Source organism: Synechococcus sp. RS9909, from assembly GCF_014279595.1.
GTDB lineage: Bacteria > Cyanobacteriota > Cyanobacteriia > PCC-6307 > Cyanobiaceae > Synechococcus_C.
On record NZ_CP047943.1, the window covers coordinates 2,015,230 to 2,068,174 of the forward strand.

The window sequence follows — 52,945 nt, forward strand, 5'->3', positions numbered from 1 at the left end:
GCTTCCTGTTCATCAAAGCCCTGGGTCAGGTTGGCTTCTACACCGACGGAGCGATCAACTGGGACATCGCCATCCTCGTCGGGGCCTTTGGCCTGAGCCTGTTCGCCTCTCAGCTGCTCTCCGGCATGGGCATGCCCGCCAATCCCCAGCAGGCAACCGCCAACAAGATCACTCCCGTGATGATCACCGGCATGTTCCTGTTCTTCCCGCTGCCGGCCGGCGTTCTCCTCTACATGGTGATCGCCAACATCTTCCAGGCGCTTCAGACCTTCCTCCTGACCAGAGAAGCCCTGCCTGAGAACCTCCAGGCGATTCTCGATGATCAATTGCGTCAACAAACCGTGACTGCGACGGCCAGTTCCGGCGGTGGCGGCAATCCGGCCGGGCGTTTGCCCTTCGAACCGCGAAGCAAATGATTCCTGGGCTCGAGCCCGTTTCCCTCCGTGATCTCCAGGCTCTTGGGGCCAGCAAACGCTGGCCGATCGAGGGCAGTCTCGACGACCTTCCCAGCCTGACGCCAGTGCGGGGTGAACTGCAGGCGGAACATCTCGGCAATCTCCTGGCACTGCAAGGTCGATTCGAGACGATCGTCACCCTCTGCTGCGATCGCTGCCTCGGTCAGTACAACCATCGCCTCCAAGCGGATGTGGAAGAACTCATCTGGCTCGGCGATGCGGAGAACGAGACGGCCATGGCCGAAGCGGGCCTGGGTGTCGATGGAGCCCAGGGCCTGGTCGAGTGCCTCGACCCCCGCGGCAGTTTCGATCCGGAACGCTGGGTGTTCGAACAACTGAATCTGCAGCTGCCGGTGGTCAACCGCTGCGGTCTGGATTGCCCCGGCATGCCGCTCGAGCGGCCACGGTCCCCAGCGGCTGAACACCAGAACGACAGCCTCAAGGCTGAACCCAGCGATCCCCGTTGGGCCGCCCTGCGCAAGCTCCGAGGGGAGGGTTGCTGATGCAGGCGGAGTGGAGCGACCAGCTCGAGCTGTTGATCCGGGCCGCAACCCCCCTGATCTGGATCCGCAGCCAGGAGGAGGAACGGGTGGAAGCGCTGCTCGCGCAGGTCGTCAGTGAACGGCTTTCCGGACGCCAACTCGCCCGCTGGGACTTCATCACTGGCCTGCAGGGGCCGCTCAACGGCGCCGGAACAGGAGCGCGCCAGCCGATGGCGGTGCTCCAGTGGCTACAGGAGCTGGACGACAGTCGCCCCACCCTGCTGCTGCTCAAGGATTTTCACCGCTTCTGCGACGATCCGGGCATCGCCCGCATGATGCGCAACCTCACGGCACGCCTACGCGAATCGCCCCACACCCTGGTGCTGTGTCATGGCGCCTGGACACCGCCGCCGGAACTGGACGACTGCCTCACCCTTCTGGACCTGCCCCTGCCTCGTGAGCCTGAGCTGAAAGCTCTGCTCACGTCGATCGCCCGCGCCTGTGACCAGGAGCTGGACGACGAGGTGCTCGAAGAACTCACCCATGCCTGCAGCGGCCTGACAGAGGCACGCGTGCGTCATGTTGCGGCGCGAGCCCTGGCCCAGCGCGGCCAGCTCAGCCGCCTCGATCTGGAGGATGTGCTCGAGGAGAAACGGCGCTGTCTCGCTCGCAGCGAAGTGCTCGAGTTCTGCCAGACGGATGCCGATCCGGGCGACATCGGTGGCCTGGATGCGCTCAAACACTGGCTCGACCAACGCCATCAGGCCTTCAGCGACGAAGCCCGCCGTTTCGGTCTGCCAATGCCCCGTGGCGTGCTCCTGGTGGGACCGCAGGGCACGGGCAAGTCCCTGACGGCCCGAGCCATTGCCCACAGCTGGTCGATGCCCTTGCTGCGCCTCGATGTGGGGCGCTTGTTCGCGGGTCTGGTGGGAGCCAGTGAAGCGCGCACCCGCGACACGATCGAACGGGCCGAGGCCATGGCGCCCTGCGTGCTCTGGATCGACGAGGTCGACAAGGGCTTTGGGGGGGATGGCCGCAGCGATGGGGGCACCAGCCAGCGGGTTCTGGCCACCGTTCTCACCTGGATGGCTGAGAAACGGTCCGCCGTGTTCGTGGTCGCCACGGCCAATGCCGTGGAACGGCTGCCGCCCGAGCTGCTGCGCAAAGGCCGATTTGATGAGATTTTCCTGCTCGATCTCCCCTCAGCCCAGGAGCGGCGCAGCATCCTTGCGCTGCATGTGGCCCGGCGGCGTCCCAACCTGACGCTGCCGCTGGAGACCGTGGTGGATCGCACCGAGGGATATTCCGGCGCAGAACTCGAACAGGCGGTGATCGAAGCGATGCATCTGGCCTTCGCTGAGCGACGCGAACTGGAGGAAAGCGATCTGATCGTGGCCGCCAACCAGCTGGTGCCGCTCTCACGCACGGCCCGGGAGCAACTGGAGGCCCTGCAGCGCTGGGCGAGCAGCGGCCGCGCCCGGCCGGCGTCCACCCTCACGCCAGCCCGTCATGTTGCGGGCAATGAAGAAGCCTGACGCGCCGTAACGAAGGTCAGGGCGAGGGCAGACAGCCCCTCCGACCCTCCGTAGGTTCGCTGCAATACCGACAGATCCGGCGTGAACCGATCCAGTGAACTCACCAGCCAACTCGCCGTGGCCTGCCTTGGCGCCGGCGTGATCACCACCGTGGCCGTAGCCCAGGGCCAGAACCCACTCACCGCTCTCGGCATCACCCTCTTCTCCGCCGTGGCGGCCGTCATGGTCGGTCAGGTGCTCTGAGGGCCGGCACCTAGGCTGCCCGCGCTGCCGTTCCGTTCATCGTGCTTGATCAGCGCCTCGTGCGTGAGAATCCCGACCTGATCGCCCGGGAACTGGGGCGTCGGGGCCTGGAGGTGGACCTCACCGGTCTGCAACTGATGGCCCAGCAGCAGAGAAACCTCGAAGAACAACGCAGCAGCCTGCAGGCCGAAGGCAATCGCATCGGCAAGGAGGTCGGCGTTCAGATCAAGGCCGGGGCCGATCCCAAAGGTGAGGAGGTGGCAGCCCTTCGCCAGCAAGGCAATGCGATCAAGCACAAGGTCGCCGTCCTGGAAGACGAAGAGAAACAGCTCCAGGGGCGCCTGCGGGAGCAATTGCTGACCCTTCCCAATCTGCCGTCACCCGACTGTCCCGAGGGCAGCGATGAAACCGACAACCAGGAGGTACGCCGTTGGGGCACGCCGCGCCGTGGCGACGGATTGCAGGAGCACTGGGCGATCGCCGATCAACTCGGCCTGTTCGACACGGAGCGGTCGGTGCGGATCGCTCAGAGCCGTTTCGTGACCCTGTTCGGCCAGGGGGCGCGACTGGAGCGGGCCCTGATCAATTTCATGCTCGACCTGCACACGAGCAAGGGATACCGCGAAGTGCTACCGCCGGTTCTCGTCAACAGTGCCAGCCTCACCGGATCGGGGCAATTGCCCAAATTCGCGGAAGAAAGCTTCCGCTGCGCCGATGACGACCTCTGGCTCACACCCACAGCGGAGGTGCCCGTCACCTCGCTGCACCGCGACGAAATCATTGCCGCTGACCAGCTGCCGCTGCGCTACGTGGCCTACAGCCCTTGTTTTCGACGGGAAGCGGGGAGCTACGGCCGAGACACCCGCGGCCTGATCCGTCTGCATCAGTTCAACAAGGTGGAGCTCTACTGGTTTGCCCATCCCGACCAATCGGAGGAGGCCCATGCCCAGATCACAGCCGATGCCGAATCCGTTCTGCAGGCCCTGGAGCTGCCCTATCGGGTGCTGGACCTCTGCACAGGAGACCTGGGCTTCTCCGCCCGACGCACCTATGACCTCGAGGTGTGGTTAGCCGGAGCGGGGGCCTACCGCGAGATTTCCAGTTGCAGTGTCTGTGGCGATTTTCAGGCGCGGCGCTCCTCCATCCGCACCAAGGAGGGCAAAACCACCCGGCTGCTGCACACCCTCAACGGCAGCGGTCTGGCGATCGGACGCACCATGGCGGCCCTGCTCGAAAACGGCCAGCAGGAGGATGGCAGCGTGCTGCTGCCCGAAGCGCTGAGGCCTTACTTCGGCAGCGACCGTCTGCAGCCAGAATGAGCCGATTGCCCAAGGCGGTGTGAACGTTCTCTCAGCCCTGATCGCCCTGGCCCTTCTGGTGGTGATTCATGAAGCGGGCCACTTCCTCGCAGCGGTGGGGCAGGGCATCCGCGTCAATGGCTTCTCTGTCGGCTTTGGGCCGGCCCTGATCAAAACGGAGTGGCGAGGCGTCACCTATGCCCTGCGCCTGCTGCCGCTTGGTGGCTTCGTGTCGTTTCCCGATGACGACGACGACAGCCCAATCCCAACCGACGATCCCGATCTGCTGCGCAATCGGCCGATCCCGCAGCGCATCCTGGTGATCAGTGCCGGGGTTCTGGCCAATCTGATTCTGGCCTGGGTGCTGCTGGTCGGTCAGTCCACCCTGGTGGGTCTGCCCGCCGAAGCCGAACCGGGCGTGCTGGTGGTGGCCGTGCAACCCGGGGAAGCTGCAGCCCGTGCTGGTCTCCAGGCCGGTGATCGGATTCTGCGGCTCGACGGTGAGCTCCTGGGCACAGGTCAGGACGCGGTGCGATCGCTGGTGGATCAGGTGCAGAGCGAACCAGGGCAGTCGCTGGCGTTGCTGACCCAGCGCCCAACAGGCACGGAGCAACCGAGCACGGAACAGATCCTGACGCTCACCCCTGAGGATCGGGATGGACTCGGACGTATCGGCGCCCAGCTCCAGATCAACCGCGGCAGCGCCCTGCGTCCCGCCCAGACCCCGCTGGAGGCGATCGGTTTCGGCACTGCCGAATTCGGCGGGCTGCTGCGCAACACGGTGGAGGGCTACGGCGGGCTGATCACCCATTTCGGAGAAACCGCCCGGCAGGTGAGCGGACCGGTGAAAATCGTGGAGATGGGGGCCCAGCTCAGCAGCCAGGGCCAGGGTGGACTGGTGCTCTTCACCGCGCTGATTTCGGTCAACCTGGCCGTGCTCAACGCCCTGCCCCTACCGCTGCTCGACGGCGGCCAATTGGTTCTCATCCTGCTGGAAGCGGTGCGGGGCCGCCCCCTGCCGGAGCGTCTCCAGCTGGCTGTGATGCAGTCCGGGCTGCTGCTGCTGCTCGGTCTGAGCGTGGTATTGATCGTGCGCGACACCAGCCAATTGCCATTGGTGCAGCAGCTCACCGGCCACTGAGGCCTCACAGCCCAGCCAACAGGTATGGTTGTGGATTATCCGCAATGCTCTCCCCGCCCGCATGGCCAAGAAGTCGATGATCGCCCGCGACGTGAAGCGGAAGAAAATGGTCGAGCGGTATGCGGCGAAGCGCACGGCGCTGATGGCCGCCTTCAACGCAGCGAACGATCCAATGGAGCGATTGGAGATCCACCGGAAGATCCAAGCCCTGCCCCGCAACAGTGCTCCCACCCGCATTCGCAATCGCTGCTGGGCCACGGGCAAACCCCGTGGTGTGTATCGCGACTTCGGCCTTTGCCGTAACCAACTGCGCGAACGCGCCCACAAAGGTGAGCTCCCCGGAGTGGTGAAGTCGAGCTGGTGATCGTCCGATCGGCCCTGCTTTCGCACGGAGGAGGCAACGCTGTTGCCTCTTTTTTATGGAAGGACGCAGGTGTGGCCAGTTGTTCCTTTCAAATGCGAGACTGGTGAATGACAGAAAGACATAAACGCAAGTGCAAGGACAAACCCAGTCAATCTCCTTTGATGGACGGGAGATTCGACTGACCACAGGGCGGTATGCCCCCCAGGCCGGCGGCTCAGTGATGATCGAGTGCGGCGACACGTCGGTGCTGGTCACCGCCACCCGATCGAGCGGGCGCGAGGGAATCGATTTCCTCCCCCTCATCTGCGACTACGAAGAGCGGTTGTATGCCGCCGGTCGCATCCCTGGAAGCTTCATGCGCCGGGAGGGCCGTCCACCGGAACGGGCCACCCTCATTTCCCGACTGATCGATCGGCCCATGCGGCCCCTGTTCCCGAACTGGCTCCGGGACGACCTGCAGATCGTGGCCACCTGCATGTCGTTGGATGAGCGGGTTCCCGCTGATGTGCTGGCGGTGACGGGCGCCTCCATGGCCACCCTGCTGGCGGGCATTCCCTTCCACGGGCCGATGGCCGCCGTGCGTGTGGGCTTGCTCGGCGATGACTTCGTGCTCAACCCCAGCTACAGGGAGATCGAACGGGGTGACCTGGATCTTGTGGTGGCTGGCACCCCGGAGGGTGTGGTGATGGTGGAAGCCGGCGCGAACCAGCTCCCCGAACAGGATGTGATCGAAGCGATCGACTTCGGCTACGAAGCGGTCTGCGAACTGATCAAGGCGCAGCAGGAGATTTTGAAACAGGCCGGCATTGAGCAGGTCATCCCCCCAGCCCCCGAACCGGACGCCACGCTTCCCAGTTACCTGGAGAAGCAATGCAGCAAGTCGATCGGCGAGGTGCTCAAGCATTTCGAGCAGAGCAAGGCCGAGCGGGACGCCAAGCTCGATGCGATCAGGGCATCCACGGCCGAAACGATCCAGGGCCTCAAGGAGGATGACCCGGTGCGCCAGGCCGTGAGCGCCAACAGCAAGGCCCTGCCGGCGACGTTCAAGGCGCTCACGAAAAAGCTGATGCGCCAGCAGATCCTCAAGGATGGCAAGCGCGTCGACGGCCGCGGTCTTGATGAGGTGCGGCCGATCAGTGCCGCTGCCGGCGTGCTGCCCAAGCGCGTTCATGGCTCCGGTCTGTTCCAGCGGGGTCTCACCCAGGTGCTCTCCACCGCCACTCTGGGCACCCCGAGTGACGCCCAGGAGATGGACGATCTCAATCCGAGCACGGAAAAAACCTATCTCCACCACTACAACTTCCCCCCCTACTCGGTCGGCGAGACCAAGCCGATGCGCTCCCCCGGCAGGCGGGAAATCGGCCACGGCGCCCTGGCTGAGCGGGCGATCCTGCCGGTGCTGCCCGCGAAGGACACCTTCCCTTACGTGGTGCGTGTGGTGAGTGAAGTGCTCAGCTCCAACGGCTCCACCTCCATGGGCTCCGTCTGCGGCAGCACTCTCGCCCTAATGGATGCTGGTGTTCCCCTCAAATCACCCGTGAGTGGCGCCGCCATGGGGTTGATCAAGGAGGGCGATGAGGTGCGCATCCTCACCGATATCCAGGGAATCGAGGATTTCCTCGGCGATATGGACTTCAAAGTGGCGGGCACCGACAAGGGCATCACCGCGCTTCAGATGGACATGAAGATCACCGGACTGGCGGTGAGCACGGTCGCCGAGGCCGTGAACCAGGCCAGACCGGCACGGCTGCACATCCTCGAGAAGATGATGCAGGCGATCGATACCCCCCGGGAGGGCCTCTCCCCCCATGCACCGCGACTGCTCAGTTTCCGCATCGACCCCGAGCTGATCGGCACGGTGATCGGCCCCGGCGGCCGGACGATCAAGGGAATCACCGAACGCACCAACACCAAGATCGACATCGAAGACAGCGGCATCGTCACGATCGCCTCCCATGACGGCGCCGCGGCGGATGAAGCACAGAAGATCATCGAAGGCCTGACCCGCAAGGTGAACGAAGGCGAGGTCTTCAGTGGCGCGATCACCCGGATCATTCCGATTGGGGCCTTTGTGGAAATCCTGCCCGGCAAGGAAGGGATGATTCACATCTCCCAGCTCTCGGAAGCACGGGTCGAAAAGGTGGAAGATGTGGTGAAGGTGGGCGATGAGGTGACGGTGCGTGTCCGTGAAATCGACAATCGCGGCCGCATCAACCTCACCCTGCGGGGCGTCCCTCAGAACGGCGAAGACGCGGAACCCGAACCCGCTCCCACCCCCGTGGCGCCCCTCACCTGAGGGGCCAGGAGCTCACCTCCCCCTGCACAGCTCAAACCTGAAACCCAGGGTCAATCGAGGCCATCGCCCGTGCCGCCTGCTCACAAAGCGCGGCATGGGCTTTTCCATGACTGGCGATCAGGCAACCGGCCTGACGCACATCGCCGGTGTTGTAGGTGAGGGGGTGGCCATCGGCGTGGGTGAAAGCGCCGCCCGCCGCCAGCAACACCGCTTCGGGCGCTGCCATGTCCCAATCCTTGGGAGCACTCAGACCGGAGAGGGACATGTAGAGATCGGTTTCACCGCGCAGAATCGTTGCCACCTTGCAGCCCACGCTGCCCACGGCATGGGAGCCCCCGAGCGCCAGGGCACCAATCAGCTGCTCGAGCCGGTCGTCGCGATGGCTGCGGCTGGCCACCAGGATCAGCTCAGAGAGAGCGGAACGCTCGCTGAAACGCACAGGACTGCGCTCGCCACGGCGGTCTTCACACCAGCTGCCATCGCCCACCACACCAAACCAGAGCTCCTCCGCTTCAGGAAGCAGCACCACGCCGAGCAGCGGACGCTGGCCCCGCACGAGCGCCAGGTGCACGGCGTACTCACCGGTGCCTTGCAGAAAATCCTTGGTGCCATCGAGCGGATCGAGGATCCAGAGCCATTCCGCCTCCAGGGGCTCGCCCTCACGAAGCTGCTCTTTGGCGGTCTCTTCGCTCAACAGGGTCCAGTCGGCGGAGGGGAACGCCGCGGCCAGGCCATCCAACAACCATTGATTCACGGCCAGATCGGCTGCCGAGACCGGGCCCTCGCCACCATCATCCACCCTCAGAGCCCGCGGGAAGCCATGGGGCGGCTGCTCGCCCCGGGCATAGGCGCGCAAGATGTCGGCCGCGCCCCAACACAGGGGACGGAGCGCCGCCAGCAAGGCCTCCTGATCGATCCCGGCAGGCAGGATCTGTGGGGTCGGCATCATGGAAGTCTCTGGGCGGAGCCATTGTGATGCAGCGCGCCGAACCAGCGGGCGGAGTCCTCTACGTGGTGGGGACCCCGATCGGCCACCGCGGCGATCTTTCTCCCCGCGCCTGCGATCTGTTGCGAGCGGTCGACACGATCGCCTGCGAAGACACCCGCCACAGCGGCCTGCTGCTCAGCAGCCTCGGCTCAACGGCCCGCCGCTGCAGCTTCCACCAACACAACACGCGAAGCCGGATCCCCCAGCTGCTGGCAGAACTGGCTCAGGGCCTCAGCGTGGCGGTGATCAGTGACGCGGGCTTGCCAGGCATCAGTGATCCAGGCGAAGCGCTGGTGGCGGCAGCCCGCAACGCCGGCCATGCCGTGATCTGCATTCCCGGTCCCTGCGCCGCCACCACAGCCCTGGTGAGCAGTGGCCTGCCCAGCGACCGCTTCTGTTTCGAGGGCTTCTTGCCCACCAAAACCAAGGACCGGCGCGAACGCCTGGCAGCCCTTGCAACGGAGACGCGCACCATCGTGCTCTACGAGGCTCCGCACCGACTCCTGCAGCTGCTGGAGGAACTGGAAGGTCCATGCGGCGGCGAGCGCCGCCTACAGGTGGCGCGAGAGCTGACCAAGCGCCATGAAGAACAGGTGGGGCCCACGATCAGCGCAGCGCTCCACCACTTCCGCCGCCACCCTCCCCAAGGGGAATGCACCCTGGTGCTGGGCGGAGCAGCACCGCAGGAGCAACCGGAGCGGGATGCAACGGCCTGGCGCCAGGAGCTGGAAGCCCTGATCAAAGCAGGAATGAGCGCCAATGCCGCTGCCAAACATCTGGCGAGCCGCAGTGGTCGGTCCAAACGGGAGCTCTATGCCTTGCTGCACCACACGGCTGAGGCAGCAGACTGGCCTGAGCCCGACGGGACGTGAATGCTGCAACGCCTGCGCCTGATGCTGATCAGCCTGAGCGGGGCAGGACTCCTGTTCCTGGTGCTGTGCCTGGGAGCCCAGAACCTGAGCGATCGTGAACGCCTCAACCTCGGCATCGGACGCACAGCACCACTGCCCTCGGGGTTTCTGGTGGGCGTGAGTGTGGTGATCGGCGTGCTCAGTGGCGGCAGCCTGGCCGCAGCATGGCTGCCCACCAAGGAGCGCTGAGCAAGCGGGGCTCAGGCATCAAGCGCGATCAGAGCCCCATCCAGCACCAGTCGGGTGATGCCGCGAGCGAGCAGGTAACGGGAGGTCCGCTCAAACACCTGGCTATCGGGCACCTTGATCACCCGCTGATTGCGGCCGCACTGGCGCTTGGCCGTGCGCGGGCTGGCATACAGACCGATCGCTTGCCGATCCTGATCGGCAGCCGCCAACGCACCAAGCTCCTGAAAAGCGCTGAGGGGTTGCGGATCGAGCTCCACCAATTTGTCGACCAGCATGTAAACGCTTTCCGGCAGGACGCCTGGCCCCATCGGCCGGCAATCAGGTGCCGAAGACTCCATCTCCAGAGAGATCTGTCCGGTCAGCACCGCAACGGTGTGAAATTCCTGCTCTGGTTCCTCGTCCGCCTCTCCCGCATCCTCCAGCGCGTCGCCGAAGTCGTCGGCGTCATCAAGGGCGAGCGCAGCTGAATCCTGATTGTCGATGGGTTCGGCAGGGGTGGCCTCGACCTGGATGCGATCGGGTTGCACGGCGGCTTGGCTGCCTGACTCCACGGCGGCTTGGCTGCCTGACTCCACGGCAGCTTGGCTGCCGACACCACCACCGCGAGCGCGTTCCTTCTTCAGCGCCTCATACGCCTCGGGTTTCAACAAGGCGCGCGCCGTGCGGCTCACGGTGTTGACGCTGCAACCGAAAGCTTCGGCCAGCGCCGCCGTGCTTTCACCGGAGCGATAGCGCTCCACAAGCTCCCGTTTCTGGCTGTCGGTGAGCCGGCTGGGGGCCATTGGTTCTGGCATTCAAGCTCCCCACCATAGATGCTCCGAATCCCGCAGACTGCCAGGATGTCGCCGTGCTCCCTTAGCTCAGCTGGATAGAGCAGCTGCCTTCTAAGCAGCCGGTCGATGGTTCGAATCCATCAGGGGGCGTTGCCGTCAGAGAAAGTCGAATTCGTCGTCGTTTTCCTTGGCCAAGGCCTGGATCACGAGGGTGGACAGGGGGATGGCCAGGGCCGCCAGAACCAGCAGTTCCATCGAAGATGTCGGAGCGCCAACGCAGTCAATCGCTGCTGAGGCGGAGGCAGCGTCGCGATCGCCACAGAATCAGAGCGTTGTGTTGGAAGGCTGATGCTCGCTGAGCCGCCAGCGCCAGGTTTGCACCAGTTCGAGCCGCAAGCCGTGGCCTCTCAGCTTCAGCACCCTGGTGAGGGTCACCCGATTGGCATCACAGGAACGCGTCACAGACGCCCGGGGCTGCTCGAAGACAAAGCGTTGATCCATGAAATGGTTCAGCACCACCGCCGTCACCCCAGTGCTGGGCGCAGCGAGATCCAACCGGAAACGATCACACTCCAACGCCTGCGTTGCACCCTCTGCCCCGGCAAGCGCCAGGTCGCGACAGGGAATCACCCGCTGATCCTGCAGGCGGATCAAGGCCTGGTTGGGCCGTTGGGGGGCCCAGCTGAAACCCAGAGGCGCCTCACACTCGCGCGCTGCCGCCGGCAGGGCAAGGGTGGCGATCCCGGCGAGCAGCAGAGATCGGCCGAATGGGCTGAAAGCACGCATGCGCCAGGGCTTGCATCGGATCACGGCATTCTCGGCTGCCTTCAGAGCCGAAGACTGCCGAGCATTTCACGGGACACCATCACCACCATGCTTCGGGCCTCCAGGGGCACCCCCGCGGGCGTCCACACCTCCGGCTGCTGGGGCAGATCGTCTCCCGGTGGCAAAGCGGTGTCGATCAGGCGATGCCAGGGCGAGGTGGGCTGGGGCAGATCGAAGTGCATCGCCTTGAAATAGCTGTTGAAACCGGCCCAGAGCACGGCACCCCGACTGCCGCGCTGCAGGCTCACCGCCAGGCAATGGGACCAGCTGGCCCAGTCGGGCTTGCCGAGTTCCACCCCGTGCCATTGGCGCCAGAGCTGATCGGGATCGCTGCTGCGCCGCTGCGGCATCTCACCGATCGGCTGTTGAGGGTTGATCAGATCGGCCAGCTGCTGGCGCAGGCGGAGCAAACGCCGCACATAGCCCTGGAGGTGCCGGTCGCAGTGGTCGTCGCCCCAGATCATCCAACTCAAGGGGCTGTCTTGGCACCAGCTGTTGTTGTTGCCGCCCTGACTCCGTCCCACCTCATCGCCCATCAACAGCATCGGCACCCCTCGGCTGAGAAGCAGTGAGGTGATCAGATTGCGCTGCTGCCTGCGGCGCAAGGCCAGAACGGCGTGATCCGTGCTGGGCCCCTCCACACCGTGGTTCCAGCTGCTGTTGTGATTCTCGCCATCGCGGTTGTCTTCTCCGTTGGCGAGGTTGTGTTTGCCGTTGAAACTCACCAGGTCCATCAGGGTGAAGCCGTCGTGGGCCGTGATGAAATTGACGGAACGCCCCAACGCGAGGGGGCGCCCCCCGTTCAGGTCCGGGCTGCCGCGCAGGCGCTGACCCAGCTTCCAGGTGCTGTTGTCATCCCCCTTCCAGAAGCTGCGCAGATCGTCGCGGAACCGTCCATTCCAGGCACCGATCCGCTGCGCCGGGAAATCGCTGAGCCGATAAAGGCCGCCGCAATCCCAGGGCTCACTCACCAGTTTCAGGTCACTCAACAGGGGGTCGGCTTCGATCGCCTCGAACAGAGGCGGATGGTCGAGCGGTTGCAGCCCCTCTCCCCGACTGAGGGCAATGCCGAGATCAAACCGGAACCCATCCACACCGAGTTCGATCGCCCAGCAGCGAATCGATTCGAGAATGAGCTGGCGGGTCAGGGGGCGATTGGCGGCAATGCTGTTGCCACACCCGCTCACATCGAGGTAATCGCCCTTGCTGTTCTGGTGGTAATAGAGCCGGTCGCCGCAGCCCCTCCAACTCAGCGTCGGCCCATGCCGATTCCCTTCGGTGGTGTGGTTGTACACCACATCGAGCAGCACCTCAAGCCCGTTGTCGTGACAGGCCGCCACCAGCTCGCGCACCTGGGCGCGGGCCTGCAGAGGGTCGTCGCCCTCGATGTAGCCATGGTGGGGAGCGAACCAGCTGAGGGGGCTGTATCCCCAGACGTTGTCGCGCCCCGCCGGGGCATCCTGCGGATCAAACGCCTGGATCGGCAGCAGCTCGATCGCCGTGACTCCCAGATCCTTGAGATAGGGGAGCTTGTCGATCACCCCCCGCAGGGTGCCCCGGCGGTCCGGCGCCACACCACTGTCGCCGCGCCGGGTGAAGCCCCCCACATGCAGTTCGTAGATCACGCTGCGATTCCAGCTGTGATGCGGTCGCGGATGGGCCTGAAAGTCGAAGCTGTCCCGCTCACACACCACCGCCTTCAGACAGCAATCGGTGTTAGGTGAAGCACCGGTGGCCGCCTCCCGCCGATACACCTCCCAGCCGGCGATCGCCCGCGCGCAGGGATCGAGCAGCACCTTCGCCGGTCGGAAGCCATGGCCGCCCGGCTCCAGCGGACCGAAGACGCGATAGCCATAGCAGCAACCGGCCTGGAGGCCCTCCACCTCCACATGCCAGTAGTCACCGGACCGATGCTCCAGGCCGAGATCGATGATCCGCTCCGGTTGAGGTGCATCCGCTCGGGCATACAGCAGGAGCTCCACCCGATAGGCGCCGGGAGCTGCGAGGGAAAAATTCACCCCCTGTTCGGTGATCGCACTGCCCAAGGGCCAGGGCCTGCCGCGCTGGATCGTGCTCAAGGATCCCGGCCCCCGCGTTCATAACGCACTGCGCTCAAATTAATGCTTGCGGCCGTTTGATTCAGCCCATGACCATGCCGTCCGTCCTGGAATCAGGACGCCCGCCGCAACCGGTGCGCGAGGACCTCTGGCTGTTTCCTCCCAATCGCGACTGCCGGGGAGGATCCTCCTGGTGGCTGTCGTCTGATCCGGAGCCCGTGCTGATCGACTGCCCACCGCTCACGCAAGCCAGCCTTGCAGCTCTGCAGACCCTGGCGGCAGGACGCCATCCCCGCATCCTGCTGACCAGCCGGGAGGGCCATGGCCGCATCCGGCGGCTGCAGGACCATCTGGGTTGGCCCGTGCTGGTGCAGGAACAGGAGGCCTACCTGCTGCCGGGCGTCCATCCCCTGGAGACGTTCCAGGAGAGCCACACCACGGCAGCGGGTCTACGACTGCTGTGGACGCCTGGGCCATCCCCTGGCAGCTGCGTGGTCCACGCCCCGGTCCCCTGGAATCTGCTCTTCTGTGGTCGTTTGCTGATCCCGGTGGCCATGGGGACGCTGGCGCCCTTGCGCCACCGGCGCACCTTTCACTGGCCGCGCCAGCAACACAGCCTGACGCGGTTGCGCCAGTGGATTCCTGCAGATCAAAGCCCAGCACTGGCTTCTGGAGCTGGCCTCGGAGCTCTGCGCGGCGAGCGACTCAGCCCCTGGTCAAGCTGGATTGACAACAACGCAACCGTTTAATGCCAGGGGTTGCCGTCGTAAAGCGTTGCGGCACAGGCCCTTTCAGTTGCCGCCGCGGTGCAGGCTCCATACGATTGGCCAGCTCAGGACAGCTCCTGCGGACATCGACCTCCGCACCCCAACCCCATCTCCGCATCTCTCTCCCCACCCATGAACAAAGCTGACCTCGTCAATCTCGTCGCCGCCCGCACCGAACTGACCAAGACCGACGTCTCCCTGGTCGTGGATGCTGCCATCGAAACCATCATCGACTCCGTCGTGGAAGGCAAGAAGGTGTCGATCCTCGGTTTCGGTTCCTTCGAGCCCCGCGAACGCTCCGCCCGTCAGGGCCTGAACCCCAAGACCGGCGAAAAGATCAAGATTCCGGCCAAGCGCGTTCCCGCCTTCACCGCCGGCAAGATGTTCAAGGACCGCGTGCAGGGCTGAACGGTCTCTCTGTTGATGACGACAGGGCGGCCCTGCGGGGCCGCTTTATTGTGTAAGACGGCGGAATGGCGTCGCTTGACCGCAGGGCATGGGTGGCTCCGAATCCCGCACCGATGGGCTGCCCCGACGACTGCAGGCCTTGATCGATGCCGGACAGCAACGGCGAACGCAGGGATACTGCGGTCGTTTCGCCCCCACTCCCTCAGGCCCGCTGCATCGCGGCAACCTGCGCACAGCCCTGATCTCCTGGCTGGCGGCCCGCCTGCACAACGGCACCTGGCGGCTGCGGATCGATGATCTCGACACACCGCGCCTGCGACCGGGCGCGATCGAAGCGGCCCTGGCGGATCTCCGCTGGCTCGGCCTCGACTGGGATGGCCCCGTGATCCTGCAAAGCGAGCGCCGAGGGCTTTACCACTCTCTTCTGAGCCATTGGCGCCGCACCGGCAAGGTTTACGCCTGCCGCTGCAGTCGGCGTCAGCTGAGCCGGCAAGGCCTGTATCCGGGCTTCTGCCGCGACCGCCAACGGGGATGGGGCTGGGAGCAGCAACGCTTACCGGCCTGGCGCCTGCGCGTAGCCGCAAAGTTTGCCGAGCGCTGCGGTGATCCGGTGGTGCGTCGAGCGGATGGCTTCATCGCTTACCACCTGGCCACCGCCTTTGATGAACTGGCCCTTGGCATCAGCCACGTGGTGCGAGGCGCTGACCTGGCCCCGGTCCAGACCGTCCAGGAAGCGGTGATCGCCGCCATCGGCCCGATCTGCCCACCCCGCTATCAACACGTGCCCCTGCTCTGCGACACACAGGGAGTGAAGCTGTCGAAACGGGATGGCAGCCAGGGGTTGCCGCCACGGAACGAACGCCCCGCCACCGCGGCGGCCGAAGTGGGGCGACTGGCCTCCGGCCTGGGGCTGATCCCCCCGGGCAACCAGCTGTCGGCCCAGGACTTGCTGCAATACCTGCGTTTCAGGCCCGAGCTCTTCCCCTACCACCCGTGACCGGATTCTTCACAAAGCCTTCGGGATCACGGCGGTCAAACGACTCCACACTGAACAAAACCACGATCACCACGGTGCAACCATGACCACCTGTGCCCACTGCGGCGGAAGCGGCATCCAGCGGGTGTCGGAACAACGCTTCCGCACCTGCCTGCACTGCCTCGGCAACGGCGACAACGGAGGAAGCCAAGCCAGAGACTCCGTCCTGCGCTTCACCCGGGCTGATGTCGACCTGATCGAAGACTTCAGCGCAGCGGTTTCTTCCTCTGCTGCCAGATGAAGAAGGCGGCGGTGGCGACCACCGCTAGCAGGGGAACGGTGGTGAACAGCAGCAGGGCGACGGCAGTCCAGTCGGTGTACATCCGCTCAGAAAAAAGCCGTTCCATCATCTCAGCAAATCGTTGTCGCATCCTCCGCCGGCCGCCACCTGATCGAGATTGCGCAAGGTGGTGGTGGCAATGGCCTCCAACGCCGCATCGGTGAGAAAGGCCTGGTGAGCACTCACCAGCACATTCGGAAACGTGAGCAGACGCTCGAAGGTGTCATCGGTGACCACATCAGCACTGCGGTCGGCAAAAAACAGCCCTCCCTCCTGCTCGTAAACGTCGAGGGCGAGGCCACCGAGCTGTCCCCGCTTGAGGGCCGTAATCACGGCCGGTGTGTCAAGCAGTGCCCCCCGACTGGTGTTCACCAACAGGGCACCCCGGGGCATCAGGGCCAAACGCTCCGCATTGATCATGTGATGGGTCGCCGACAGCAGCGGGCAATGCAGACTCACAACCTGGCTGCAGGCCAGCAGCTCCTCGAGGGCCACATAGCGGATGCCGACGGCCGTCAGCTGGGGATCCTGGCTCACCGGATCACTGGCGAGCACGGTCATCCCAAAGGCCCGGAACAGCAGGGCGGTGGCCGAACCGATCAGCCCCGTGCCCACCACACCGGCGGTTTTGCCGTGAAGCTGCACCCCCACAAGACCGCTGAGATCGAAATTGTTCTCGCGAACCCGATTATGAGCGCGATGCAAGCGGCGGCAAAGGCAGAGCAGCAAGGCCAGAGCATATTCCGCCACCGACTCCGGCGCATAGGCGGGCACATTGACCACACGCAGCCCCAGACGTCGTGCCGCCTCCAGGTCCACGCTGTCGGCCCCGGCGCAGCGCAAGGCAATCAGCCGCACCCCGGCGGCGGCCAGTTGCTCCAGAGTGGCGGCGCCCAGATCGTCATTGACGAAACTGCACACCGCATCACTACCGTCAGCCAGCACTGCTGTCTCCGGGCTTAGCCGCTCGCGGCTGTAAACGAAGAGATGATCACTGCCCCGCCCAAGGGCGCGCACAAAGCTCTCGATGTCGTAGTGACGTGCACTCGCCATCCACACCTTCATCGCCTCAGCCCCAACCACTGTTCCTGTCTTAGGGGCAAGACGCAGGTCTGGCAGTGCTCCTGGGGTCTCAGCCTGCTACTGCCATCACCCGGGCCCTGGGAATGGCGGAAGACCTGCAGCGCCTGCGGCGGCCTCTGAAGCCACTCATCGCCAGCATGGGTGCATCCACGCCCCAGCGCCATGCCCAGCCCAGCCGCCCACGTCGCCCTGCTCGCCCTTCTGCTCATGGCCGGATCGGGCTCCTCAGCCCTGGCTCAGGTGCGCTTCGACGACTGCCAACCGGTGGCCGGAGGTGGGATCACGTGCAACACGGTTCCCTACGGAAACACCCGGATGCAGATGATCGACGGGGAGTACGGATTGCTCGACCAGGCCAGTCCCGGCTGGGCCGAATATGACCCCTATGAGGGCTACGAAGACATGCTCGGCGGCAACCAGACCTGATCGAACAAAGCGGGCGGCGGGAATCGAACCCGCATCATCAGCTTGGAAGGCTGAGGTTTTACCACTAAACTACGCCCGCACTGATACATCCGAACCAACCCGCCACTGAAGGCGTGTGAGTGGATGGGTGCCCCAGCATTATGACGGTCCGCCCGACCCGCCCTCTTCGCTTGACCACTCTTGAGGCTCCACCCGCCCGATCCCGGCGCCGTCTGATGGTGGCCTATGGCCTAGGCGATGCCGGCACCGGGTTGGCTGCCACCCAACTGGGGTTCTACCTCTTTCCTTTCTTCACCTGTGCCGCCGGCCTGCCTGCCTTTATCGCCGGCTCCCTGCTAACGGTGATCAAGGTGTGGGATGCCCTCAATGACCCTCTGATCGGCTGGCTCAGCGACCACACCCGCAGCCGCTGGGGCCCTCGCCTGCCCTGGATGCTGGGCGCCGCCCTGCCCCTGGGGATCAGCCTGGCGGCGATCTGGTGGGTGCCTGAGGGCGACACCCTGCAGCGCACGCTCTACTACGTGGTGATGGCGATCCTGCTGATGACCGCCTACACGAGCGTGAACCTGCCCTATGCGGCACTCTCCACCGAGCTCACCCCCGACACGGCGATCCGCACCCGACTGAACGCAGCGCGCTTCACCGGTTCGATCATCGCTGGGCTCAGCGGCCTGATTGTGGCGTCTGTGGTGCTCAGTAACGGCGCCGATGGCTACCTGCGCATGGGCCAGATCACGGGCACGATTGCCTCCCTCGCCACCCTGGCCTGCTGCTGGGGGCTGGCTCCCTTTGCAAAAACGGCCCAACGCCCCTCCGGCCAGGCCGAACCGCTTGTGCAGCAGCTGAAGAGGGTGCGCGCCAACGCCCGTTTCCTGATGGTGCTGGGGCTGTATCTGCTGCTGTGGTTCGCCCTGCAGCTGATGCAGGTGGTGGCCCTGATCTGGCTGGTGCAGGTGATCCACGTGCCACCGGCGCTCTCCACCTGGATCCTGCTGCCGTTCCAGCTGAGTGCGCTGGTGGGATTGCAGGTCTGGAGCCTGCTCTCGAATCGACAGGGACGCATCACGGCGCTGCGCTGGGGAGCTGGGCTGTGGATCGCGGCCTGCCTTCTCTCGATGCTGGTCCCCGTTCTTCCCGATGGCGCCAGCGGCATGGACCTCGCTCCCCTGATCGCCCTCATCGTGCTGGTGGGTCTGGGGGCATCGACGGCCTACCTGATCCCCTGGTCACTGCTCCCCGATGCCATCGACGCCGACCCCAGTCGGCCTGCAGGCCTCTACACCGCCTGGATGGTGTTCGGCCAGAAGCTGATGATCGGCATCAGCATGTCGGTGTTCGGCGGCCTGCTCTCACTCACCGGCTACATCTCCAGCCAGACCTGCAGCGGCCCCCTCAGCTTCATCGAGCAGCCGGGTTCCGCCCTGCTAGCGATCCGCCTCTGCATGGGGCTAATCCCGGCGTCCCTGGTGGTGCTGGGCCTGGTGGTGATGCGACGCTGGCCCGATCGCGGTGCCCATCTGCAACACACCTGATGACGCCAACTCTCCGATGAGATCGCCACGCTGGTTACGTCGCCTGGGCAGCAGCCTGCTGATCGGAGGTCAGGCCGTGGCCGCCACGGCCCGGGGGCGGATCAACACCATTGACCTCTTCGACCAGCTTCTCGAGGCCGGCCCCGGCAGTTTCCTGATCGTGATCATCACCGGCATCGCCGCCGGGTCTGTGTTCAACATCCAGGTGGCTGCCGAGCTGAGTCGCCAGGGGGCCGGCTCCACCGTGGGTGGCATCCTGGCCCTCGGCCTGGCCAGGGAGATCGCACCCCTGCTCACCGCCACCCTGCTGACGGGCAAGGTGGCCACGGCCTATGCGGCCCAGCTGGGAACCATGAAGGTCACCGAACAGATCGATGCGATCACGATGCTCCGCACCGATCCGGTGGAGTATCTGGTGGTGCCCCGACTGATCGCCATGGTGGTGATGGCACCCGTGCAGTGCCTGCTCTTCTTCGGAGTGGCGATCTGGAGCGGCCAGATCACCAGCACAGAGCTCTACAGCATCCCTCCCTCGGTGTTCTGGACGTCGGTGCGCACCTGGATGCAACCCGACGACCTGCCCTTCATGCTGATCAAAGCCCTGGTGTTCGGCCTGCAGATTGCCGTGCTCTCCTGTGGCTGGGGCCTCACCACCGAGGGCGGGCCCAAGGAAGTTGGCACCAGCACCACCGGCTCGGTGGTGATGATCCTGGTGACGGTGGCTCTGATGGATGTACTGCTCACCCAGATCCTTTTCGGTTGACTTCAACACCGGCATGACTCCACCCGATCCCCAGCTCCGCAGCCCCGACTCCGCTCTCCCCACAGTCAAAGTCCCAGGCTCAGGCCCGGTGAGCCTGAGCGCCAATCCCCGCCTGCCGCTGCTGGCCCTCCTGCTCAGTGCCGCTCTGTTGCCCCTGCCCCTGGCTCCCTGGCCCAGCCTGGTTGTGGCCCTGTTCAGCCTTTTTTTGCTGCTTCAGGCCTACAGCCTGCGACTCGAATTCTGCGACGACACCCTGGTGGTATGGCGAGGATCGCAGGAGCTGCGCCGCTTTCCTTACCAGGACTGGCTGAGCTGGCGACTGTTCGCTCCCTGGCTGCCCGGGCTGTTCTATTTCCGTGAGGTCAAGAGCATCCATCTCCTGCCGATCCTGTTCGATGCCGAGGAGCTGAAACGCCAACTGCAGCAACGGCTTGGGGCCCTGGAGCAGCCCAAGCCCGGCACCTCCAACGCCTCGCCCCGATGATGCGCTCCCCGTCTCCTACCGACCGTCGATGCCATGCCTGACGACACCGATCTGACGCCGCAGGACCATCCAGCCGAACCGATCGGCACCGAAGCCGACCCGAGCCAATCCCTGCTCAAGCTCGCCCTCGCCGAACTGCAGGAGCGCCGCGATGCGCTGCAGCAGGAGATCGAGCAGCTTCAACGGCGCAAACAGCAGATCGAATCGGACCTCAGCACGAACTTCGCCGGCCAGTCCGATGCCATCGCCCGGCGTGTGAAAGGGTTTCAGGAGTATCTGAGCGGTGCGCTCCAGGGGCTGGCCCAGTCGGTCGACACGCTGGACCTGGTGGCCCAGCCCGTGGTGGTGCAGCCGTCCCCACTGGATCAGCAGGCCCTGGAGGCCACGGCAGCCGATGCCAAGCCCCAAGCGGCTGCCGTGGCAGTCGCCGACACCTTCAGGCCCGACGAGCCTCTGATCCGCGCCAGCCTCGAGCGGTTCCTGGAACAGCCGGATTTCTATGCCGATCCCTGGAAACTGCGTCGCAGCCTTGAGTCGAGCGACACCGCTCTTCTGGAGGATTGGTTCTTCAACCAGGGCGGCCGCGGCGCCCAGCCCAGTCGCGGCAACCGCCCCCGCAACGTGCTGCTGAGCGCCGGCCTAATCGCGATCATCGGCGAACTCTACGGCGACCAGTTCCAGACGCTTGTGCTGGCCGGTCAGCCGGAACGGCTGGGGGAATGGCGCCGCGGCCTCCAGGATGCCCTCGGTCTCAGCCGTGAGGATTTCGGCCCCAACAGCGGCATTGTGCTCTTTGAGCGAAGCGATGCCCTGGTGGAGCGGGCCGACCGGCTGGAGGAACGAGGTGAGGTGCCGCTGATCCTGATCGATGCGGCCGAACGCGCCGTCGACATCCCCGTGCTTCAGTTTCCGCTCTGGCTGGCGTTCGCGGCTGGCCCCGATGAGATCGACAGCGACGACGACCTGCTCTGATGGCTTTCCTTTCCCTTCTTCTCGGTTATCTGCTCGGCTCAATTCCGAGTGGTTATCTCGCCGGGCGCTGGTGCAAGGGCATCGACCTGCGCTCGATCGGATCGGGCTCGACCGGTGCCACCAACGTGCTGCGCAGCGTGGGGAAGGGCCCCGCTCTGGTGGTGTTTCTGGTGGATGTCGCCAAGGGGGCGGCGGCGGTGCTATTGGCCCGGGCTCTCTCACAGGACGCAACTCTGGCCAACTGGATCGAGGTCGGTGCCGGGCTGGCCGCCCTCGCCGGTCACATCTGGCCGGTGTGGTTGGGGTTCAAAGGCGGCAAGGCGGTGGCCACGGGCTTCGGCATGTTTCTGGGCCTGGCCTGGCCGGTGGGCCTGGCCTGCTTCGGCGTGTTCCTGGCCGTGTTCTCGCTCAGCCGGATCGTGTCGCTGGCCAGCGTGATCGCCGCCATCAGCCTGCCCCTGCTGATGGTGGCCGGCAGCGACAGGCTGGCCAATGTGTTGATCGCCCTGGTGGCGATGGTGCTGGTGCTCTGGCGTCACCGCAGCAACCTGCAGCGCCTGATCGAAGGCACCGAGCCCAGGGTCGGTCAGAGCAACTGAAGCGACTCAGGCCAACGCTGCACAGCACTGAGCGAAGGCCCGGTTCGGATCTTCCGCCCGGGTGATCGGCCGCCCGATCACCAGTTGCGAGGCCCCGGCCGCCAGGGCCGCTGCCGGTGTCATCACCCGGGCCTGATCAGCAACTTCCGTTCCGCTGGGCCGGATGCCCGGTGTCACAAGCGCAAACGGCTCCGGATGCTGACTGCGGAGCATGGAGGCCTCCAGGGGGGAGCAGACACATCCACCGATGCCTGCCGCCGCCGCCAGCTGGGCCAGTGCCGAGACCCGGTCGGCAATGCGGTGCTGCAGGGCCAGCTCCCGCTGCAGCCGTTGCTCCTCCCAACTGGTGAGCACGGTCACCGCCAACAGGGTGGGCACCGCCAACCCGCCTCTTTCGGCCCCCTCCACCGCAGCCGCCTGTGCCGCACGGAGCGCCTCGCTGCCGGCGCAGGCATGCACCGTGATCAGCTCCGCCCCGAGCGCGGCCGCCCGCCGGCAGGCCCCCGCCATGGTGGCGGGGATGTCGTGGAATTTGAGATCGAGAAACACCCGCAGTCCGCGCTGCCGCAACTGCGCCACCACATCGGGCCCGGCCTGAACGAACAGCTCGAGGCCCACCTTCACCCAACGCAGCCCCGACACCTGATCGCTCCACGTCAGAGCCTGCTCCGGCGCCATGCCATCGAGGGCGACAATGATCCGATCGGCGGGATCCCAGCGCATCAACCCACCAGCCGCCGAAAGATTTTCTTGCCAAGCTGCAACACCTTGCCCTCCAGCTCGGCGGCGGACGCAAACTCCTGGTTGGGATCGCTGATCTTTTCCCCCTCCAGGCGAGCCGCACCGCCTTTGATCTGGCGGCGGGCCTCACTGCTGCTGGCGCAGATTCCCACAGCACTAAGCAGATAGAATGCCTTGGCCGGGAAGTTCACCTCCGCCAACGACGCTTCAGGCACATCGGCCGCCGCATCACCGGCGCCCCCCACCAGGGTGGCGGCATCCGCTTGCGCTTTGGCCGCTGCCTCCTGGCCATGGCGGCTGGCGGTCACCGCCAGAGCCATCGCCTTCTGCTTCTCGCGAGGGTTCTCTGGCAGTGTCTCCAGATCGAGATCCGTTAACAACGTCACGTAGTCGTTGATCGCCCCGTCGCCGACTTTCTCGAGCTTGGAATACATCGAGAGGGGGTCCTCCTCCAACCCCACGGTGTTGCCGAGGCTTTTGCTCATCTTCTGCACCCCGTCGAGGCCGACGAGGATGGGTAGGAGCATGCCGAACTGGGTGCGCTGGCCGAAATGACGCTGCAGATCGCGGCCCATCGCCACATTGAATTTCTGATCCGTGCCACCCAGCTCCACATCCGCATCCACGGCCACGGAGTCGTAGCCCTGCAGCAACGGGTAGAGGAATTCATGGAGCGCAATTGGCGTGCCGCTGCCGTAGCGCTTGGAGAAATCGTCTTTCGCCAGCATCTGGCCCACGGTGGCTGTGCCCAGCAAGCCGATCACCTGGGGCAGATCCAGCCCTTCCAACCACTCGCTGTTGCGGCGCACCTCGAGCCGACCCGGGGTTTCAAAATCCAGCAGCGCCTGCTCCTTGGGCTGCCCCTGGCCCAGCTGGTTGAGATAGGTGGTGGCGTTGGCTTGCACCTGCTCCTTGCTGAGCTGCACCCGGGTAGCGCTTTTGCCCGTGGGATCACCGATGCGAGCGGTGAAGTCGCCGATGATCAACACCGCCGTATGGCCGGCGTCCTGAAAAGCTCGCAATTTGCGAAACAGGATGCTGTGGCCCAAATGGATGTCGCTTCCGGTGGGGTCAATGCCCAGCTTGATCCGCAAGGGTCGCCCTTCTGCTGTCGCAGCCGCCAGACGGGCAGCCAGGCATTGATCGGGATCGCCGGGGTCGCCAGCGGGGAACAGATCAGCCATGCCACGCGCCAGCCAGCTCGGCAGGGGAAGGGGCGCCTCGGGCATGACAGAGGGAAAGAGATCGTGCGGATCGTACGGGGGACCACGACGCCGAAGGGTTGGACGCCGCGATGTGGGCTCAGGCGGGCGGCTGCTCGAGCTGACTCTTCATCCGCTCCAGGGTGGTGTGCATCTGCTCGAACATCTGTTCCGGCGTGATGCCGAACTGACCCAGCTGGGTGCGGAGCTGCTCCACGGTGAGCTTGGCCTGAAAATCCTCCGACAGCTCAAACCGCTTCATGAAGACGCGGTAGCGCTCCATCAACTCCTCCATCGTGTCGATGAACTTTTTCTTGCCTTCCCGATCGAACTTGCCGTAATCCGACCCCAGCTGCATCAGCTGCTGATAGTCACCGAACAGCCGCTTGGCCTCCTCCTGCACGATTTCGGAGTCAAAGAAGGCCATCGCCCATCGATCAACTGCAAACCAGTTTGAACAATCCAGAAGCCACGTAACAGTGCGGATCCACGCCCCCTGATCAACGCCAACATGGCGGCAGTGCCTCGGACGCTGCCAGCGTTCCCACCCACCGTGGATCTGAGCTCGATGATCGGCGATGTGCAGCAACATCGGCGCGACAGCCGCGCCGTTTTGAGCCACTGCCGAACGGCCATTGCCAGTGCCGATCGAGCCCTGCTGGTCAGCTGGATGGGGTGGTTTGAAGGCATGGGCCCCCTGGTGGCCGCCACCTCGACCGAGGAGGAGTGCCTGCTCAGCCTGCAGAACAGCGACGCCGACCTGCTCGTTTGCACCGACATGCTGGAGATCGGCAGCGGCCCCAGCCTGGTGCGCCGCGCCAAGGAGGCCCATCCGGGTCTCAAGACGTTGATGCTGATTCAGCGACCGATTGTGCGAACGATTCTGGAAGCAGTAGAGGCCCACTGCGATGGCCTCTGCTCCCACCAGAGCACCGGCACGGGGTCTGTACGAACCGCCCTCGCTGCGATCGACAGCGACGGGACCTACATGGACGGGGTGATCACCGGGGTGCTGCGTCATGGCCGCCTCGGCGGCAGCTCCGGCCATGGCCCTCTCGCCGAACTGAGCCTGCGGGAAGAGGATGTGCTGCGTGGCCTCTGCCGAGGCATGAGCAATCAGGAGATCGCCGATGCCCTGGTGGTGTCGATCGACACGGTGAAATCCCACGTGAGCAGCCTGTTGCGCAAACTGCCGGCCAATGACCGCACCCACGCCGTTGTGGTGGCGTTTCGCGAAGGGCTCGTGGAACTGCCCAACCGGCCGCCGCGCTGGCGCAGTGGCGACCAGGGTCGGTAAGGTCCTGCCGAAGCAACGGGATAGCAGCAACCATGGCCCGTGGGCACTGGCTCGATCCCCTGGCCCGCAAAGTGCTTCAGGCGATGGGCGATCTCCCGGCCGACGCGCCGGCCCCCACCCTGCCTTCTGCATCCACGTCGGATCCGATCCAGGAGCCGGAATGGTTCCTCGATGTGAATCGGGCGACTGCGGAGCAGTGGCAGCGCCTGCCGGGCTGCACCGCCGCGATGATCGATCTCCTCATCCGTCTGCAGCAGGGTGGCGTGCAGTTCAGCCAGGCCGACGATCTGTTTCAACTGCTTGAGCTGCCGCCAGCGCTGGCGGAACGCTGGCGGCCATATCTGATCTTCCACTGGTATGGCGATGCGCCCCCGCTGACTCAGGCGGCTCCGATCGATCTCAACGCTGATGCGGCTCCCACTCTGCAAGAGGCGCTGGCATGGCCGCCCCAACGGTTGGAGCGTCTGATCCAGGAGCGACGTCGCAGGCCCTTTGCCCACCTGGCCGACCTGCAGGAACGCCTTTGCCTGCCTCCTCAGACGGTGGAAGCCCTGATCGGGCGGGTGCGTTTCGGGGCGACGCCTCCGGGGCCCAGCCTGCCTCCCGGCCGCTGAAACGACCATGGTGCCGACGCCTCGTCAGGGAGATCTTTTTGCCCAGACCAGTTGGAGCAGCAGCGCTGACGCTCCGGGCCTCAGCCTCAGTGCACCGCAGTTGCGCCACTGGCAACGCAAGATTCAACGTCACCAAGCGCCCCTGTTCGCCGGCCATGGGCAACCCATGGCACTGCAGCAAACCCAGCTGTTTGATGGTCCAGCCGATCCCCTGGCCGCGCTGGCCCCCCTCAGCCTGCGCCCGCTGCCGCTCACCTTCTGGCGTTGGCCCGAGAGCCCCCATCAAGGAGCGGCGATCTACCTGGTGATGGATCGCCCCCACGATCTCAGCACCCCGATCCTGCTCTACGTGGGCGAAACGAAAGCGGCGGATCGCCGTTGGAAAGGAGAGCACGACTGCAAGGCCTACCTGGCGGCCTATGGCGATGCCCTGTGCAGCGCCGGTCTGCAACAGCAGACCAGCATCCGCTTCTGGACCGATGTGCCAGCCGACACCCGGCAGCGACGACGGTTGGAACAGGCCCTGATCCAGGCCTGGTTACCGCCGTTCAACAAGGAGACCCGGGATCGATGGGCCACCCCCTTCAACACGGACTGATTCGTAGCATCGCTCCAGAAGCCGCTCCTCCATGTCGTTCTCACGATCACCTGCCACGCTCCAGAACTGGAGCGGTTCCGTGCTGGCCGTGGGGATCGCCGCCAACGACCCCCAGGGCCTGATCGGCCAACTGGAGGCGCGCCTGAACAGCCCGCTGGGCAGCTGGCTGGAGAAGCAGCGCTTCCAGGCCAAAGCTGGGGAGGTGGTCAGCCTTCAACTTCTCCACCAGGATCTGAGCCGTCTGGTGCTGGTGGGCCTGGGCGATGCGACAACGGCCGATGGACCGACAGCGGATGTCGCAACGCTGCGTCAGGCCGCGGCAGCGCTGGCCAAGGCCTGCATCGGCCTTGACGGTCGCGCCGGCGTCCATCTCCCCTGGGGAAGCGATGGAACCGGCGCCGCCGAGGCGGTCGCCGAAGCGATCCGGCTGTCGCTGTATCGCGACACCCGCTTCCGCAGCCAACCCGAACCACGCCTCCAGCCCGACCATTTTGACCTGCTCGGCGATCTGCCCGCCGACCTCAGCGACGCCTTGGAGCGGGTCGATGCCCATTGCGCCGGCGTTGAGCTGGCCAGGGAACTGGTGGCAGCGCCACCCAACAGCGTCACCCCGGCCGCTTTGGCCGACACCGCAGCCGCCATCGCCGCTGAGCACAACCTCGAGCTCCAGGTGCTGGAGCGGGGAGACTGCGCCGCGCGGAACATGGGCGCGTTTCTCGCGGTGAGTCAGGGCTCCGATCTCGATCCCAAGTTCATCCACCTCACCTACCGCGCACCCGGACCGATCCAGACCCGTCTGGTGCTGGTGGGCAAGGGGCTCACCTTCGATTCCGGCGGCTACAACCTCAAGGTGGGTGGCGCCCAGATCGACATGATGAAGTACGACATGGGGGGCAGCGCGGCGGTGTTCGGCGCGATGCGCACCATCGCCCAACGGCGACCGGCCGGCCTGGAGGTGCACATGCTGGTGGCCTCCTGCGAAAACATGATCAATGGGTCCGCCGTCCATCCCGGTGACATCGTCACCGCCTCCAACGGCACCACGATCGAAATCAACAACACCGATGCCGAAGGCCGTCTGACCCTGGCGGATGCGCTCGTGTACGCCAGCGGCCTCAAGCCCGACGCGATCGTGGATCTGGCCACGCTGACCGGAGCCTGTGTGATTGCCCTCGGCGAGGAAATCGCCGGTCTGTGGTCGGAGCATGACCCCCTGGCGGACAGCCTCAGGCAGGCGGCGGAGCAGGCCGGGGAAGGTCTGTGGCGCATGCCGATGCAGACGAGTTATCGCGAGGGGCTGAAATCAACCCTGGCGGATCTGAAAAACACTGGCCCCCGTCCCGGCGGCTCTATCACCGCAGCGCTCTTCCTGAAGGAATTCGTGGAGGGCGATATCCCCTGGGCCCACATGGATATCGCCGGCACCGTGTGGAGTGACAAAGGCCGGGGGCTCGACCCCGCCGGCGCCACCGGCTACGGAGTGCGCACCCTGGTGCACTGGATCTGCAGCCGAGCCGACCAGGCCAGCGACTAAATTCCTGTCGCGTTCGACACAGCCCCCTGCGATGGCCTCACGCCCGATTCGCTGGTATCTGCGAGCTCAACTGGGTATCCTGCTGCTCCCGGCTGGCCTTTGCTTGTTCGGCGAAGCGGTCAGCCGCCGGCTGCTACAGGCCCTGGGCAATGACGGCGGGCCCTGGTTCTGGTACGGCACCCTCAGCCTGATCTGCATCAATGCAGGTGTGGGACTGATGATCGAGAGCGGTCTGCTTCGTGGCTACCCCGGACGATCGGGGCCCTCGACGCCACGGGACTGAGACGGCCCTGCCAGGGCTCAGGAAGCAGCGGCGGTAACGACCCGGTCCTCAGAGTCGGCAGCATGCCGGCTGAAGCGGAGGCTGCTGGGACACTCCAGCGCGTGAATCTGCCAACGGGCCCGCTCGGAAAACGACGCCATCACCCGATCGAGATCATCAGAGGCCTGCTTGGGCGAGGGATAGGGACCGATGTGACGGGTCACCAATCCGTCTTTGATAGTCAGCAGATACATACATCCTCCCCCCAAATCACCGTCAGATGGTAAGCAGGGTGATTGAGCTTGTGAATGGGGGAAAACCCGCACCTTCACTGAGAAGTGGCTGAGCCAAGGCTCCCAGCCGCCTTTAGATTTTCCTTCTATTTCAGATCCTCAACGCCAGGAATCGCCGCGCCGTGCCCGCTCACCCCAGACCGCGTCCAGCCGTTGATCGCGCCCGCAGCTGAATCGGTAATAGCGGTAACGCAGGGGATGCCGCTCCGCGTAATTCTGGTGATACGTTTCAGCTGGCCAGAAGCGCACAGCTGAGCGGACCTGCACCTTGAGCCGATCGGAGGGCAGCTTGAGTTCTTTTGCAGCAGCAGCGACACTGGCCTTAGCCTTGGCTGCCTGCTGGGCGCCTTCGGTGAAGATCACGGGGCGATAGGAATCGCCGCGATCGCAGAACTGACCGCCGCCATCGAGGGGGTCCACATTGCGCCAGTAGTGACGCAACAAGGTGGCATAGCTGATCCTCTCCGGGTCAAAACGGACGCGCACCGCCTCCTGATGCCCCGTGCGTTCACCGCTCACCTGCTGGTAAGTCGGCCGGAGCACATGGCCACCGCTGTAGCCACTTTCAGCAGAGAGAACGCCGGGGAGCTCTTCAAGGTCATGCTCCAGACACCAGAAGCATCCACCGGCAAACACCGCCTCTTGCACGGATGCGGCGACAGCGGGAGTCCCCTGCAGGCTGAGCAGCAGCAGCAGACCGAGGGCAAGGCCTCGCAGCCAATGGCGACGTGTCATCGAGAGCATGGCTGCACCGACTCGAGGATGGCGACGGCGGCTCGATCGGTGACACCGGGGCTGCCGAGGGTGGCGCTGAGCCTGGCATAGCCGGCCAGCATGTGATCGCGACAGGAACGGTCACCCAGGAGCGGCTGGGCCTCGCGCACCAGCGCTTCGGCCGTGAACGCATCCTGGAGCAGTTCGGGCACCAACCGCTCCCCCAGCAGCAGGTTGACCGGGGAAATGTGGTCCACCTGAAAGCGCAGCAGATGGCGAGCCACCAAGGCCGTGAGTCGGCTCACCCGGTACCCCACCACCTGGGGGACCCCATGCAGGGCCAACTCCAGGTTGATCGTTCCCGATTTCCCCAGGGCCAGATCCGCGGCGGCGAAGAGGCTGGGCTTGAGACGGTCGGCGTCGGCGGCTGCGATGACGCGCCCCCGCACGCCGGCCTCCTGCAGAGCCTGGCGCAGCGACTCTTCAAAGGCCGCAAGCCCGGCGGGCACCATCACTTCAAGGGCTGGATCGGCAGCCTGCAACCGGGCAGCGGCATCCACCAGAACCGGCATCAAATAGCGCAGCTCCTGGGGCCTGGAGGCGGGCAGCAGCAACAGCAGGGGAGCCTCGGCGGGGAGCGCCAGGGTGCGGCGAGCTTCCGAACGGGAAGGGCGATGGGCCGCCAGATCGAGGAGCGGATGGCCCACCCAGGTGACCTCGGCACCGCGGGCGGCATAAAACTCCGCTTCAGCAGGAAAGATCGCCAGGATGCGATCGGTGAAACGCAGCAGACGCGTGGTGCCGCCATCGCCCATGCGCCAGGCCCATTCCTGCGGGGCGATGTAATACGTGATCGGCACATGGGGCAGACGCCGCCGCAGATCGCGGCCCAGGCGCACGTTCGCCCCCATGTAGTCGATCAGCACCACCACATCAGGCGGTCGAGACCTCAGCAGCTGATTGACCCGGGCCTGAAGCCGCAGGGTGGGCACCACCAGGGGCAGTGCCTCCCACAGGCCGATCGCCCCCATCGGCGCCGTGTCGGCGAGCAACTCAGCGCCAGCCTCACGCATGCGTTCACCACCGAGGGCAAGCACGTCCAGCGCAAGGCCGAGCCGCTTCGCCTGACGATGGAGGGCTTCGATGAGAAGGCTCCCCTGCAGATCACCGGACACCTCGCCGGTGCTGATCAGGATGCGGACCATCAGCGACCGCCGGCAGCGGGCATCGGGCCACGACGCCCCTTGGTGATGGAAGCCTCCAGGAAGCTGCAGAGATGGTCTGCAGCCGGCAGAAGAGCCGTCTGGCGCGCCTGACGGAGGCTTTCGGCGATCACCAGATCAGAGCGATAAATCAGGGTCCAGATGTCCTGAAGCTGACGCAGCTCCTCCCCTCCATTGCTCTGATCCAGGCCACGGCGCCGCAGCCCCACCCGATTCAGTCCCCGAACCCGACCGGGGTGCCCTTCCACCAGGCAGTAAGGCGGCACATCCCGATCCACCCGGGTCATGCCGCCGACCATCGCCAAGCCGCCGATGTGCACAAACTGATGAATGCCGAGACAGCCACCAATCACGGCACGATCTTCAATCTCCACATGGCCGGCCACCTGGATGCCGTTGGACATGATGATCCCATTGCCGAGCAGACAGTTGTGACCGAGATGGCAGTAGGCCATCAACAAGTTGTGGTCGCCAATTCGGGTGACTTCCCCCTCATCGGTGGCGCGATTGATGGTGACGCATTCACGGATGGTGTTGTGATCGCCGATCACTACCTCCGTCGGGGCACCGCGATACTTCAGATCCTGAGGTTCCTGGCCAAGACAGGCACCTGGGAAGATGCGATTCGAGCTACCGATGGTCAGACGGCCATCGAGCACGACATGGGGACCGATCCAGGAGTTGGCACCGATCCGCACGCCAGGACCGACCACGGCGCCAGGTCCGATCACAACCCCTTCGGCCAGCTCGGCCCTGGGGTCCACAACAGCCAGAGGATGGATCTGCACCGCCGAATCCTCGCTGATGACCGATGGGGAAGGGGTCTCCGGCATGACGCTCAGTCCACCAGGGAGAACATCAGCTCACCGGAGCAGACGAGCTGACCCTCCACCGAGGCTTCCGCTTTCACTTTGCCGAAGCGCTGCCGCTTCAGACTGAGCAGCTCGCAGCAGATTCGCAGCTGATCGCCGGGCACCACAGGTCGCCGAAAACGGACTCCATCAATGCCTGCAAACACGAACAGTCCCTTGGGGAGGTCGGGCATCTGGGTGACGATCAGTCCGCCCACCTGGGCCATCGCCTCCACGATCAGCACCCCGGGCATCAAGGGACGATCGGGGAAATGACCCTGAAACTGCGGCTCGTTCAGGGTCACATTCTTGATGGCCACTGCCCGCACTCCCGGCTCATGCTCCAGAACCCGATCGACTAGGGCGAAGGGATAGCGATGGGGCAACAAGCCCATGATCTGCTCACTCGTGAGCACAGGCTCGGTGGGCGTGGCCGTGGAGGGGGGGGTGGTCAACGGTTCAGCGAGGGGAGGAAGAGAGATCTGCCAGGGCAGCAGCCAGATCGGTGTGCAGGCCGTGGGAGCCCCGATACACGAGCACCTGTGCCTGGGGGAACCCCACCAGGGCCAGATCCCCGATCAGGTCCAAGAGCTTATGGCGCACCGGTTCATCCACGAAGCGCAGCGGTGGGTTGAGCCAGTGCTCTCCATCACACACCAGGGCGTTGTCGAGAGCGCCTCCCTGAATCAGCCCCGCAGCGCGCAGCTGATCCACCTGGTCGCGAAAGCCGAAGGTGCGCGCTGGGGCAATCTCCCGCACAAAGCGTTCGGGCGTCAGGGTGATCGCCAACTGCTGCCGCCCGATCGCCACCTGGGGGAAGTCGATCACCCCGACCAACTGAAAACGCTCGGCGGGAGTGGCCGTGATCACACTGCTGCCACGATGACGCGTGATCGGGGCCGTGAGCCTGGGGCCGGGTCGGCGTGACGTCGCTGCTGGAGCAAAGCCCGCCTCGTCGATCGCCTCCACCCAACCGAGGGCAGAACCATCCAGTAGGGGGACCTCCGGTCCGCTCACCTCCAACTCCACATGACTCAGCCCTGTGCCGGCCAGTGCGGCCAGTAGATGCTCCACCGTGGCCAGGCGCCGCTCCCCCAGATCCAGGGTGGTGCAGAGCTGGCTGTCGCGCACCTGGGCCGGGCTGAGGCTGACAGGCTCACTAGAGGCAGAGGCCTCGGCCCAACGCACGTGATATCCAGCCCGTTCGGACGGCCTGAGCGTCACCGACACCGAAGCACCGCTGTGCAGGCCAACCCCGGTGCGCCTCACAGGCGAGGCGAGGGTCCACGAGTCGTTGTAATCGGCAGGCCAGGAGGCCATCAGAATTTCCAGCCCACACCCAGGTTGAAACGCCAGTCACCGGTGAAGTCCTGGCTGGCCACCTCCAGGCGCAAGGGGCCGACCGGGGTGGTAACGATCACACCGGTACCGATGGAGAAGCCTGATCCCGGTTTGTCGAGGAGCTCACCCGGCTTTCCGGGAACATTCGCCTGGGAACCGAAGGACGTGCCGGCATCCACGAAGAGTTCACCGGCAAAAATGCTGATGATCGGGAAGCGGTATTCAATCGTGGCCTCACCGAAGCTGCGGCCCACACCCAGATCGCAGTCATACCAACCGCGCACGGAATTGGAGCCGCCCAGGCAGAAGGCTTCGTAGGGGGGAAGCTGACCGATGACGGTGCCCGCCTTCAGCTGGATGCCAATCGCCTGGGGGCAATTGGCCTTCTCGCCGGGCTTGGGACGACAACCCTTCGCGATCTTGAGCCAGTTCACAGGGAAGAACTGGGTGTAACTGGCCCTTAAGCGGTTGAAGGTGGGGGAATTGGCCCCCACGGAAACGAATTGCTCGGTTCCCAGGCTGAGGAAATTACCGGAGGTGGGATTGCGTGGATCGTTCAGCTTGTTGTAGGTGGCGGCGAAGCGCACGCTGGCCAGATTATTTTCGGTGGCGCAATCGGAGGAATTGCTGCTGTAGGCAATACAGATGATCTCATCATTCGGAATCCGATCATTGTTGATATTTTCATTAGGAACGCCGTAGGGACGCGAATCCCCAGCGAAATTGATCGGACGCACATTCTGGATGTTCAATCCAGCCAAAACATTCCAGGGTACGATCTTGTAGGGATCACCACCGTTGAGCGGCCGGGCAAACACAATATTGCCGCCGACCCGCTGCAAAGCAACGGAATCACCCTCGAAGTCAAACCAGCTGTATTCAGGGAATTGCTTGTCGGCATTGGCAACATTGTCAAACTTTCGCCCCGCGGGATTGTTGTCGGTGTTGATCTCGTAGGCGTAGGTGGAGTTGTTGTTGACGTAGTCATCCACCGTGACGATGCTGCCGTTGTTCTGACTCTGGAAGACCTGGGGAACTTCCCGGCTCAGGAACAACGAGGTGCGGAAGGAGGTTCGCCATTTATCCCCTTTGATCCAGGGATCGGTGAAGGTGAAATTCGCCAGGCCGCCATACTGGCCATAGGTAAGGTTGAGCGCCAGATTCCAGGCCCGCCCGAACAGGTTGCTGTCCTGGAGCTGCACCTGGCCGAACACACCCTGACTCTGGCTGTACCCGAGACCACCGGAGAGGGAGCCCGTGGATTGCTCCACAATGCCAAGAATGATGTTGACGGTGCCAGGCTCACCGGCCACCGGCTTCAGGGTCACCTTCACATCACTGAACAGCGAGGTGCTGTAAAGGCGTTTGATGTCACCTTCCAGCTGATTGCGGTTGAACGGTTCACCGGGCTTGATCGAGATTTCCCGTGTCACCACCCAGGGCTTGGTCTTGCCCTTGATCGGCTCACCCTTGTCGTTGGTGCTCTCGCCCTCCCTGTTCAGGAACTGCACCTCCACACCGGCCACAGTGCCGATCACCACCTTGAGCTGCACCACACCCTCGGGGCTGACCCGACTGGGCCCGGAGACCCGTGCCAGCGAGTAGCCCTCCTTGGCATACCAACCCTGCAGCTCCTTCATCCGCAACTGGAGCTCATTCAGGTTGAGCGTGCGGCCGTAGTCGGAACTGAACGTCTGCTCAACCACCTCCGGCGGCATCTTGGTGTCGTCGGGTTCAAGCTCAACCTGGGTCAGCACGGGGTTGGGCACCACCTTCACCAACAGCTGCACGCCCAGGGGGCCATTGATCGGCTCGATCCGGACATCGGAAAACCAGCCGGTGGCGTAGATCGCATCCAGATCGGTTTTGAGCTGGTCGCGGGTGACGCGACTGCCCGGACGCACCGTCATCGCGTCGTAGGCCGCCAGCTCGAGGCGCTCCTGTTCCGGATGACCGGCAATGCCTTCGATCACCACCTCACTGATCAGCACCCGAGGCTGGGCCGGCGCCTGCTCCAGGGGCTCCTGCACCGCAGGCTGTTGCTCAGGGGGCAGCTGCTGCTCGGCTGCGGGCTGCTGCTGGGAAGGGAGGACCTCCTCCACCTCAATTTTTTCCACGTCCACCTGCTCCACCTCAACCTCCACCGTCTCGGTCAGAGGCTGCTCCTGCTGCTGCTCTGCTGGATTCTCCTGGGCCCTCAGGGCTGGGCTGGCCATCAGGGGCAAGGCCAGAGCAAGACCCAGAGCTCCCCGCCGAACGGCGTCCGTGGTCCGGCTTGAGGAGAAATTGACCATGGAGAAGGCAGCGGTCGGCCGATTCGGCCGCAAACGTCCGCAGACCTTACCTGTAGTTGCGGGGGTTGGGGCAGCACCCTTGGACCCGTTTGTAGACCTCCCCGTAGGCCTCGATCAGCCCACCCAGATCCTGGCGGAAGCGATCCTTGTCAAGGATGCGGTCCTGTGGATCCAGGATGCCCAGGTCCCAGAGTCGGCAGGTGTCCGGGCTGATCTCATCCGCCACGAGCAGCTCGCCGCTGCGATTGCAACCCAGCTCCAGCTTGAAATCCACCAGTTGGAGCTCCAGATCCCGAAAGAAGGGCCCCAACACGGCATTCACGCGCCTCGCCAGAGTTTCCATTTCCTGACGTCGCTCCCGGCTCACCAGCTGCAGCAACTCGAGCCGGGATTCCGTGAGCAGAGGATCTCCGAGGCCATCATCTTTGTAATAGAGGTCGAGCAGGGCCGGTTTCAACGCCGTACCAGCCTGGATCGGAGTCTGTTTACAGAGCGACCCTGTGGCCACGTTGCGTAGCACCACCTCAAGGGGAATGACGTCCACCCGCTGCACCGCCATCCAGGTATCGCCAACCAGGCCCTGGTAGTGCGTCGGAATGCCGGAGCGTTCCAACAGCTCAAACAACCGAGCCGAGATCTGACAGTTCAGCCGCCCTTTGTCGTCCAGTTGCTCCCGCTTGAGGGCATTGAAGGCGGTGGCGTCGTCCTTGAATTCCACAAGCACGATGTCGTCGTACTCCGAGGCGTACACACGCTTGGCCTTTCCCTCGTAGAGCAGGGGACCGGTGGAAACGCTCATGGGCGAGGGGGTGGGACGATCACCGGAAAACCGGCAGGCCTTGATTCTCCCAGGACAGCATGCCCACCTGGCTGTCGGGGCGATCGCAGCTGTTGATCGAGTGCATCAGGATCAGCACCTGAACCTTGCAGAAGGGTGTAGCGGTCATCCAGCCGACGCGACAGCCGTTCCAAACGCTGCCGCGCCCTGCTCCCATCGCCCCCAGCCTGCAGATTCAGGCGCAACTGCAACCTCAGCAGATCGACAGCCGTTGACCAGGCCTGGTCGGCGGCCGCCTGATCCAAGGCCGCCTCGAGCAGATCGTCACTGCTGGGCTGACCGAGGGTCTGCAGCCATTCGGCCACGCGCCCATAACGGCGTGCGGCCACGAGCCCGGGAGTTCGTCCAGCCAGAAGAACGGCAGCGGCGCGATCCAACTGCCCGGAAGCAGCCTCATGGTCCGCGAGCAGGTCAAGGGCCGAACGGGTCAGCGGTTCGCCCTCCTCCGACACACCCACTACGAGCTGTTCCTGGTCCAGGCTGGCGAGATCGCCATTGGCCAGCCGCCGCAGCGCCAGGGCGGCGCGCCGATGGTCGAGGCTTGCCGATGCGGCTCTCCAGTCGAGCAACAACCACTGCCGGCGCTGCTGACGAGGCCCAGGCCCGAAGCGATTCAGCACCACCTGAGCACTGGCGGGAGCCTTGCATGTCAACAGGGCCCTGGCGTTGGCCATCACCACGGGAAAGGGCTGGGGCGCGGGGGCCACCAGCATCAAACGATCCCTCAACTCCTGGAGGCGTGGCTTGAGATTGAAACGAGCCGCATCGGCACAGGCCAGTTGCAACTCGGGGATGCCCCCCTCCAGCAACGCCATCTGGTAGGCCACCTCGCCCATCGGCAAAGGCTGGGCCTGACTATGGGCCTGCATCTGGGGCTGGACCGCAAGCAACAGCGTCAGGGGCAGGGCATGGATCCCCATGGGGCGGCCGTCAACAAAGATGGAAACCGTTCGCCCTGCGACGCGAACGCCCCGGCGATACCACTCAAACCTAAGGGGACTTCCCCCATCGTTCCCGCTGCCATGGCCCTCTCACCCTCCTGTCCCCAGCCCCTGCCACCGCTGGCGCGGTTGCTTGTCGTGGGGAACGGTGGCCGCGAACAGGCCCTCTGCTGGGCACTCGAACGCTGCCCCGCTGTCGACAAGGTCTGGATCAGTCCGGGCAATGGCGGACCTTTCGGCGAGCGACTGGACACGGCGGCCAGCGATGCCGACGGGCTGCTGTCGCTGTGCCATCAGCATCAGATCGATCTGGTGGTGATCGGCCCCGAAGCGCCTCTGGCGGCCGGACTGGCCGACACGCTGCGGGCCGCGGGGCTGGCGGTGTTCGGACCAGGGGCTGATGGCGCCCAGCTGGAGGCCAGCAAAGCCTGGGCGAAGCAGCTGATGCTTGAGGCCGGCATTCCCACCGCCGGACACTGGACCGTCACCAGTGCCGAGGAGGGCCTGGCCCTGGTGGCGCAGCTGCAGCGCCCCCTCGTGGTGAAAGCCGATGGCCTCGCCGCCGGCAAAGGGGTGACGGTGGCGGAATCGATCGCGGCCACGGAGGAGGCGATCCGGGATGCCTTCAATGGTCGCTTTGGCTCCGCCGGCGAACGCCTGGTGTTGGAAGAGCGTCTGGAGGGGCCGGAGGTGTCTGTGTTCGCCCTCTGTGACGGCGAACGGCTGGTGCTTCTGCCGCCCGCCCAGGATCACAAACGCCTGCTGGATGGCGATCAGGGGCCGAACACCGGTGGGATGGGGGCCTACGCCCCTGCGCCCCTGCTGGATGCCAAAGGCCTGGACCAGGTGCGTCGCCAGGTTCTGGAGCCCACGGTTGCGGCCCTGCAGGCCCGGGGCATCGCCTATCGCGGGGTGCTTTACGCCGGGCTGATGCTCACGGCCGACGGTCCGCGCGTGATCGAATTCAACTGCCGCTTCGGCGATCCCGAATGTCAGACCCTGATGCCGCTGATGGGGCCTGAACTGGCGCGGGTGCTGCAGGCCTGTGCCCTGGGACGGCTGGATCTCGCCCCGACCTTGACAGTGCAGCAACGCTGCAGTGTTGGCGTGGTGGCGGCGGCGGCGGGCTATCCGGAACAGCCGCGCCAGGGCGATGTGATCGAGGGGGACCTGGCTTCGTCAGACCAGCGCCAGCTGTTCCATGCGGGCACGCGCTTGGCCGCCGATGGTCAACTTCTGACCGCAGGCGGCCGGGTCCTGACGATGACGGCCCAGGCTGACGACTTCGATGCGGCCTTCTCCGCCGTGTACCGCTCCCTGGAGCACGTGCGCTTCGAGGGCATGCAGCTGCGTCAGGACATCGGTCATCAGGTGCGGCAGGCCTAGGCTGCCTCAGAGCGCCCCAGCGCGATGGCCAGCAGCGCATCAGCAGCACCCGCAACCGGCTCCCCCGCCGCTTCCACCACAACGAGCTGGTGGGGAAAGCTGCGGCTGTGGTGGGCCGAATTCAGTCTTCAAACGAAGCTGCTGTCGGTGGCGACTCTGGTGGTGAGCCTGATGATGACTGGCATCACCTTCTTCGCCCTCAACGGGATCCAGCGCGACGCCGTCATGAATGACACGCGTTACGCCAGGGATCTGGGTCTGCTCCTGGCAGGGAATGTGAGCGAGTTGGTGGCAGAGGGCCACGACCGCGAACTGGCCAATGTCACCGAATCCTTCTGGCGATCGAGCCGCAGCCTGCGTTACATCTTCTTCGCCGACCCCGAGGGCATCGTGTATTTGGGGATTCCGATCAGCGGCAGCGGTCAGGAGACGCCCAATGACCTGCGCCTGAGTCGACGGCTTGAGCTGCCGGCGGGTCTGCGCAACCGCCCCCAGAACCCCTTGGTGCGTCAGCACCTCACCCCCCAGGGCCAGGTGACCGATGTGTTCGTGCCTCTCGTACGCGATGGGCGTTACCTGGGCATCCTTGCCCTGGGGGTGAATCCCAACGAAACCGCTCTCGCCAGCGCCGCCCTCACCCGCGAGGTGACGGTGGCGGTATTTATCTCGATCTGGGTGCTGGTGATCCTTGGGGCTGTGTTCAACGCCCTCACGATCACGCGACCGGTGAAGGAACTGCTGCGGGGCGTCCGCTCGATCGCCTCCGGAGATTTCGAGACACGGATTGCCCTGCCAGTCAGTGGGGAACTGGGGGAATTGCTGGATGGGTTCAATGCCATGGCCGCCCAGCTGCAGGCCTACGACGCCGCCAACATCGAGGAGCTCACCGCCGCCCAGGTGAAGCAAGCGTCCCTGATCGCCACGATGGCTGATGGCGCCGTGCTGCTTGATGCCGAAGGACGGATCGTGCTGGCGAATCCCACCGCCCGCCGGCTGTTTCGCTGGGAGGGGCGCAACCTTGAAAGCCAGGAGCTGCTCGATGAACTGCCCCACCTCCTGGCGATCGAACTGCATGCTCCCCTCGATGCTCTCTTGAACGGCATCAGCGACAGCGAAGACCTGCGCTGCAGCATCGACGATCCATCCCGCACCCTGCGGATCGTGCTGCAGTCGGTGCGCGATGCCAGCGGCGAAAGCCTGAAGGGAATCGCGGTCACCATTCAGGACCTGACGCGGGAAGTGGAACTGAACGCAGCCCAGAGCCGATTCATCAGCAACGTCTCCCATGAACTGCGCACACCGCTGTTCAACATCAAGAGCTACGTGGAAACGCTCCACGACATGGGCGACCAGCTCAGCGAGGAGGAAACCAAGGAATTTCTGGGTGTCGCCAACGCCGAGACCGATCGGCTCACACGACTGGTGAACGATGTGCTCGACCTCTCACGCCTGGAGTCGAACCGACCGGTGCAGTTCGAAGCCATGGCGCTGACACCGGCCCTGGAGCAGACCCTGAGGAACTACAAGCTCAATGCCGACGACAAGCAGGTGAGCCTGAGGCTGGATGTGCCGATCGAACTGCCGGAGATCCTGGGCAACTGGGATCTGCTGCTTCAGGTGCTCGACAACCTGGTGGGCAATGCCCTGAAGTTCAGCCGCCAGGGAGGTGTGCTGATGCTGCGCGCCTACACCTGGCCCGACAGCTGCTGGATGCCAGCAGCACGGCAAGAGGAAAGCGCTCCCCATTGCGACCTGATCTCACCGCTGCCCAGGGTGCGCATTGAAGTGGCCGATACCGGCTTCGGCATCAGCGAAGCGGATCAACAACGCATTTTCGATCGTTTCTATCGCGTCGAGAATGCGGTGCACACCGAGGTGGGAACGGGTCTGGGGCTTTCCATTGTTCGAGGCATCGTCGAAAAGCATGGCAGCACGATCCACATGGCCAGCGAACCAGAGGTCGGCACCACCTTCTGGTTTGATCTGGCCCTCGCCCAGTCGGATCAGGATGAACTGCAGCTTCTGTCGGACCGACGCAAACGCCAGGACCTGGAGCTGTTGGAACAGGAGCTGAGCGGTTGAGCCCCCTCAGTCGTCGGCGGTCACTCCGCGCACGATCCGGGAGAGCTCGCTGCGTTCATCCGTGCTGACCCGGTGGGGCACACCGGAGATGATTCGCTCGAAATTGGAGAACGAATCCTTGATCTGGGGGCCATTGCCCGTGATCACGAATTCTCGGATGCCTTTGTCGTGCCAGGAGCCGCGCATCTTGAAGACGTTCAGGGCCCGAGCCATCTCACCGCGGATCTCCACATACTGCAGCAGCAGGATCGTGTCGGTGATGGTGGAGATATGGGAGTCGGTGATCGAATGGCTCCCCATGAACTCCTCGGAGGTGTTGGTGAAGAAACCGGCGATCTCTTCCTGCTTCGCATAACCGGTAACACCGATCACAAACTGGCGGAAGGCATTGTGACTGACGCCCCTGGCCAGGGCAGACAGGGAATCAATCGCCATCCGCGACGGCTTGAACTGGCTGATTTCCGTCTTGATGATCTGAAGGTGATCCTCCAGGCCTGTCGACTCCGGATAAGCACAGATGATCTTGAGCAAGCCATCCTGCTCCATCTGCTCAAAGTCGATCCCCCAGCTGGTGGCATTTCGCAGGAGCTGGGCGCGTGATTCCTCGTAGGCAAACAGAATGGCCCGCTCTTTATTACGGCAGGCGTCCTCAATGAACTTCGAAACCAGCAAGGTTTTGCCGGTCCCCGTGGCACCGGTGGCCAGGATGATCGAATCCTTGAAGAAACCACCACCGCACATCTCATCGAGGCGGGGCACTCCCGAACTGAGGCGCACATTCGAGGAGCGCTGGGTGAGGCGCATGGCACCGAGCGGGAAGATGCTGATGCCATGGGCTCCCATCGTGAAGGGAAACTCCCCCTTCATGTGAGTGGTGCCGCGGAGCTTGAGGATCTCAACGGTGCGGCGTCGGCGCTCTCCCTCGAGAACATTGCGGAGAATCACCACATTGTCGGAAACGAATTCCTCCACGCCGTAGCGCGCGATCGGACCATATTCATCGATTCTCTCGGTGGTCATCACGGTCGTGACACCGATCTCCTTCAACCGGGCAATCAGTCGGAAGATTTCGCGACGCACCACAAAAACGGCGTCGTATTGCTGGAACACCGCGGTGATCGAATCGATCGCCACCCGTTTGGCCTTGTATTTGCGAATGGCGTAGTGGATGCGCTCGATCAGACCAGACAGATCAAAGCTGCCCGCCACATCCTGGCCATCGGGGTCGGGGGAAGCATCAAGAATAAAGAGCTTGTCCTGCTCGACCATCTCCTGGAGATTCCAGCCGAAACTGGCCGCATTGCGCAGGATGTCGAGCGGAGACTCCTCAAAGGTGACGAAAATGCCCGGCTCGTCGAAGTGGGCAATGCCGTTGTGAAGGAAATGCAGGGAGAACACCGTCTTACCGGTGCCGGAGGTGCCGCTGATCAGGGTGCTGCGCCCGATTGGCAGACCGCCCTGGCACACATCATCAAAGCCCTCGATCCCGGTCGGGAGCTTCTGCACCTGCATCTGAGGTGAGCTGCTGGAACTGGAGATCTGCATGACACCGACGTTCTGTTGCAACGGTAAGGAGATTTGAGCGGTTCCTCCGGATCAGCACAGCCGCGCTTAAGAATCTGTGCTGTCTGTGTCGGCGTCCTCCAACGCATCCATCAGCGAGGAGGTCAGGCCATTGTCAGAGAGTTCGTCGTAGAGCAGATCAAGACCGATCAGCACCCGTTCCCGATCGGAGAGGTCTCCGATGATCCGCCGCACCGGCGGCGGCAGGATCTTCGAGAGCGTTGGCGTGGCCAGAATCTTGTCCTCCTCGGCCAGCTGGGGATTTTTGAGCACATCGATCACCTTGAGGGCGTACACCCCCTGGAACTCGGTCTCGAGGATGTTGCGCAGCGTCTTGAGCGCACGCATCGAGTTAGGCGTGTTCCCGGCGACGTAGAGCTTGAGGATGTAGGTCTTGCGAGCACTCATGACGACAACTCCTGATCAGTGACGGCAGACGCACCGGCGGGCTGGGAAGCGACCGAGGCGGACAGGGACAGATCCGGCGGAATCGAACGTCGATACATCTCACAGAGGTGTGCCATCACGTCCAGCAAGGCCAGGCGATAGTCCTGCAGGAAATCGTTCTTGTGCCCTTCAAGTCTGAGCTGCTTCCAGAAGTCGTCAATGAGGTTCATGTGAATCTCCACGGCGCGCGTGATCGGCAGATCAGCGAAGAACGCAGTGTTCACAAAGCTTTCGAGCGCCTGGTTGGCAGCCGCCGGGTCTCGGAAGTAGCTCAGCAGGAGATCCCGATAGGTGCGCTGCAACGACTTGAGCAACTCGGCCTGGTCATCGGCAGCCAGATGGGCGAGAAAGCGGGAGGGATCGCGCTTGTAGAAGACGCCGAGGTAACCGAGCCGTTCCTGCAGCCGACTGGTGAGTCGCCAGGCGCTCGCCTCGACCGCCGCCCCCCCTTCCACATCGACCGCCGTTCCCCCACTGGGGCGGTCCTCCCGCTGACCGTGCCGCAGAAAGCGGGAGATGGCCGCATCCACGTTGTAACCAAGCTGCTCGAGCTGATCCACCGGCAGATGCACCTCTTCCGGGTGGTAATCCACATGGCCCATCACCTCTCCCACCACAACGGCGGGGAAAAGAAGACCTGCTTCCAGAAGCGATTGGCGCACCTCAGGCGTGAGCAGGGACTGCTCGATCACCACCGCATCCACCGCCTCCCGCTGCCCCTCCAGAACCTGGCGCAGATCCGTGGTCTCCCGGTTCAGCCCCAGATCCACCGGGGTGTAGCGGTTGCCAGGCAACCACTGCCGACAGGTCTCGATCAATGGCGACGTCCTCAGCAGCAACGCGATGGTGAGGGCCGGGCCGGTCATCCAGCAGAACAGGGGTCCATACGCTGAATCTTGACGGAGGGAGCCTCGAAAGGTGAAGATCTTTGTTTGTCTTTCGATTGCGACTCAGGCTGAATCGCGCTTCGAGCAACACCCCTGGGTGACAACCATCGAATCCCGAGCCTGATTGCGTCCTTCTCCGCCCATGGCAGACCCGAATCCCGACACCTACGCCATCGTTGAGGCCTCCGGCCAGCAATTCTGGCTCCAACCCAACCGTTATTACGACCTGGATCGGCTCCAGGCCGCGGTTGATGACACCGTGACCCTGGACAACGTGCTTCTGGTGAAGGATTCCAAGGGCACCACCGTGGGCCAGCCCTACGTGAAAGACGCCAGCGTCTCCTTGAAGGTGATGGACCATCGCCGCGGCCCCAAGGTGATCGTCTACAAGATGCGTCCGAAGAAGAAGACCCGGCGCAAGAATGGTCACAGGCAGGAGCTCACCCGGGTGATGGTCGAATCCATCTCCGTGGGCGGCAAGGCCATCAGCTGATCGTCAGTCCGACTCATCCACCCCACCGCTCTCTCACCCCATGGCTCATAAGAAAGGCACAGGCTCCACGCGCAACGGACGCGATTCCAATGCCAAACGCCTCGGCGTGAAGGCCTACGGCGGCGAAACCGTCACCGCAGGCTCCATTCTGATCCGTCAGCGCGGCACCTCGGTGCTTCCCGGCCTCAACGTGGGCCAGGGCAAGGACGACACCCTCTTCGCCCTCACCGATGGTGTGGTCACCTTCGAAACCATCCGCCGCGGCCTGCGCAATCGCAAGCGCATCAGCGTGGCGAGCGCCAGCTGAAACCGCCGGTGGCCTGACGCAACGTCAGCAACAAGCCCAACACGGTGAGCCCCAGGACCAACACGGTTCTGGGGCTTTGTTCATGGAGAAGATGGCCAACTTCCAACGGGAGAGCCATCACGAAGACCGCCACCAGCAGCCATTCCCCCCAATGCCGCCCCACCCAGGTCGCCCAGGCCGCCAAGAGGATCAGGGCGGCATACACGCCGCTGAGCACGGCCAACCTCCCCAGACGGCTCGGCCCGAGCAACTCGGCACGATCAGCAGCCTGCACCAACAACTCACGGTTGGCCTGTCCCCAGACATCAGCCCAGTGGGAGAGCTGATCAAACTGGCGACTCCCCACCAGGGACGCCAGACTCACCAGCAGCAACACCAGCGCCAGAACCACCTTCTTGATCACAATCAGGCGCAACAGGAGCCGACTGGAGCCGGATTGCCGGGGCATGCGCTGAATTCAAAGGACAATCAGAGCGGACGGTAAGCCCGGGTGGTGATCAGCCAGGGATGGAAGCGTTCCAGGAAGTGGGCCTGCAAGGTGCGGAAGAACTGGTCGATCAGGGCAGGATCGTCGAAATGAAAGGGGTACTCACTGTTGTGACCCTTGAAGAAATACCAATTGAGCAACGCCGTGCCATCGGCAGCCAGGCAGCGATGGAACTCCAGCAACTGGGCGGAGGGGTCGGGCAGGTGCTCCAGCACATCAAGACACACCAGCGTGTCGAAGCGCTGCCCCCGACAGCTGGCCAGGTCGCGATGCACCGACAGGCGATGCTCCAGGCCCAGCGCTGCGGCACGAGCCTGCAGGAATTGGCGGTTGTGGGGGTTGAGATCCACAAACCACACATGCTCCACCTGGGGCAGAGCTGCCGCGGCCAGGGCATGGGTTCCAATCCCACCACCAAAATCGAGCAGATGGCCGCGGGCGAACTGCTGTTGCAGGCGCAAGGTGTCGGCGATGTAGTCGGTGCTGGTCAGATGCCAGGCCGCCAGCTCGAGCAGATGACCGGTCCCGACCGTGTCTTCGTAGAACGCGGTGGCGTCCTCCGGCCGAAACGCACCGGGATGGAGTGCGGCCAGATCGTCCGTTCCGACCGGGAGGCGCGCCTCCAACTCCGTCAGGGAACAATCGAGGAAGCGGGAGAGATGGCGGCGCAGGTCAAAGCCATCAGCGAGAAAGGCCTCCACATCGAGAGCGGCGGACCGACTGACCTGCTGCATGTCCGATTTCGATCAGGTTGGTGCAACCTACGCGGCGGTGCTGAGTGCCACAGTCTTGGGCGGATGGAGCGTGAGGGCCAGTGAATCGGGAGGGCGCCAATCCGATCGGCTTTGTGGTGATCGACAAGCCGTCGGGGCTGACATCCCATGCCTGCGTCGCCCGCCTACGCCGCTGTCTCGGCACCCGCCGGGTCGGTCACGGCGGCACCCTGGATCCAGCCGTGACCGGCGTCCTGCCGCTCGCCGTCGGGCCGGCGACCCGATTGCTTCCCTATCTGCCCGGCGCCAAGACCTACGTGGGCTCGATTCAGCTTGGACGGCGCACCAGCAGCGATGACCTCGACGGTGACCTGCTGGAGGAGCGTCCCTGGCCCCGACTCAGCCACGCTGATCTGAATCAGCGACTGGATGCCTTCCGAGGCACGATCCAGCAGCGGCCACCCCAGGTGTCGGCGGTGCATGTGGATGGCGTGCGGGCCCACGCCCGCGCCAGGCGTGGCGAAACGATGGACCTCCCCCCCCGCGAGGTGCGCATCGACCGCCTGACGCTCCTGGACTGGGATCCCGACTCCGGCGAGCTGGCGCTGGAGGTGCACTGTTCCGCTGGCACCTACATCCGCTCCCTGGCCAGAGATCTGGGCGAGCAACTCGGCTGCGGTGGCTGCCTGGCACGCCTGCGGCGGCTGCAGGCCCTGGGTTTCAGCATCGACCAGGCGGCTCCTCTCCCCCTCGACGCGACCTCAGCGACACCGCCCCTGATCGCGCCCCAGCTGGCGCTCCAGGATCACCCGACGCGCATCACCACGGCAGCCGAGCTGGAGGACTGGCGCTGCGGGCGGCGCCTGAGCTTGGATCCAGACATCGCCGCGGGGCCGGTGGTGGTGCTGGCTCCAGACGGCCAGATGCTCGGCCTGGGCCTGCACGAGCCACCCGGCAGCCTGAGGCCGAAGGTGGTGTTCGACGCCCAGGGCTGAAGCCGACCAGGGACCCGCCCGTAATCTGCGGGGTCGAGGAGAACAACGCTCGGGCAACGATGGCCGGCCACAGCAAATGGGCACAGATCAAGCGCACCAAGGCCGTGGTGGATGCCAAACGCGGTGCCGTGTTCACCCGGATCGGCCGGGAGATCACGGTGGCGGCCCGAGCAGGTGCGGATCCGGCGGGGAACTTTCAGCTGCGCACGGCCATCGCCAAGGCAAAGGCGGCCGGCGTGCCGGCCGCCAACATCGAAAGGGCGATCGCCAAGGGATCCGGCCAGGGAGGCAGCGGCAGCCAACTGGAGAGCATGCGCTACGAAGGCTATGCCCCGGGGGGCGTGGCGGTGCTGGTGGAGGCCCTCAGTGACAACCGCAACCGCACGGCCGCTGACCTGCGTCTCACCTTCAGCAAGAACGGCGGCAACCTCGGTGAGTCGGGATGCGTCAGCTATCTGTTCGACCATCGCAGCGAGGTGCGCATCGCCGCCAGGCCGCACCAGGATGAAACCCGGTTGGGCATTCAGGAGGAAGCCCTTGTCGAAGCGCTGCTCGAGCTCGATGCGGAGGGTTACCAGCTCGAAGGCGATGGCCAAGAAGCCTTGGTGCATGGGCGCTTCGAGGCGCTGGAGGCCCTGCAGGATGGCCTGCGCGACAAGGGCTGGGTCGTTCTCGAATGGGAACACACCTGGCACCCCCTCACGGCAGCGGTGGTGGATCGCGCCGAGACAGCCCACCAATGCCTGAAGCTGCTCGAAGGGCTGGAGGCTCTCGACGACGTCAGCAGCGTCAGCACGAATCTGGAGATTCCGGAGTCGGTTCAGGCAAGCCTCACATCCCGCTGACGGCGTCAGCCGACAGGGCTGCCGCATCAGCCCAGAGATGGACACGCGGATGGGAGCCGAGCCAGCTGGCGGGTAGATCGGGGGTGGCTTCACCGCGGAGCAAACGCGCCAGGATCAAGGCCTTGCCCACTCCCGTCACCACGAGGTGAATCTCCTCGGCCTGCAGGATCTCGGCGATGCCGAGCGTGATCGCCTGCGGCGGCACCCGTTGGGGATCACCGCCAAAGGCAGCAGCGTTCTGAATCCGCGTTGCATGGCTGAGCTGCACCACCCGGCAGCGCGTGTCTGCCCCGCAGGGCGGCTCATTGAAGCCCACATGGCCATTGCCGCCCAGGCCGAGCAACTGCACGCCCAGCCCCCCGGCCCGCTCTAGGGCCAGGGCATACCGCCTGGCTTCCCCATCCGGATCGGGCGCCGCTCCATCGGGCAAGCGGAGTTGAGCAGGAGGCAGGCCCAGGGCATCCCCCAGGCAGCGCTGCATGGTGGCGGCGAAACTGGCGGCAGAACCCGAGTCCACCCCCACGTACTCGTCCAGATTGAAGCTCAACCAACCCTCGATCAGGCGCTGCCGTTCCGCCTCCGTCCATCCCCGCAGACGATCGATCAGTTGCCGATAAAAGGGCTCCATTGTCCGCCCGGTCGCCAGCCCCAACGGTTTCGGTTCTCGCAGCTCCAACCTCTCCCGGAGCCGGCTTTCCCAGTGATCGACGACAGCCTCGATCAACTGGAGCGGGTCGGGGCGGGAAACCAGTCGAAAGGACACCGGTGGCGAAGGCACAGCAAACGTGACGCTGAACTCAGCCCCTCCAGGCTGGCTCGAGCGCAGGGGCCAGCGCCACCGCAGGATCATCGCTGGGGCGGAAGGGCCTGATCTGAACACCCCGGTAATAGTGCTGAAGAATCTGACGGAAATCGGCTCCCCGCTCCGCCAGCGCCCGGGCCCCCCACTGACTCATGCCCACACCATGGCCAAAACCACGACCGCGCACCTCCAGCACCGGTTGCGGCTGAACCATTGAGGCGGGCAGAGGCGGTGGCGGCACCAGGGCGTCATCACCACCTTCGCCGTCCGGGTCGCGCAGCAGCCCCACCCAGCGGGTGCCATCGTTGCGCCCAGGGGCCTGCCGATCCTCCGGCTCGCCATCAAGCCAGGCGAATTCCACCATCGTGCTCTTGAGGCCGAGCCGCTGACGCAGCTCCCGGCCACTGAGATTCAGGGAGCCGGCAGGCCCCTGCACCCGCAGCAGGCGCACACGCCCTGTGGAACTGGTGGCCAACACCTGAAAAGAGCGCGCGCCCCCGATCTCCCCGAAGGCGCGGCGAAGCTGCATCGCATCAAAGCGAGCCTGCCAGCGGTGCACCGGGCTCTCCTGGTCGTGGTCCGGAACGCTCACCAGATAGGGCAACTGGGAACGCCAGACCTCACCACTCGCCTCGGTCGCCCCGCCGGAGCTGCTGTGGAACACCGCATTGATCAGCTTTCCTCCATGCACCATCACCAGGGAGCGAGTGCTGTCGACGGCTTCTTCGGTCCTTGGGGTCGCAGACTCAAGGCCGCGGTACACCTGGCTGGCCACGGTGGCCTTCACATCGAACCCTCCCGCCTTGCCCCGCTGGCGCAGGGCATAGGTGCGTGCCGCCACCGCCTGGGCCCTCAGGGCTGCCATCGGCCAATCCTGTGGCATCTCACTGCCCACAACGCTGGCGAGGTAGGCCTCGATCCCCAGCTGGTTCACCACCTGAATCTGGCGATCGTGCACCGTCAGATGCAGCACGCCGCCATAACGCCGCTGTGCCAGCCAGATCCCGCGGGGATCATCGGTCTCCAGGCTCAGCCGCGTGCTGGCGGAGAGTTCCCGCCGCTGCAGCGGTTCTGAAGGATCCCCCTGGGGCTGAAAGTCCAGCAACAGGCGCCCATCCACCAGGCGCACCTCCAGGCGTTGCAGCGCCAAGCGCTCCAGGCCACCGCCTCGCACTCGCAGGGGACGGGCCGCATCAGCCCGCAGCGTCACCTGGTCGGCCCGCTGCAGCAACACGCGCATCTCCGGTTCTCGAGCCGCGATCACCGCAGGCGGCCCGGCCAGTCCCGCCAGCAGAGCCGCCGGCAGGCCGAGGACAAGGGAGGGCAGCGGTCTGAACAAGACCGACATCAACGAAGGCAGCCCAGTGTGCCGCCCCCGACCAGGTTCATCCAGGGTGCATGGCAGATTTGAACGTTGAGCGCAGCAGACCGTGCAGGTCACCTTCCTCGGCACCAGCTCCGGCGTTCCCACCCGCGCCCGCAATGTTTCCGCCGTGGCCCTGCGCTTGCCCCAGCGCTCAGAGCTCTGGTTGTTCGACTGCGGGGAAGGCACGCAGCACCAATTTCTGCGCAGTGATCTGCGCCTGTCCCAGCTGCGCCGGGTGTTCGTCACCCACATGCACGGTGATCATGTCTTCGGACTGCCTGGCCTGCTCGCCAGCCTCGGCCTGGCCGGCAGCAGCGACGGTGTCGATCTGTATGGCCCCGATCCGCTCGAGGCCTACCTGCAGGGAGTGCTGCACACCAGTTCCACGCGGATCGGCTACCCCCTGGCGGTTCATCGCGTCCGGGAGGCGGCTGAGAACGGCACGGTGCTGCTGGAGGACGACGACATCATCGTGCGCACCACGCCGCTGACCCATCGCGTGCCTGCCTATGCCTACCGCATTGAACAAAAGCCACGGCCCGGCCGATTCGATGTGGATCAGGCCCGGGCCCTCGCCATCCCCCCAGGCCCGATCTACGCCGCCCTCAAGCGCGGTGAAACGGTCAGCCTCGACGACGGCCGCCGGATCGATGGACGCCAGCTCTGCGGCCCGACACGCCCCGGCGTGAGCGTGGTGTATTGCACCGACACCGTGTTCTGTGAAGCGGCCGTGGCGTTGGCCCGAGGCGCGGATCTGCTGATCCATGAGGCCACGTTCTCCCATGGAGAGGCGGAGATGGCCTTTCAGCGCCAACACTCCACCAGCACGATGGCCGCCCAGACCGCGGCGGAAGCCGGTGTGCAGCAACTGGTGCTCACCCACCTGAGCCCCCGCTATGCCCCCGGCAATGCCATCAGCGCCGATGACCTGCTGGCGGAGGCGCGGGCGATCTTTCCCAACACGGTTTTGGCCAAGGACTTTCTTTCCCTGGAGGTCAGCCCGCGGGACTGACCAGCTGCGGCGAAGGCGACGCTGCAACAGTTCATGATCAGCTGAGCCTGTGGCAGTCCAGGGGACCACCCCCCCGTGATACAAGAGCCTGGTGCGGTGTATCCGTCAGATCCTGGCGTCCTCCATGGCCTCTCTTTTCTTCTCCCTGCGACGGTCCGTGAGCCGGCTGCTGTTCGTGCTGCCTGTGTTGATCGGACTCGCGTTCAGTTCGCCTGCGCTGGCAGCCCAATGGGATGCTGCAACCCTCACGGTCCCGGCCGATGCCAGCGGCGATCAGGTGACCTTCAGCGAGCAGGAGATCAAAACCGGCCGCAAGATCTTCAACACCAGCTGCGGCACCTGCCATGCCGGTGGGATCACCAAGACCAACCACAACGTGGGGCTGGATCCTGAAACCCTCGCCCTGGCGACGCCGGCCCGGGACAACGTCGACAGCCTGGTCGACTACATGAAGGATCCCACCTCTTACGACGGCGAGTACAGCATCGCCGACGTGCATCCCAGCATGCGCAGCAGCGATCTGTTCGTGCAGATGCGTGATCTCACCGACGATGACCTGCGACTGATCGCTGGTTACATCCTTGTCGCCCCCAAAGTTCAGGGCAACCAGTGGGGTGGCGGCAAGATCTACTTCTGATCTGTCTTCCAGGCACAAAAAACCGCTCCGGTTCTGGAGCGGTTTTTTTATGGCAACGCGTTGCCGGGATCTAAGGAGCGCGGATGCCGGCTATACCACCATTCCTGAAGCTCAGCGCTGAAGCGGATCGAAAACAACGTCAGCACGGTGGTCGTGGGCCGGGAGCCCGGTTGCAGCAACTCAACGGCGTAGGACGGGCAGCGACGGGCGGCCAGATCGGGAACAAAACGCCGACCAACCCGGCGCCAGCTCGGTTCCTTGCTGCGCCACACCAGACGACAACAGGGCCAGGGCAACTCCTCCCGATCAAACAGACGGCAACAGGGACCAATCACCCTGAAGCTGTACTGCCCCCCCGGGCTGGTGTGGACACTGCCGTGGTCGAGAACGGTCGTCACCTCCGCAGAGGAGGCAGCTGTCGAGCACGCTGCCGACATAGGAGCACCAGACCGAGCTTCAGCAAGGCTGGCATGCTGCCAGCAAAAAGCCACCCCGAGGGGTGGCGAAGGGCTCAACGGGCGGAGCAGCTCAATAGAGCTCTTCTTCGGCGTGGGTCTTGATGGTGCAGTCGGAGGTGGGATAAGCCACGCAGGTCAGCACGAAACCAGCTTCGATCTGGTCATCATCCAGAAAGCTCTGATCGGACTGATCCACGGTGCCAGCGGTGATCTTGCCGGCGCAGGTGGAGCAGGCACCGGCACGGCAGGAATAGGGCAGATCGATTCCCTGCTCTTCAGCGGCGTCGAGGATGTACTGATCATCGGGCACCTCGATGGTCTTGTTCAGACCTTCGCTCTCATTGATCAGAGTGACCTTGTAGGAAGCCATGGCTGGTTGGGGTGTGCAGGAACCGAGAGCCCGGACCTGCAGGACTGCACCTATCTACATCGGCCGAGGGGTCAGCCAGCCGGTTCGTTGACGCAAATCCCTCAAGCCCAATCAAAGCCAGTGCTCTGATAAGCCCCTCTTATCAAGAAATGCTTCGGCGGATCTCCAGCAAGCCCCAGCGTCCCTGCGCCGCCTGATCGGTCACCTGCCAGCCCAACGCCTCCAGAACGGCGGAGAGCCGGGGCGCCTGCTCGAGCAGCAAGCCACTGAGCAAACCGCGACCGGAGGGCTTGATCAGAGACTCAAATGCGGGCGCCAGGGCTTCAAGCACCGGCGCGAGAATGTTGCAGAGCAACAGGTCGGCGGGCTGGCCTTCCAGAAGTGCCGCCAGCACATCGGCGGACCCCTGCCGCACCACCAAGCTCTCGGCCGGCACGGCCCCCAGACGGGCGTTCTCGGCGGTGGCGCGAACGGCCAGGGAGTCGGTGTCGACGGCGCAGACCGTGCGGGCACCCATCGCCAGGGCCGCCAGGCCGAGAATGCCGCTGCCGCACCCCAGATCGGCCACCCGCAGCCCCTCAGGCGGCTGCTGCTCGAGCGCCTCCAGGCAAAGGCGGGTGGTGGGGTGGCTTCCGGTGCCGAAGGCACTGCCAGGATCCATGCGCAGCACCAGGCGATGAGCCTGCTCCGCCGGTGGCTCCAGCCAGGCCGGCAGGATCAGCAGCGTTGCTCCCACGGGATCGGGCTCCCAGTGCTGCTTCCAGGTGAGGCTCCAGTCTTCATCGTCGAGCTCGCACCACAAGGGATCGGCCAGAGCGAGATCGAACGTGCGCGCCAGCGGCTCAAGGCTGGCCAGAAGAGCGACCCGTTCGGGCTCAGGCCATTCCGGCGAAGGCAACCAGAGGTGAAGGGTGCGTTGGTCGGGGTGCTCCGGCGCGTGCTCCACCGACACACGCTGCAGGCCGAGGCTGTCGAGTTTCCACAGAAGTGACTCCTCGAGTTCAGGCGCCAGCGGCAGCGACAGTCGCCACCAGCGCAGCGGCACAGACACAGACATCAAGCCGGCTCAGAGGGTGACGGGATGGGCTTCCTGGATGCCGTTGATGGCATGGATGGTGGCCAGCAGGCTGGGGGGGATCGGATCATCGATGCTCAGGACCATCACCGCATCACCCCGCACGATCCTTCGGCCGACCTGCATGGAGGCGATGTTGACGTTGTGCTCACCGAGCAGGGAGCCAAGGTGGCCAATGATCCCGGGCATGTCGCGGTGACGGGTGAACAGCATGTGCCGACTGGGGGGCACATTCACCGGAAACTCGTCGATGCTCGTGACCCGCAGATCGCCGTCGGCGAACACGGCACCGGTGACGCTGTGTCCCCCCTGGCCGCCACGGGTGGTGAGCTGGAGGGATCCGCCAGCGAAATCGCGGCTGGCATCGTCT

Annotated in this window: 62 protein-coding genes and 2 tRNA genes (2 of these 64 running past the window's edge); 34 read left to right on the forward strand and 30 right to left on the reverse strand. The window is 64.7% G+C overall.

Annotation, left to right across the window (positions count from 1 at the left end; genetic code table 11):
• From yidC to SynRS9909_RS10695, 8 genes are all read left to right on the forward strand, one after another.
• Positions 1-416: the 3' portion of a membrane protein insertase YidC gene (gene yidC, locus SynRS9909_RS10660; protein ID WP_007101734.1), read on the forward strand. It extends 730 nt beyond the left edge of the window; only the last 416 of its 1,146 coding nucleotides appear in the window; its start codon lies off the left edge, out of view; the stop codon is at positions 414-416.
• Entirely contained in the window at positions 413-958 is a 546-nt protein-coding gene (locus tag SynRS9909_RS10665) for a DUF177 domain-containing protein (RefSeq protein ID WP_007101733.1), read from the forward strand. The genes yidC and SynRS9909_RS10665 overlap by 4 nt, the downstream gene beginning before the upstream one ends.
• Positions 958-2,472 carry an AAA family ATPase gene (locus SynRS9909_RS10670; RefSeq protein ID WP_007101732.1) on the forward strand — a complete coding sequence of 505 codons (1,515 nt, stop codon included), beginning with the start codon at positions 958-960 and terminating at the stop codon, positions 2,470-2,472. The genes SynRS9909_RS10665 and SynRS9909_RS10670 overlap by 1 nt, the downstream gene beginning before the upstream one ends.
• Positions 2,473-2,553: 81 nt before the next feature.
• Positions 2,554-2,715: a hypothetical protein gene (locus tag SynRS9909_RS10675; RefSeq protein ID WP_007101731.1), complete on the forward strand. Its 162-nt coding sequence runs from the start codon at positions 2,554-2,556 to the stop codon at positions 2,713-2,715.
• Between the two features lie 41 nt (positions 2,716-2,756).
• On the forward strand, positions 2,757-4,034 hold the full coding sequence (gene serS, locus SynRS9909_RS10680; RefSeq protein ID WP_007101730.1) for a serine--tRNA ligase: 1,278 nt from the start codon (positions 2,757-2,759) through the stop codon (positions 4,032-4,034).
• 19 nt (positions 4,035-4,053) lie between these two features.
• Positions 4,054-5,154, forward strand: coding sequence for an RIP metalloprotease RseP (gene rseP, locus SynRS9909_RS10685; protein ID WP_007101729.1), 1,101 nt, complete (start codon positions 4,054-4,056; stop codon positions 5,152-5,154).
• Between the two features lie 61 nt (positions 5,155-5,215).
• Positions 5,216-5,518 carry a 30S ribosomal protein S14 gene (gene rpsN / locus SynRS9909_RS10690; protein ID WP_007101728.1) on the forward strand — a complete coding sequence of 101 codons (303 nt, stop codon included), beginning with the start codon at positions 5,216-5,218 and terminating at the stop codon, positions 5,516-5,518.
• Positions 5,519-5,648: 130 nt separating this feature from the next.
• Positions 5,649-7,814: a polyribonucleotide nucleotidyltransferase gene (locus SynRS9909_RS10695; RefSeq protein WP_038001136.1), complete on the forward strand. Its 2,166-nt coding sequence runs from the start codon at positions 5,649-5,651 to the stop codon at positions 7,812-7,814.
• A 31-nt stretch (positions 7,815-7,845) separates the two neighbouring features.
• Here SynRS9909_RS10695 and SynRS9909_RS10700 read toward each other — a convergent pair whose 3' ends face one another.
• The gene (locus SynRS9909_RS10700) at positions 7,846-8,763 is read right to left on the reverse strand and encodes a 3'(2'),5'-bisphosphate nucleotidase CysQ (RefSeq protein WP_007101726.1); all 918 of its coding nucleotides are present in this window, start codon (positions 8,761-8,763) and stop codon (positions 7,846-7,848) included.
• Positions 8,764-8,789: 26 nt separating this feature from the next.
• Between SynRS9909_RS10700 and rsmI the strand changes: the two genes are divergently transcribed.
• Both rsmI and SynRS9909_RS10710 read left to right on the forward strand, forming a co-directional pair.
• Complete coding sequence (rsmI, locus tag SynRS9909_RS10705) at positions 8,790-9,674, forward strand: 16S rRNA (cytidine(1402)-2'-O)-methyltransferase (protein WP_007101725.1); 885 nt, start codon at positions 8,790-8,792, stop codon at positions 9,672-9,674.
• Positions 9,675-9,902, forward strand: a complete 228-nt coding sequence (locus SynRS9909_RS10710) for a hypothetical protein (protein ID WP_007101724.1) — start codon at positions 9,675-9,677, stop codon at positions 9,900-9,902.
• 11 nt (positions 9,903-9,913) lie between these two features.
• Here SynRS9909_RS10710 and SynRS9909_RS10715 read toward each other — a convergent pair whose 3' ends face one another.
• A complete protein-coding gene (locus SynRS9909_RS10715) occupies positions 9,914-10,684 on the reverse strand; it encodes a hypothetical protein (protein WP_007101723.1) in 771 nt (256 codons plus the stop codon).
• Between the two features lie 67 nt (positions 10,685-10,751).
• Between SynRS9909_RS10715 and SynRS9909_RS10720 the strand changes: the two genes are divergently transcribed.
• Positions 10,752-10,825, forward strand: a tRNA-Arg gene (locus SynRS9909_RS10720).
• 174 nt (positions 10,826-10,999) lie between these two features.
• Here the strand turns inward: SynRS9909_RS10720 and SynRS9909_RS10725 are convergent.
• Together SynRS9909_RS10725 and SynRS9909_RS10730 are read right to left on the reverse strand one after the other, a co-directional pair.
• Positions 11,000-11,461: a hypothetical protein gene (locus SynRS9909_RS10725; protein ID WP_007101721.1), complete on the reverse strand. Its 462-nt coding sequence runs from the start codon at positions 11,459-11,461 to the stop codon at positions 11,000-11,002.
• 41 nt (positions 11,462-11,502) lie between these two features.
• Complete coding sequence (locus SynRS9909_RS10730; protein WP_038001132.1) at positions 11,503-13,578, reverse strand: glycogen-debranching protein; 2,076 nt, start codon at positions 13,576-13,578, stop codon at positions 11,503-11,505.
• Positions 13,579-13,646: 68 nt separating this feature from the next.
• On the opposite strand from SynRS9909_RS10730, the gene SynRS9909_RS10735 reads away from it, so the two are divergent.
• From SynRS9909_RS10735 to SynRS9909_RS10750, 4 genes are all read left to right on the forward strand, one after another.
• Positions 13,647-14,306: an MBL fold metallo-hydrolase gene (locus tag SynRS9909_RS10735; RefSeq protein WP_007101719.1), complete on the forward strand. Its 660-nt coding sequence runs from the start codon at positions 13,647-13,649 to the stop codon at positions 14,304-14,306.
• 150 nt (positions 14,307-14,456) lie between these two features.
• Positions 14,457-14,732 (forward strand): HU family DNA-binding protein, encoded by a 276-nt coding sequence (locus SynRS9909_RS10740; protein ID WP_006043393.1) that lies wholly within the window; start codon positions 14,457-14,459, stop codon positions 14,730-14,732.
• A gap of 88 nt (positions 14,733-14,820) precedes the next feature.
• Positions 14,821-15,729 (forward strand): tRNA glutamyl-Q(34) synthetase GluQRS, encoded by a 909-nt coding sequence (gene gluQRS / locus SynRS9909_RS10745; RefSeq protein ID WP_007101718.1) that lies wholly within the window; start codon positions 14,821-14,823, stop codon positions 15,727-15,729.
• 82 nt (positions 15,730-15,811) lie between these two features.
• Positions 15,812-16,009 (forward strand): hypothetical protein, encoded by a 198-nt coding sequence (locus SynRS9909_RS10750; protein WP_162858318.1) that lies wholly within the window; start codon positions 15,812-15,814, stop codon positions 16,007-16,009.
• On the opposite strand, the gene SynRS9909_RS10755 is transcribed toward SynRS9909_RS10750, so the two are convergent.
• Complete coding sequence (locus SynRS9909_RS10755) at positions 15,975-16,118, reverse strand: hypothetical protein (protein ID WP_186593853.1); 144 nt, start codon at positions 16,116-16,118, stop codon at positions 15,975-15,977. The two genes, SynRS9909_RS10750 and SynRS9909_RS10755, sit on opposite strands and share 35 nt — an antisense overlap.
• Positions 16,115-17,113 carry a 2-hydroxyacid dehydrogenase gene (locus SynRS9909_RS10760; RefSeq protein ID WP_007101716.1) on the reverse strand — a complete coding sequence of 333 codons (999 nt, stop codon included), beginning with the start codon at positions 17,111-17,113 and terminating at the stop codon, positions 16,115-16,117. Before SynRS9909_RS10760 ends, SynRS9909_RS10755 begins: the two co-directional genes overlap by 4 nt.
• A 180-nt stretch (positions 17,114-17,293) precedes the next feature.
• Here SynRS9909_RS10760 and SynRS9909_RS10765 point away from each other — a divergent pair, with 180 nt between their 5' ends.
• A complete protein-coding gene (locus tag SynRS9909_RS10765) occupies positions 17,294-17,557 on the forward strand; it encodes a hypothetical protein (protein WP_007101715.1) in 264 nt (87 codons plus the stop codon).
• A gap of 8 nt (positions 17,558-17,565) precedes the next feature.
• On the opposite strand, the gene SynRS9909_RS10770 is transcribed toward SynRS9909_RS10765, so the two are convergent.
• Positions 17,566-17,636, reverse strand: a tRNA-Gly gene (locus SynRS9909_RS10770).
• A 136-nt stretch (positions 17,637-17,772) separates the two neighbouring features.
• Between SynRS9909_RS10770 and SynRS9909_RS10775 the strand changes: the two genes are divergently transcribed.
• Genes SynRS9909_RS10775 through plsY form a run of 5 tightly spaced genes read left to right on the forward strand, consistent with a single transcriptional unit; the run spans position 17,773 to position 21,907 of the window.
• Positions 17,773-19,089, forward strand: coding sequence for an MFS transporter (locus SynRS9909_RS10775; RefSeq protein ID WP_007101714.1), 1,317 nt, complete (start codon positions 17,773-17,775; stop codon positions 19,087-19,089).
• Positions 19,090-19,105: 16 nt separating this feature from the next.
• Positions 19,106-19,852 (forward strand): ABC transporter permease, encoded by a 747-nt coding sequence (locus tag SynRS9909_RS10780; RefSeq protein WP_007101713.1) that lies wholly within the window; start codon positions 19,106-19,108, stop codon positions 19,850-19,852.
• Positions 19,853-19,865: 13 nt separating this feature from the next.
• Positions 19,866-20,336, forward strand: coding sequence for a DUF3119 family protein (locus SynRS9909_RS10785; RefSeq protein ID WP_083774483.1), 471 nt, complete (start codon positions 19,866-19,868; stop codon positions 20,334-20,336).
• Between the two features lie 33 nt (positions 20,337-20,369).
• Complete coding sequence (locus SynRS9909_RS10790; protein WP_007101711.1) at positions 20,370-21,308, forward strand: DUF3086 domain-containing protein; 939 nt, start codon at positions 20,370-20,372, stop codon at positions 21,306-21,308.
• The gene (gene plsY, locus SynRS9909_RS10795; RefSeq protein WP_007101710.1) at positions 21,308-21,907 is read left to right on the forward strand and encodes a glycerol-3-phosphate 1-O-acyltransferase PlsY; all 600 of its coding nucleotides are present in this window, start codon (positions 21,308-21,310) and stop codon (positions 21,905-21,907) included. Before SynRS9909_RS10790 ends, plsY begins: the two co-directional genes overlap by 1 nt.
• Before the next feature lie 6 nt (positions 21,908-21,913).
• Here the strand turns inward: plsY and pyrF are convergent, their stop codons facing one another.
• The 3 genes from pyrF to SynRS9909_RS10810 form a co-directional block, all read right to left on the reverse strand.
• Positions 21,914-22,630, reverse strand: coding sequence for an orotidine-5'-phosphate decarboxylase (gene pyrF, locus SynRS9909_RS10800; protein ID WP_007101709.1), 717 nt, complete (start codon positions 22,628-22,630; stop codon positions 21,914-21,916).
• Positions 22,630-23,877: a tyrosine--tRNA ligase gene (tyrS, locus tag SynRS9909_RS10805; RefSeq protein WP_007101708.1), complete on the reverse strand. Its 1,248-nt coding sequence runs from the start codon at positions 23,875-23,877 to the stop codon at positions 22,630-22,632. The genes pyrF and tyrS overlap by 1 nt, the downstream gene beginning before the upstream one ends.
• A 73-nt stretch (positions 23,878-23,950) precedes the next feature.
• Entirely contained in the window at positions 23,951-24,277 is a 327-nt protein-coding gene (locus SynRS9909_RS10810) for a DUF1825 family protein (RefSeq protein ID WP_007101707.1), read from the reverse strand.
• 84 nt (positions 24,278-24,361) lie between these two features.
• Here SynRS9909_RS10810 and SynRS9909_RS10815 point away from each other — a divergent pair, with 84 nt between their 5' ends.
• The 5 genes from SynRS9909_RS10815 to SynRS9909_RS10835 are packed head-to-tail and all read left to right on the forward strand — an operon-like array spanning position 24,362 to position 28,176.
• Complete coding sequence (locus tag SynRS9909_RS10815; RefSeq protein ID WP_007101706.1) at positions 24,362-25,147, forward strand: response regulator transcription factor; 786 nt, start codon at positions 24,362-24,364, stop codon at positions 25,145-25,147.
• A gap of 32 nt (positions 25,148-25,179) precedes the next feature.
• Positions 25,180-25,761: a hypothetical protein gene (locus tag SynRS9909_RS10820; RefSeq protein WP_007101705.1), complete on the forward strand. Its 582-nt coding sequence runs from the start codon at positions 25,180-25,182 to the stop codon at positions 25,759-25,761.
• Between the two features lie 7 nt (positions 25,762-25,768).
• Complete coding sequence (locus tag SynRS9909_RS10825; protein ID WP_007101704.1) at positions 25,769-26,359, forward strand: hypothetical protein; 591 nt, start codon at positions 25,769-25,771, stop codon at positions 26,357-26,359.
• A 31-nt stretch (positions 26,360-26,390) separates the two neighbouring features.
• Positions 26,391-27,893, forward strand: a complete 1,503-nt coding sequence (locus SynRS9909_RS10830) for a leucyl aminopeptidase (protein ID WP_007101703.1) — start codon at positions 26,391-26,393, stop codon at positions 27,891-27,893.
• A gap of 31 nt (positions 27,894-27,924) precedes the next feature.
• On the forward strand, positions 27,925-28,176 hold the full coding sequence (locus SynRS9909_RS10835) for a hypothetical protein (protein WP_007101702.1): 252 nt from the start codon (positions 27,925-27,927) through the stop codon (positions 28,174-28,176).
• 17 nt (positions 28,177-28,193) lie between these two features.
• Here the strand turns inward: SynRS9909_RS10835 and SynRS9909_RS10840 are convergent, their stop codons facing one another.
• The 9 genes from SynRS9909_RS10840 to SynRS9909_RS10880 all read right to left on the reverse strand — a co-directional run bounded on the left by SynRS9909_RS10840 (position 28,194) and on the right by SynRS9909_RS10880 (position 36,629).
• Positions 28,194-28,409: a hypothetical protein gene (locus tag SynRS9909_RS10840; RefSeq protein WP_007101701.1), complete on the reverse strand. Its 216-nt coding sequence runs from the start codon at positions 28,407-28,409 to the stop codon at positions 28,194-28,196.
• A 138-nt stretch (positions 28,410-28,547) separates the two neighbouring features.
• A complete protein-coding gene (gene msrA, locus SynRS9909_RS10845) occupies positions 28,548-29,183 on the reverse strand; it encodes a peptide-methionine (S)-S-oxide reductase MsrA (protein ID WP_007101700.1) in 636 nt (211 codons plus the stop codon).
• Positions 29,180-30,367 carry a lipid-A-disaccharide synthase gene (gene lpxB / locus SynRS9909_RS10850; RefSeq protein WP_007101699.1) on the reverse strand — a complete coding sequence of 396 codons (1,188 nt, stop codon included), beginning with the start codon at positions 30,365-30,367 and terminating at the stop codon, positions 29,180-29,182. Before lpxB ends, msrA begins: the two co-directional genes overlap by 4 nt.
• Positions 30,367-31,218 (reverse strand): acyl-ACP--UDP-N-acetylglucosamine O-acyltransferase, encoded by an 852-nt coding sequence (gene lpxA, locus SynRS9909_RS10855; RefSeq protein WP_007101698.1) that lies wholly within the window; start codon positions 31,216-31,218, stop codon positions 30,367-30,369. Before lpxA ends, lpxB begins: the two co-directional genes overlap by 1 nt.
• Positions 31,219-31,223: 5 nt before the next feature.
• The gene (fabZ, locus tag SynRS9909_RS10860; RefSeq protein WP_174719553.1) at positions 31,224-31,631 is read right to left on the reverse strand and encodes a 3-hydroxyacyl-ACP dehydratase FabZ; all 408 of its coding nucleotides are present in this window, start codon (positions 31,629-31,631) and stop codon (positions 31,224-31,226) included.
• Positions 31,632-31,695: 64 nt separating this feature from the next.
• Positions 31,696-32,556, reverse strand: coding sequence for a UDP-3-O-acyl-N-acetylglucosamine deacetylase (gene lpxC, locus SynRS9909_RS10865; RefSeq protein WP_007101696.1), 861 nt, complete (start codon positions 32,554-32,556; stop codon positions 31,696-31,698).
• On the reverse strand, positions 32,556-34,871 hold the full coding sequence (locus tag SynRS9909_RS10870; protein ID WP_007101695.1) for a BamA/TamA family outer membrane protein: 2,316 nt from the start codon (positions 34,869-34,871) through the stop codon (positions 32,556-32,558). The genes lpxC and SynRS9909_RS10870 overlap by 1 nt, the downstream gene beginning before the upstream one ends.
• Before the next feature lie 46 nt (positions 34,872-34,917).
• Positions 34,918-35,670, reverse strand: a complete 753-nt coding sequence (gene purC, locus SynRS9909_RS10875; RefSeq protein WP_007101694.1) for a phosphoribosylaminoimidazolesuccinocarboxamide synthase — start codon at positions 35,668-35,670, stop codon at positions 34,918-34,920.
• Positions 35,667-36,629, reverse strand: coding sequence for a hypothetical protein (locus SynRS9909_RS10880; protein WP_007101693.1), 963 nt, complete (start codon positions 36,627-36,629; stop codon positions 35,667-35,669). The genes purC and SynRS9909_RS10880 overlap by 4 nt, the downstream gene beginning before the upstream one ends.
• A 102-nt stretch (positions 36,630-36,731) precedes the next feature.
• On the opposite strand from SynRS9909_RS10880, the gene purD reads away from it, so the two are divergent.
• Entirely contained in the window at positions 36,732-38,036 is a 1,305-nt protein-coding gene (gene purD, locus SynRS9909_RS10885; protein ID WP_007101692.1) for a phosphoribosylamine--glycine ligase, read from the forward strand.
• Positions 38,037-38,060: 24 nt separating this feature from the next.
• Positions 38,061-40,118: an ATP-binding protein gene (locus SynRS9909_RS10890; protein WP_007101691.1), complete on the forward strand. Its 2,058-nt coding sequence runs from the start codon at positions 38,061-38,063 to the stop codon at positions 40,116-40,118.
• Between the two features lie 6 nt (positions 40,119-40,124).
• Here SynRS9909_RS10890 and kaiC read toward each other — a convergent pair whose 3' ends face one another.
• From kaiC to SynRS9909_RS10905, 3 genes are all read right to left on the reverse strand, one after another.
• Complete coding sequence (gene kaiC, locus SynRS9909_RS10895; RefSeq protein WP_038001870.1) at positions 40,125-41,663, reverse strand: circadian clock protein KaiC; 1,539 nt, start codon at positions 41,661-41,663, stop codon at positions 40,125-40,127.
• Positions 41,664-41,729: 66 nt separating this feature from the next.
• On the reverse strand, positions 41,730-42,089 hold the full coding sequence (gene kaiB, locus SynRS9909_RS10900) for a circadian clock protein KaiB (RefSeq protein WP_007101689.1): 360 nt from the start codon (positions 42,087-42,089) through the stop codon (positions 41,730-41,732).
• Positions 42,086-42,994, reverse strand: coding sequence for a circadian clock protein KaiA (locus SynRS9909_RS10905; protein ID WP_007101688.1), 909 nt, complete (start codon positions 42,992-42,994; stop codon positions 42,086-42,088). Before SynRS9909_RS10905 ends, kaiB begins: the two co-directional genes overlap by 4 nt.
• Positions 42,995-43,157: 163 nt before the next feature.
• Between SynRS9909_RS10905 and rplU the strand changes: the two genes are divergently transcribed.
• Together rplU and rpmA are read left to right on the forward strand one after the other, a co-directional pair.
• The gene (rplU, locus tag SynRS9909_RS10910; RefSeq protein WP_007101687.1) at positions 43,158-43,508 is read left to right on the forward strand and encodes a 50S ribosomal protein L21; all 351 of its coding nucleotides are present in this window, start codon (positions 43,158-43,160) and stop codon (positions 43,506-43,508) included.
• 40 nt (positions 43,509-43,548) lie between these two features.
• Entirely contained in the window at positions 43,549-43,815 is a 267-nt protein-coding gene (rpmA, locus tag SynRS9909_RS10915) for a 50S ribosomal protein L27 (RefSeq protein ID WP_007101686.1), read from the forward strand.
• Here rpmA and SynRS9909_RS10920 read toward each other — a convergent pair.
• Both SynRS9909_RS10920 and SynRS9909_RS10925 read right to left on the reverse strand, forming a co-directional pair.
• A complete protein-coding gene (locus SynRS9909_RS10920; protein WP_007101685.1) occupies positions 43,793-44,263 on the reverse strand; it encodes a DUF2127 domain-containing protein in 471 nt (156 codons plus the stop codon). The two genes, rpmA and SynRS9909_RS10920, sit on opposite strands and share 23 nt — an antisense overlap.
• A 20-nt stretch (positions 44,264-44,283) precedes the next feature.
• On the reverse strand, positions 44,284-45,036 hold the full coding sequence (locus SynRS9909_RS10925) for a bifunctional 2-polyprenyl-6-hydroxyphenol methylase/3-demethylubiquinol 3-O-methyltransferase UbiG (RefSeq protein WP_007101684.1): 753 nt from the start codon (positions 45,034-45,036) through the stop codon (positions 44,284-44,286).
• 80 nt (positions 45,037-45,116) lie between these two features.
• On the opposite strand from SynRS9909_RS10925, the gene truB reads away from it, so the two are divergent.
• Entirely contained in the window at positions 45,117-46,010 is an 894-nt protein-coding gene (gene truB / locus SynRS9909_RS10930) for a tRNA pseudouridine(55) synthase TruB (protein WP_007101683.1), read from the forward strand.
• Between the two features lie 59 nt (positions 46,011-46,069).
• Positions 46,070-46,855 carry a YebC/PmpR family DNA-binding transcriptional regulator gene (locus SynRS9909_RS10935; protein ID WP_007101682.1) on the forward strand — a complete coding sequence of 262 codons (786 nt, stop codon included), beginning with the start codon at positions 46,070-46,072 and terminating at the stop codon, positions 46,853-46,855.
• Here SynRS9909_RS10935 and SynRS9909_RS10940 read toward each other — a convergent pair.
• The gene (locus tag SynRS9909_RS10940; RefSeq protein ID WP_370587902.1) at positions 46,842-47,633 is read right to left on the reverse strand and encodes a glucosamine-6-phosphate deaminase; all 792 of its coding nucleotides are present in this window, start codon (positions 47,631-47,633) and stop codon (positions 46,842-46,844) included. The two genes, SynRS9909_RS10935 and SynRS9909_RS10940, sit on opposite strands and share 14 nt — an antisense overlap.
• A 19-nt stretch (positions 47,634-47,652) precedes the next feature.
• Positions 47,653-49,005, reverse strand: a complete 1,353-nt coding sequence (locus SynRS9909_RS10945; RefSeq protein WP_007101680.1) for a SpoIID/LytB domain-containing protein — start codon at positions 49,003-49,005, stop codon at positions 47,653-47,655.
• A gap of 82 nt (positions 49,006-49,087) precedes the next feature.
• On the opposite strand from SynRS9909_RS10945, the gene SynRS9909_RS10950 reads away from it, so the two are divergent.
• Both SynRS9909_RS10950 and psbV read left to right on the forward strand, forming a co-directional pair.
• On the forward strand, positions 49,088-50,035 hold the full coding sequence (locus SynRS9909_RS10950) for a ribonuclease Z (protein WP_007101679.1): 948 nt from the start codon (positions 49,088-49,090) through the stop codon (positions 50,033-50,035).
• 124 nt (positions 50,036-50,159) lie between these two features.
• Entirely contained in the window at positions 50,160-50,672 is a 513-nt protein-coding gene (gene psbV / locus SynRS9909_RS10955; protein ID WP_007101678.1) for a photosystem II cytochrome c-550, read from the forward strand.
• Positions 50,673-50,719: 47 nt separating this feature from the next.
• Here the strand turns inward: psbV and SynRS9909_RS10960 are convergent, their stop codons facing one another.
• The 4 genes from SynRS9909_RS10960 to serA all read right to left on the reverse strand — a co-directional run.
• Positions 50,720-51,109, reverse strand: a complete 390-nt coding sequence (locus tag SynRS9909_RS10960) for a hypothetical protein (RefSeq protein ID WP_038001130.1) — start codon at positions 51,107-51,109, stop codon at positions 50,720-50,722.
• A 91-nt stretch (positions 51,110-51,200) separates the two neighbouring features.
• Positions 51,201-51,500, reverse strand: coding sequence for a ferredoxin (locus SynRS9909_RS10965; RefSeq protein ID WP_007101676.1), 300 nt, complete (start codon positions 51,498-51,500; stop codon positions 51,201-51,203).
• A 142-nt stretch (positions 51,501-51,642) separates the two neighbouring features.
• The gene (prmA, locus tag SynRS9909_RS10970; RefSeq protein ID WP_007101675.1) at positions 51,643-52,557 is read right to left on the reverse strand and encodes a 50S ribosomal protein L11 methyltransferase; all 915 of its coding nucleotides are present in this window, start codon (positions 52,555-52,557) and stop codon (positions 51,643-51,645) included.
• Between the two features lie 9 nt (positions 52,558-52,566).
• Positions 52,567-52,945: the 3' end of a phosphoglycerate dehydrogenase gene (gene serA, locus SynRS9909_RS10975; protein ID WP_007101674.1), read on the reverse strand. The gene runs 1,208 nt beyond the window's last position; the window shows 379 of its 1,587 coding nt (coding positions 1,209-1,587); its start codon lies beyond the right edge, outside the window — the gene reads right to left on this strand; its stop codon occupies positions 52,567-52,569.

What these genes read in the sequence shown, in the direction of transcription:
- SynRS9909_RS10665 (WP_007101733.1), top strand. Translation starts at nt 413, where the DNA reads ATGATTCCTGGGCTCGAGCCCGTTTCCCTCCGTGATCTCCAGGCTCTT.
- SynRS9909_RS10670 (WP_007101732.1), top strand. Translation starts at nt 958, where the DNA reads ATGCAGGCGGAGTGGAGCGACCAGCTCGAGCTGTTGATCCGGGCCGCA.
- rpsN (WP_007101728.1), top strand. Translation starts at nt 5,216, where the DNA reads ATGGCCAAGAAGTCGATGATCGCCCGCGACGTGAAGCGGAAGAAAATG.
- SynRS9909_RS10700 (WP_007101726.1), bottom strand. Translation starts at nt 8,763, where the DNA reads ATGATGCCGACCCCACAGATCCTGCCTGCCGGGATCGATCAGGAGGCC.
- rsmI (WP_007101725.1), top strand. Translation starts at nt 8,790, where the DNA reads ATGCAGCGCGCCGAACCAGCGGGCGGAGTCCTCTACGTGGTGGGGACC.
- SynRS9909_RS10710 (WP_007101724.1), top strand. Translation starts at nt 9,675, where the DNA reads ATGCTGCAACGCCTGCGCCTGATGCTGATCAGCCTGAGCGGGGCAGGA.
- SynRS9909_RS10715 (WP_007101723.1), bottom strand. Translation starts at nt 10,684, where the DNA reads ATGGCCCCCAGCCGGCTCACCGACAGCCAGAAACGGGAGCTTGTGGAG.
- SynRS9909_RS10725 (WP_007101721.1), bottom strand. Translation starts at nt 11,461, where the DNA reads ATGCGTGCTTTCAGCCCATTCGGCCGATCTCTGCTGCTCGCCGGGATC.
- SynRS9909_RS10735 (WP_007101719.1), top strand. Translation starts at nt 13,647, where the DNA reads ATGACCATGCCGTCCGTCCTGGAATCAGGACGCCCGCCGCAACCGGTG.
- SynRS9909_RS10740 (WP_006043393.1), top strand. Translation starts at nt 14,457, where the DNA reads ATGAACAAAGCTGACCTCGTCAATCTCGTCGCCGCCCGCACCGAACTG.
- gluQRS (WP_007101718.1), top strand. Translation starts at nt 14,821, where the DNA reads ATGGGTGGCTCCGAATCCCGCACCGATGGGCTGCCCCGACGACTGCAG.
- SynRS9909_RS10750 (WP_162858318.1), top strand. Translation starts at nt 15,812, where the DNA reads ATGACCACCTGTGCCCACTGCGGCGGAAGCGGCATCCAGCGGGTGTCG.
- SynRS9909_RS10755 (WP_186593853.1), bottom strand. Translation starts at nt 16,118, where the DNA reads ATGATGGAACGGCTTTTTTCTGAGCGGATGTACACCGACTGGACTGCC.
- SynRS9909_RS10760 (WP_007101716.1), bottom strand. Translation starts at nt 17,113, where the DNA reads ATGAAGGTGTGGATGGCGAGTGCACGTCACTACGACATCGAGAGCTTT.
- SynRS9909_RS10765 (WP_007101715.1), top strand. Translation starts at nt 17,294, where the DNA reads ATGCCCAGCCCAGCCGCCCACGTCGCCCTGCTCGCCCTTCTGCTCATG.
- SynRS9909_RS10775 (WP_007101714.1), top strand. Translation starts at nt 17,773, where the DNA reads ATGGTGGCCTATGGCCTAGGCGATGCCGGCACCGGGTTGGCTGCCACC.
- SynRS9909_RS10780 (WP_007101713.1), top strand. Translation starts at nt 19,106, where the DNA reads ATGAGATCGCCACGCTGGTTACGTCGCCTGGGCAGCAGCCTGCTGATC.
- SynRS9909_RS10785 (WP_083774483.1), top strand. Translation starts at nt 19,866, where the DNA reads ATGACTCCACCCGATCCCCAGCTCCGCAGCCCCGACTCCGCTCTCCCC.
- SynRS9909_RS10790 (WP_007101711.1), top strand. Translation starts at nt 20,370, where the DNA reads ATGCCTGACGACACCGATCTGACGCCGCAGGACCATCCAGCCGAACCG.
- plsY (WP_007101710.1), top strand. Translation starts at nt 21,308, where the DNA reads ATGGCTTTCCTTTCCCTTCTTCTCGGTTATCTGCTCGGCTCAATTCCG.
- pyrF (WP_007101709.1), bottom strand. Translation starts at nt 22,630, where the DNA reads ATGCGCTGGGATCCCGCCGATCGGATCATTGTCGCCCTCGATGGCATG.
- tyrS (WP_007101708.1), bottom strand. Translation starts at nt 23,877, where the DNA reads ATGCCCGAGGCGCCCCTTCCCCTGCCGAGCTGGCTGGCGCGTGGCATG.
- SynRS9909_RS10810 (WP_007101707.1), bottom strand. Translation starts at nt 24,277, where the DNA reads ATGGCCTTCTTTGACTCCGAAATCGTGCAGGAGGAGGCCAAGCGGCTG.
- SynRS9909_RS10815 (WP_007101706.1), top strand. Translation starts at nt 24,362, where the DNA reads ATGGCGGCAGTGCCTCGGACGCTGCCAGCGTTCCCACCCACCGTGGAT.
- SynRS9909_RS10820 (WP_007101705.1), top strand. Translation starts at nt 25,180, where the DNA reads ATGGCCCGTGGGCACTGGCTCGATCCCCTGGCCCGCAAAGTGCTTCAG.
- SynRS9909_RS10825 (WP_007101704.1), top strand. Translation starts at nt 25,769, where the DNA reads ATGGTGCCGACGCCTCGTCAGGGAGATCTTTTTGCCCAGACCAGTTGG.
- SynRS9909_RS10830 (WP_007101703.1), top strand. Translation starts at nt 26,391, where the DNA reads ATGTCGTTCTCACGATCACCTGCCACGCTCCAGAACTGGAGCGGTTCC.
- SynRS9909_RS10835 (WP_007101702.1), top strand. Translation starts at nt 27,925, where the DNA reads ATGGCCTCACGCCCGATTCGCTGGTATCTGCGAGCTCAACTGGGTATC.
- SynRS9909_RS10840 (WP_007101701.1), bottom strand. Translation starts at nt 28,409, where the DNA reads ATGTATCTGCTGACTATCAAAGACGGATTGGTGACCCGTCACATCGGT.
- msrA (WP_007101700.1), bottom strand. Translation starts at nt 29,183, where the DNA reads ATGACACGTCGCCATTGGCTGCGAGGCCTTGCCCTCGGTCTGCTGCTG.
- lpxB (WP_007101699.1), bottom strand. Translation starts at nt 30,367, where the DNA reads ATGGTCCGCATCCTGATCAGCACCGGCGAGGTGTCCGGTGATCTGCAG.
- lpxA (WP_007101698.1), bottom strand. Translation starts at nt 31,218, where the DNA reads ATGCCGGAGACCCCTTCCCCATCGGTCATCAGCGAGGATTCGGCGGTG.
- fabZ (WP_174719553.1), bottom strand. Translation starts at nt 31,631, where the DNA reads ATGGGCTTGTTGCCCCATCGCTATCCCTTCGCCCTAGTCGATCGGGTT.
- lpxC (WP_007101696.1), bottom strand. Translation starts at nt 32,556, where the DNA reads ATGGCCTCCTGGCCTGCCGATTACAACGACTCGTGGACCCTCGCCTCG.
- SynRS9909_RS10870 (WP_007101695.1), bottom strand. Translation starts at nt 34,871, where the DNA reads ATGGTCAATTTCTCCTCAAGCCGGACCACGGACGCCGTTCGGCGGGGA.
- purC (WP_007101694.1), bottom strand. Translation starts at nt 35,670, where the DNA reads ATGAGCGTTTCCACCGGTCCCCTGCTCTACGAGGGAAAGGCCAAGCGT.
- SynRS9909_RS10880 (WP_007101693.1), bottom strand. Translation starts at nt 36,629, where the DNA reads ATGGGGATCCATGCCCTGCCCCTGACGCTGTTGCTTGCGGTCCAGCCC.
- purD (WP_007101692.1), top strand. Translation starts at nt 36,732, where the DNA reads ATGGCCCTCTCACCCTCCTGTCCCCAGCCCCTGCCACCGCTGGCGCGG.
- SynRS9909_RS10890 (WP_007101691.1), top strand. Translation starts at nt 38,061, where the DNA reads ATGGCCAGCAGCGCATCAGCAGCACCCGCAACCGGCTCCCCCGCCGCT.
- kaiC (WP_038001870.1), bottom strand. Translation starts at nt 41,663, where the DNA reads ATGCAGATCTCCAGTTCCAGCAGCTCACCTCAGATGCAGGTGCAGAAG.
- kaiB (WP_007101689.1), bottom strand. Translation starts at nt 42,089, where the DNA reads ATGAGTGCTCGCAAGACCTACATCCTCAAGCTCTACGTCGCCGGGAAC.
- SynRS9909_RS10905 (WP_007101688.1), bottom strand. Translation starts at nt 42,994, where the DNA reads ATGACCGGCCCGGCCCTCACCATCGCGTTGCTGCTGAGGACGTCGCCA.
- rplU (WP_007101687.1), top strand. Translation starts at nt 43,158, where the DNA reads ATGGCAGACCCGAATCCCGACACCTACGCCATCGTTGAGGCCTCCGGC.
- rpmA (WP_007101686.1), top strand. Translation starts at nt 43,549, where the DNA reads ATGGCTCATAAGAAAGGCACAGGCTCCACGCGCAACGGACGCGATTCC.
- SynRS9909_RS10920 (WP_007101685.1), bottom strand. Translation starts at nt 44,263, where the DNA reads ATGCCCCGGCAATCCGGCTCCAGTCGGCTCCTGTTGCGCCTGATTGTG.
- SynRS9909_RS10925 (WP_007101684.1), bottom strand. Translation starts at nt 45,036, where the DNA reads ATGCAGCAGGTCAGTCGGTCCGCCGCTCTCGATGTGGAGGCCTTTCTC.
- SynRS9909_RS10935 (WP_007101682.1), top strand. Translation starts at nt 46,070, where the DNA reads ATGGCCGGCCACAGCAAATGGGCACAGATCAAGCGCACCAAGGCCGTG.
- SynRS9909_RS10945 (WP_007101680.1), bottom strand. Translation starts at nt 49,005, where the DNA reads ATGTCGGTCTTGTTCAGACCGCTGCCCTCCCTTGTCCTCGGCCTGCCG.
- psbV (WP_007101678.1), top strand. Translation starts at nt 50,160, where the DNA reads ATGGCCTCTCTTTTCTTCTCCCTGCGACGGTCCGTGAGCCGGCTGCTG.
- SynRS9909_RS10960 (WP_038001130.1), bottom strand. Translation starts at nt 51,109, where the DNA reads ATGTCGGCAGCGTGCTCGACAGCTGCCTCCTCTGCGGAGGTGACGACC.
- SynRS9909_RS10965 (WP_007101676.1), bottom strand. Translation starts at nt 51,500, where the DNA reads ATGGCTTCCTACAAGGTCACTCTGATCAATGAGAGCGAAGGTCTGAAC.
- prmA (WP_007101675.1), bottom strand. Translation starts at nt 52,557, where the DNA reads ATGTCTGTGTCTGTGCCGCTGCGCTGGTGGCGACTGTCGCTGCCGCTG.